General features: G+C 69.4%; 52 protein-coding genes and 1 pseudogene (1 of these 53 running past the window's edge). 37 read left to right on the top strand and 16 right to left on the bottom strand.

The features are described 5' to 3' along the window. From BLQ39_RS03055 to BLQ39_RS03045, 3 genes are all read left to right on the top strand, one after another. A protein-coding gene (locus BLQ39_RS03055; RefSeq protein ID WP_092321622.1) for a transglutaminase-like domain-containing protein crosses the window boundary here: on the top strand, positions 1–1,916 show its 3' portion. Its footprint begins 427 nt before the window's first position; the window shows 1,916 of its 2,343 coding nt (coding positions 428–2,343); the start codon falls outside the window, past its left edge; it ends in the stop codon at positions 1,914–1,916. A 161-nt stretch (positions 1,917–2,077) separates the two neighbouring features. Beyond that, on the top strand, positions 2,078–2,623 hold the full coding sequence (locus BLQ39_RS03050; protein WP_241986944.1) for an FHA domain-containing protein: 546 nt from the start codon (positions 2,078–2,080) through the stop codon (positions 2,621–2,623). A 149-nt stretch (positions 2,624–2,772) separates the two neighbouring features. After that, positions 2,773–5,652 (top strand): FtsK/SpoIIIE domain-containing protein, encoded by a 2,880-nt coding sequence (locus BLQ39_RS03045; protein WP_092321619.1) that lies wholly within the window; start codon positions 2,773–2,775, stop codon positions 5,650–5,652. Between the two features lie 8 nt (positions 5,653–5,660). Here the strand turns inward: BLQ39_RS03045 and ald are convergent, their stop codons facing one another. Further along, positions 5,661–6,776, bottom strand: coding sequence for an alanine dehydrogenase (ald, locus tag BLQ39_RS03040; protein WP_092321617.1), 1,116 nt, complete (start codon positions 6,774–6,776; stop codon positions 5,661–5,663). A gap of 237 nt (positions 6,777–7,013) precedes the next feature. Between ald and BLQ39_RS03035 the strand changes: the two genes are divergently transcribed. The 4 genes from BLQ39_RS03035 to BLQ39_RS03020 are packed head-to-tail and all read left to right on the top strand — an operon-like array spanning position 7,014 to position 11,151. Further along, the gene (locus tag BLQ39_RS03035; protein ID WP_092321616.1) at positions 7,014–8,225 is read left to right on the top strand and encodes an ABC transporter substrate-binding protein; all 1,212 of its coding nucleotides are present in this window, start codon (positions 7,014–7,016) and stop codon (positions 8,223–8,225) included. A 5-nt stretch (positions 8,226–8,230) separates the two neighbouring features. Then, the gene (locus BLQ39_RS03030; RefSeq protein ID WP_092321614.1) at positions 8,231–9,430 is read left to right on the top strand and encodes an ABC transporter ATP-binding protein; all 1,200 of its coding nucleotides are present in this window, start codon (positions 8,231–8,233) and stop codon (positions 9,428–9,430) included. Positions 9,431–9,433: 3 nt separating this feature from the next. Continuing rightward, a complete protein-coding gene (locus BLQ39_RS03025) occupies positions 9,434–10,348 on the top strand; it encodes an ABC transporter permease (protein WP_092321613.1) in 915 nt (304 codons plus the stop codon). Beyond that, positions 10,345–11,151 carry an ABC transporter permease gene (locus tag BLQ39_RS03020; RefSeq protein ID WP_174775355.1) on the top strand — a complete coding sequence of 269 codons (807 nt, stop codon included), beginning with the start codon at positions 10,345–10,347 and terminating at the stop codon, positions 11,149–11,151. Before BLQ39_RS03025 ends, BLQ39_RS03020 begins: the two co-directional genes overlap by 4 nt. Positions 11,152–11,232: 81 nt before the next feature. Here BLQ39_RS03020 and BLQ39_RS03015 read toward each other — a convergent pair whose 3' ends face one another. Then, positions 11,233–12,240, bottom strand: coding sequence for an asparaginase (locus BLQ39_RS03015; protein ID WP_092321611.1), 1,008 nt, complete (start codon positions 12,238–12,240; stop codon positions 11,233–11,235). 2 nt (positions 12,241–12,242) lie between these two features. Then, positions 12,243–13,616 (bottom strand): 4-aminobutyrate--2-oxoglutarate transaminase, encoded by a 1,374-nt coding sequence (gene gabT / locus BLQ39_RS03010; protein WP_092321609.1) that lies wholly within the window; start codon positions 13,614–13,616, stop codon positions 12,243–12,245. Between the two features lie 91 nt (positions 13,617–13,707). Between gabT and BLQ39_RS03005 the strand changes: the two genes are divergently transcribed. Next, positions 13,708–14,205, top strand: coding sequence for an OsmC family protein (locus BLQ39_RS03005; protein ID WP_092321608.1), 498 nt, complete (start codon positions 13,708–13,710; stop codon positions 14,203–14,205). On the opposite strand, the gene BLQ39_RS03000 is transcribed toward BLQ39_RS03005, so the two are convergent. Continuing rightward, on the bottom strand, positions 14,180–14,416 hold the full coding sequence (locus BLQ39_RS03000; protein ID WP_092321606.1) for a hypothetical protein: 237 nt from the start codon (positions 14,414–14,416) through the stop codon (positions 14,180–14,182). The genes BLQ39_RS03005 and BLQ39_RS03000 overlap by 26 nt on opposite strands. Positions 14,417–14,498: 82 nt before the next feature. Between BLQ39_RS03000 and BLQ39_RS02995 the strand changes: the two genes are divergently transcribed. Further along, positions 14,499–14,987 (top strand): CGNR zinc finger domain-containing protein, encoded by a 489-nt coding sequence (locus BLQ39_RS02995; protein WP_092321604.1) that lies wholly within the window; start codon positions 14,499–14,501, stop codon positions 14,985–14,987. Between the two features lie 9 nt (positions 14,988–14,996). Here the strand turns inward: BLQ39_RS02995 and BLQ39_RS02990 are convergent, their stop codons facing one another. Further along, positions 14,997–15,779 (bottom strand): lysophospholipid acyltransferase family protein, encoded by a 783-nt coding sequence (locus BLQ39_RS02990; RefSeq protein WP_422386366.1) that lies wholly within the window; start codon positions 15,777–15,779, stop codon positions 14,997–14,999. Between the two features lie 80 nt (positions 15,780–15,859). Between BLQ39_RS02990 and dxr the strand changes: the two genes are divergently transcribed. Both dxr and BLQ39_RS02980 read left to right on the top strand, forming a co-directional pair. Continuing rightward, positions 15,860–16,936, top strand: a complete 1,077-nt coding sequence (gene dxr / locus BLQ39_RS02985; protein ID WP_092321603.1) for a 1-deoxy-D-xylulose-5-phosphate reductoisomerase — start codon at positions 15,860–15,862, stop codon at positions 16,934–16,936. 143 nt (positions 16,937–17,079) lie between these two features. Beyond that, entirely contained in the window at positions 17,080–17,775 is a 696-nt protein-coding gene (locus tag BLQ39_RS02980) for a hypothetical protein (protein ID WP_135109331.1), read from the top strand. Positions 17,776–17,809: 34 nt separating this feature from the next. Here the strand turns inward: BLQ39_RS02980 and BLQ39_RS02975 are convergent, their stop codons facing one another. Genes BLQ39_RS02975 through BLQ39_RS02965 form a run of 3 tightly spaced genes read right to left on the bottom strand, consistent with a single transcriptional unit; the run spans position 17,810 to position 20,000 of the window. Beyond that, the gene (locus BLQ39_RS02975) at positions 17,810–18,235 is read right to left on the bottom strand and encodes a hypothetical protein (RefSeq protein WP_092321600.1); all 426 of its coding nucleotides are present in this window, start codon (positions 18,233–18,235) and stop codon (positions 17,810–17,812) included. Continuing rightward, entirely contained in the window at positions 18,235–18,768 is a 534-nt protein-coding gene (locus tag BLQ39_RS15745) for a hypothetical protein (protein ID WP_092321598.1), read from the bottom strand. Before BLQ39_RS15745 ends, BLQ39_RS02975 begins: the two co-directional genes overlap by 1 nt. Next, complete coding sequence (locus BLQ39_RS02965; RefSeq protein WP_422386367.1) at positions 18,765–20,000, bottom strand: serine/threonine-protein kinase; 1,236 nt, start codon at positions 19,998–20,000, stop codon at positions 18,765–18,767. The genes BLQ39_RS15745 and BLQ39_RS02965 overlap by 4 nt, the downstream gene beginning before the upstream one ends. Positions 20,001–20,122: 122 nt before the next feature. On the opposite strand from BLQ39_RS02965, the gene BLQ39_RS02960 reads away from it, so the two are divergent. Further along, on the top strand, positions 20,123–21,451 hold the full coding sequence (locus tag BLQ39_RS02960; protein ID WP_198417095.1) for a M50 family metallopeptidase: 1,329 nt from the start codon (positions 20,123–20,125) through the stop codon (positions 21,449–21,451). A 93-nt stretch (positions 21,452–21,544) separates the two neighbouring features. Here the strand turns inward: BLQ39_RS02960 and BLQ39_RS02955 are convergent, their stop codons facing one another. Further along, on the bottom strand, positions 21,545–22,729 hold the full coding sequence (locus BLQ39_RS02955) for an acetyl-CoA C-acetyltransferase (protein ID WP_092321717.1): 1,185 nt from the start codon (positions 22,727–22,729) through the stop codon (positions 21,545–21,547). Between the two features lie 209 nt (positions 22,730–22,938). On the opposite strand from BLQ39_RS02955, the gene BLQ39_RS02950 reads away from it, so the two are divergent. The 3 genes from BLQ39_RS02950 to BLQ39_RS02940 all read left to right on the top strand — a co-directional run bounded on the left by BLQ39_RS02950 (position 22,939) and on the right by BLQ39_RS02940 (position 26,747). After that, positions 22,939–23,664 carry a hypothetical protein gene (locus tag BLQ39_RS02950; protein ID WP_134575287.1) on the top strand — a complete coding sequence of 242 codons (726 nt, stop codon included), beginning with the start codon at positions 22,939–22,941 and terminating at the stop codon, positions 23,662–23,664. Between the two features lie 53 nt (positions 23,665–23,717). Next, complete coding sequence (ispG, locus tag BLQ39_RS02945) at positions 23,718–24,875, top strand: flavodoxin-dependent (E)-4-hydroxy-3-methylbut-2-enyl-diphosphate synthase (protein ID WP_174775354.1); 1,158 nt, start codon at positions 23,718–23,720, stop codon at positions 24,873–24,875. A 105-nt stretch (positions 24,876–24,980) separates the two neighbouring features. Further along, a complete protein-coding gene (locus BLQ39_RS02940; protein WP_174775353.1) occupies positions 24,981–26,747 on the top strand; it encodes a proline--tRNA ligase in 1,767 nt (588 codons plus the stop codon). A 29-nt stretch (positions 26,748–26,776) separates the two neighbouring features. On the opposite strand, the gene BLQ39_RS02935 is transcribed toward BLQ39_RS02940, so the two are convergent. After that, on the bottom strand, positions 26,777–27,598 hold the full coding sequence (locus BLQ39_RS02935; RefSeq protein ID WP_092321592.1) for a DUF1206 domain-containing protein: 822 nt from the start codon (positions 27,596–27,598) through the stop codon (positions 26,777–26,779). A 136-nt stretch (positions 27,599–27,734) separates the two neighbouring features. On the opposite strand from BLQ39_RS02935, the gene nusA reads away from it, so the two are divergent. The 4 genes from nusA (at position 27,735) to rbfA (ending at position 32,545) form a co-directional block, all read left to right on the top strand. Continuing rightward, positions 27,735–28,745, top strand: coding sequence for a transcription termination factor NusA (nusA, locus tag BLQ39_RS02930; RefSeq protein ID WP_092321590.1), 1,011 nt, complete (start codon positions 27,735–27,737; stop codon positions 28,743–28,745). 8 nt (positions 28,746–28,753) lie between these two features. Further along, complete coding sequence (locus tag BLQ39_RS02925) at positions 28,754–29,011, top strand: YlxR family protein (RefSeq protein WP_092321589.1); 258 nt, start codon at positions 28,754–28,756, stop codon at positions 29,009–29,011. Between the two features lie 76 nt (positions 29,012–29,087). After that, positions 29,088–31,922 (top strand): translation initiation factor IF-2, encoded by a 2,835-nt coding sequence (infB, locus tag BLQ39_RS02920; RefSeq protein ID WP_092321587.1) that lies wholly within the window; start codon positions 29,088–29,090, stop codon positions 31,920–31,922. 107 nt (positions 31,923–32,029) lie between these two features. Next, positions 32,030–32,545: a 30S ribosome-binding factor RbfA gene (rbfA, locus tag BLQ39_RS02915; RefSeq protein ID WP_092321586.1), complete on the top strand. Its 516-nt coding sequence runs from the start codon at positions 32,030–32,032 to the stop codon at positions 32,543–32,545. Positions 32,546–32,651: 106 nt separating this feature from the next. Here the strand turns inward: rbfA and BLQ39_RS02910 are convergent, their stop codons facing one another. Together BLQ39_RS02910 and BLQ39_RS02905 are read right to left on the bottom strand one after the other, a co-directional pair. Then, on the bottom strand, positions 32,652–33,539 hold the full coding sequence (locus BLQ39_RS02910; RefSeq protein ID WP_241977265.1) for an HhH-GPD family protein: 888 nt from the start codon (positions 33,537–33,539) through the stop codon (positions 32,652–32,654). Positions 33,540–33,713: 174 nt separating this feature from the next. Further along, positions 33,714–34,718, bottom strand: a complete 1,005-nt coding sequence (locus BLQ39_RS02905) for a ketopantoate reductase family protein (protein WP_092321584.1) — start codon at positions 34,716–34,718, stop codon at positions 33,714–33,716. A 40-nt stretch (positions 34,719–34,758) separates the two neighbouring features. Between BLQ39_RS02905 and truB the strand changes: the two genes are divergently transcribed. Genes truB through BLQ39_RS02885 form a run of 4 tightly spaced genes read left to right on the top strand, consistent with a single transcriptional unit; the run spans position 34,759 to position 37,468 of the window. Next, the gene (gene truB / locus BLQ39_RS02900; protein ID WP_092321583.1) at positions 34,759–35,709 is read left to right on the top strand and encodes a tRNA pseudouridine(55) synthase TruB; all 951 of its coding nucleotides are present in this window, start codon (positions 34,759–34,761) and stop codon (positions 35,707–35,709) included. Next, entirely contained in the window at positions 35,706–36,074 is a 369-nt protein-coding gene (locus BLQ39_RS02895) for a hypothetical protein (RefSeq protein WP_092321581.1), read from the top strand. Before truB ends, BLQ39_RS02895 begins: the two co-directional genes overlap by 4 nt. Positions 36,075–36,095: 21 nt before the next feature. Continuing rightward, entirely contained in the window at positions 36,096–36,542 is a 447-nt protein-coding gene (locus BLQ39_RS02890) for a hypothetical protein (protein WP_092321579.1), read from the top strand. Beyond that, positions 36,539–37,468, top strand: coding sequence for a bifunctional riboflavin kinase/FAD synthetase (locus BLQ39_RS02885; RefSeq protein ID WP_092321578.1), 930 nt, complete (start codon positions 36,539–36,541; stop codon positions 37,466–37,468). Before BLQ39_RS02890 ends, BLQ39_RS02885 begins: the two co-directional genes overlap by 4 nt. 73 nt (positions 37,469–37,541) lie before the next feature. Here the strand turns inward: BLQ39_RS02885 and BLQ39_RS02880 are convergent, their stop codons facing one another. Next, positions 37,542–38,237: a maleylpyruvate isomerase family mycothiol-dependent enzyme gene (locus BLQ39_RS02880; RefSeq protein ID WP_092321576.1), complete on the bottom strand. Its 696-nt coding sequence runs from the start codon at positions 38,235–38,237 to the stop codon at positions 37,542–37,544. Positions 38,238–38,299: 62 nt separating this feature from the next. Between BLQ39_RS02880 and BLQ39_RS02875 the strand changes: the two genes are divergently transcribed. Further along, the gene (locus BLQ39_RS02875) at positions 38,300–39,532 is read left to right on the top strand and encodes an MFS transporter (protein ID WP_092321575.1); all 1,233 of its coding nucleotides are present in this window, start codon (positions 38,300–38,302) and stop codon (positions 39,530–39,532) included. Here the strand turns inward: BLQ39_RS02875 and BLQ39_RS02870 are convergent. Next, positions 39,529–40,476: an ROK family protein gene (locus tag BLQ39_RS02870; RefSeq protein ID WP_092321573.1), complete on the bottom strand. Its 948-nt coding sequence runs from the start codon at positions 40,474–40,476 to the stop codon at positions 39,529–39,531. The genes BLQ39_RS02875 and BLQ39_RS02870 overlap by 4 nt on opposite strands. A gap of 124 nt (positions 40,477–40,600) precedes the next feature. On the opposite strand from BLQ39_RS02870, the gene BLQ39_RS02865 reads away from it, so the two are divergent. The 10 genes from BLQ39_RS02865 (at position 40,601) to BLQ39_RS02820 (ending at position 53,873) form a co-directional block, all read left to right on the top strand. Continuing rightward, entirely contained in the window at positions 40,601–41,551 is a 951-nt protein-coding gene (locus tag BLQ39_RS02865) for a sugar-binding transcriptional regulator (protein WP_092321712.1), read from the top strand. A gap of 25 nt (positions 41,552–41,576) precedes the next feature. Then, a complete protein-coding gene (deoC, locus tag BLQ39_RS02860) occupies positions 41,577–42,593 on the top strand; it encodes a deoxyribose-phosphate aldolase (protein WP_092321572.1) in 1,017 nt (338 codons plus the stop codon). Positions 42,594–42,601: 8 nt separating this feature from the next. After that, positions 42,602–44,161: an aldehyde dehydrogenase family protein gene (locus tag BLQ39_RS02855; protein WP_092321570.1), complete on the top strand. Its 1,560-nt coding sequence runs from the start codon at positions 42,602–42,604 to the stop codon at positions 44,159–44,161. Next, positions 44,158–45,021: an aldehyde dehydrogenase family protein gene (locus tag BLQ39_RS02850; RefSeq protein ID WP_092321569.1), complete on the top strand. Its 864-nt coding sequence runs from the start codon at positions 44,158–44,160 to the stop codon at positions 45,019–45,021. Before BLQ39_RS02855 ends, BLQ39_RS02850 begins: the two co-directional genes overlap by 4 nt. A gap of 306 nt (positions 45,022–45,327) precedes the next feature. Further along, positions 45,328–46,842 (top strand): SDR family oxidoreductase, encoded by a 1,515-nt coding sequence (locus tag BLQ39_RS02845; protein ID WP_092321567.1) that lies wholly within the window; start codon positions 45,328–45,330, stop codon positions 46,840–46,842. A gap of 83 nt (positions 46,843–46,925) precedes the next feature. Beyond that, on the top strand, positions 46,926–47,834 hold the full coding sequence (locus BLQ39_RS02840; protein WP_092321566.1) for a glycerophosphodiester phosphodiesterase: 909 nt from the start codon (positions 46,926–46,928) through the stop codon (positions 47,832–47,834). A gap of 69 nt (positions 47,835–47,903) precedes the next feature. After that, positions 47,904–48,464 carry a GDSL-type esterase/lipase family protein gene (locus tag BLQ39_RS02835; protein WP_092321565.1) on the top strand — a complete coding sequence of 187 codons (561 nt, stop codon included), beginning with the start codon at positions 47,904–47,906 and terminating at the stop codon, positions 48,462–48,464. A 19-nt stretch (positions 48,465–48,483) separates the two neighbouring features. Further along, on the top strand, positions 48,484–50,349 hold the full coding sequence (locus tag BLQ39_RS02830; RefSeq protein ID WP_092321564.1) for a DUF2207 domain-containing protein: 1,866 nt from the start codon (positions 48,484–48,486) through the stop codon (positions 50,347–50,349). 217 nt (positions 50,350–50,566) lie between these two features. Beyond that, positions 50,567–52,750, top strand: coding sequence for a DEAD/DEAH box helicase (locus BLQ39_RS02825; RefSeq protein WP_092321563.1), 2,184 nt, complete (start codon positions 50,567–50,569; stop codon positions 52,748–52,750). A 94-nt stretch (positions 52,751–52,844) separates the two neighbouring features. After that, a complete protein-coding gene (locus BLQ39_RS02820) occupies positions 52,845–53,873 on the top strand; it encodes a 6-phosphofructokinase (RefSeq protein ID WP_092321562.1) in 1,029 nt (342 codons plus the stop codon). 104 nt (positions 53,874–53,977) lie between these two features. Here the strand turns inward: BLQ39_RS02820 and BLQ39_RS02815 are convergent, their stop codons facing one another. Further along, positions 53,978–54,232, bottom strand: a complete 255-nt coding sequence (locus tag BLQ39_RS02815) for a mycoredoxin (protein WP_092321561.1) — start codon at positions 54,230–54,232, stop codon at positions 53,978–53,980. 55 nt (positions 54,233–54,287) lie between these two features. On the opposite strand from BLQ39_RS02815, the gene BLQ39_RS02810 reads away from it, so the two are divergent. Genes BLQ39_RS02810 through BLQ39_RS02800 form a run of 3 tightly spaced genes read left to right on the top strand, consistent with a single transcriptional unit; the run spans position 54,288 to position 56,282 of the window. Then, positions 54,288–54,761: an 8-oxo-dGTP diphosphatase gene (locus tag BLQ39_RS02810; protein WP_092321560.1), complete on the top strand. Its 474-nt coding sequence runs from the start codon at positions 54,288–54,290 to the stop codon at positions 54,759–54,761. Then, positions 54,754–55,950, top strand: a complete 1,197-nt coding sequence (locus tag BLQ39_RS02805) for an inorganic phosphate transporter (RefSeq protein WP_174775352.1) — start codon at positions 54,754–54,756, stop codon at positions 55,948–55,950. Before BLQ39_RS02810 ends, BLQ39_RS02805 begins: the two co-directional genes overlap by 8 nt. Continuing rightward, a complete protein-coding gene (locus BLQ39_RS02800; RefSeq protein WP_092321558.1) occupies positions 55,947–56,282 on the top strand; it encodes a peptidase in 336 nt (111 codons plus the stop codon). Before BLQ39_RS02805 ends, BLQ39_RS02800 begins: the two co-directional genes overlap by 4 nt. 178 nt (positions 56,283–56,460) lie before the next feature. Here BLQ39_RS02800 and BLQ39_RS02795 read toward each other — a convergent pair. After that, a pseudogene (locus BLQ39_RS02795) lies at positions 56,461–56,895 on the bottom strand (HNH endonuclease signature motif containing protein); the annotation flags it as partial.

Raw genomic sequence — 56,895 nt, 5'->3', positions numbered from 1 at the left:
CCACCGTGATCGGGCTCTCCGCCGCGCTGCGGTCGCGGATCGCCGAGCTCGCGTTGCTGGCGCCGATCGCCCTGTTCATCGCCGGTATCGGGCTCGGCCCCACAGCGGAGTCTTCGCCGATCGAGGGTGGCCTGGGCCTGTTCGTCGTGCTGCTCTTCTGGCTGCTGTGGGTGCACTGGCAGCGACGCCGAACCGCGGTGCGGCTCATCGCGCAACAGTCTCGCCGTACCCTCGAGTCCACCGGCGACCGGGCGCTCGCCGCCGCCCGCGGGCTGGTCAGCGCCGCGGTGATCATCGCGCTGGCCATCGCCGTCGGCACCGTCGCCGCGATCGCCGTGCCGGTCTCGGAGCCGCGGGACGTGCTGCGCGCCCGGGTGCAGCAGCCGTTCGATCCGCGCGACTATCCCAGCCCGCTCAGCGGATTCCGCGGCTACCTGCAACCGGAGCAGAGCGAGCGGGCCCTGCTCACCGTGGCCGGGCTGCCTGCGGGCGGCAGGCTCCGCGTCGCGACCCTCGACAGCTACGACGGGATCGTCTACTCGGTCGGAAGCGACACAGTCCGCAGCGCCTCGGGCTCGTTCACGCGCCTGCCCTACCGGATCGACCAGGGCCAGGTCGACGGCGAGCCGCTCACCCTGCGCGTGACCGTGGACGGCTACCGGGGTGTCTGGGTGCCCGGCGCCGGCGCACTCGAGCGGATTGAATTCCTCGGCTCCTCGGCGACGGCGCGTGCCGACTCGTTCTATTACAACGACAACAGCACAACGGCCGCGGTCCTCGGCGGACTGCAGGAGGGCGACAGCTACCGGAGCCGGTCGGTCCTTCCCCGCCCGGCGGCCGAACTCGCGGGTGCGCGGCCGGGCACCGAAGTCCTCTCGCCGATCAGCGTGATTCCCGACGGGATCACCCAGGCACTCGACGGGTACGTGCGAGCCGGCGACCCGCCCGGAGTGCAGCTCCAGTCGATGCTCGAGGGCCTCCGGACGACCGGTTACATCAGCCACGGCGTGAATGCGGATGAGCCCGCCAGCCGATCCGGACACGGCGCCGACCGCATCACCCAGCTGTTCGGGGACCAGCCGATGCTCGGCGATCAGGAGCAATACGCGGTCGCGGCCGCCCTGATGGCCCGGAAACTGGGATTCCCGAGCCGCGTGGTCGTCGGCTTCGTGCCGGCCAGTGCGGGCGGAGGGGAGTCGGTGACCGTCACCGGCGCCGACATATCGGCGTGGATAGAGGTGCAGACCGCCGCAGACGGATGGATCAGCATCGACCCCAATCCCGCCGTGCGGGAGGTTCCGCCCAAGCAGCCCGACGAGCCCACCGTCGTTTCCCGGCCGCAGACCGTCGTACCGCCGCCGGCCCCCGACGCTGCCGCGCCGGGAGACCTCAGCCCGCCCGAGAGCACGGTCGAGGACCCGCCGGCGCCGATGCACCCTCTGCTCGCCTTCCTGCTGGCCGCCCTGACGGCCCTCGGCTGGACCCTGCTGGGCCTGCTCATCCTGCTCGCCCCGTTCCTGGCGATCATCGCCGCCAAGCATCGACGGAGGCGGCTGCGGCGAGCCGCCGACTCGCCCGCCGACCGGATCAGCGGTGGCTGGCGGGACTTCGCCGACACCGCGACCGACTTCCGCGTTCCCGTGCCTCCTTCGGCCACCCGCACCGAGCTCGCTGAAGCGGTGGGCGGGCAGCGGTCGCTGGTACTGGCATCCGTCGTCGATCGTGCGCTCTTCTCGCCGGACGAACCGGCCCACACAGACGCCGATGCGGTGTGGGGTTCCGTGGGCGAACTGCGCGCCGCCTTCCGGGGAACCAGCAGCCGGCGGGAGCGAGTGAAGGCGCTCATCTCCGTGCGCTCCTTCGGCCGGTACTCTGGAGGAGCGTCCAAACGGACCGTGGAAGGAGCCGGATCGTGAATTGCCGGATCTGCGGGACAGAACTGCCCGGTGGCGCCATGTTCTGCGGGGAATGCGGCAGCTCAAGCACGGCCACACCGGCCACGCGCAAGAGGCCGGACCCTCGGCCCAGCGACACCACGATCATCCAGCGGCTCCCGCCGCAACCGACAGTCATCTCCGTGCCGATCGACACCGACGAGCCGATCGACACCGACGAGCCGATCGGTAACGATCTGCCGATCGACACCGACGCGCCGATCAACACTGATCTGCCGATCGACACTGACGAGCCGCCGACGGACCTGCTGTTCTCCTCGCCTCCCGCGGCGGAACCGCCGACCGAGCTGACACCCGCGACGCCGGCGGCCAGGCCCGTCGCCGAATCAATCTCGACGAGCGCGCCGCTGTTCGAACTGCAATTCAGCACGGGGGAGCGGGCCAGGGTCGGCGGCACCGGCCTGATCGGGCGCCGACCCCTGCCGCAGCCGTCGGAGGTCTTCGACCACTTGATCCAGATTTCGGACACCGGGATGTCGGTGTCGAAGAGCCACCTCGAATTCGGGCAGCAGGACGGCGAGTTCTGGGTGAGCGACCGGTTCTCCGGCAATGGAACCATCATCCGCCGGCCCGGCGAGGCTGCTCTGCGGTGCGAACCCGGCCGCCGGTACCGGGTTCCCCGCGGCACCCGGGTGGACATCGCCGACCAGTTCTTCGTCCTGAGCTGAGCCGGCCTCCCACAGCCCGCGCGTCCGAATTCGCCCCCGCTGTTGCCGGGCCCTGACTACCGTTCCTCACCACCGCCGCGCGGCGCAGCCCGGTGAACGCATCGCACGGTCCCCGCCCGCGGGCCCCGGGAGTCTGGTCTCCTTGGCAGGTGATTCACCCCGCCGAACAGCTCACACTGCCGAATCGGGCAGCGGCTCCGCCCCCGGCGCGTTTTCCCCTGGTCGCCGGCGTCGCCCCCCTCGCCGCGGCCGGCGTGATCTGGGCCATCACCGGCTCGGCCTTCAGCCTGGTCTTTGCGGCCCTCGGCCCGGTGATCGCGGTCGCGAGCATGGTCGACGCCCGGCGCACGCGCCGAACCGGACTGCGGGCCGAAGCCCGGGCCTACGCGGCAGCGGTCGAGGCCCTGCGGGCCGACGTGGCCGCACGTCACGAGACGCTGCGGCAGAGTGCCTGGGCCCGGTCGCCGGCCGTCGGCACCATCCTGGGCGGGGCCGACGACGCCGGTCTCTGGCACCGGGCACACGGCCCGACGGTCGTTCTCGGCTCGGGTGAGGTGGACAGCGGGTTGCGTGTGAACGGCCCCGGGGACACGGCCGAGGAGCGGGAACTGCGGCGGTGGGCGGCCACGCTGTCCGACGCCCCGCTCACGGTGGACCCGCGGGGCGGCATCGGCATCGTCGGCCCGCTGCCGCTGGTCCGGGCGTTCGCTCGCGGGCTGCTCGTCCAGGTCTGTTTTGCCCACCCGCCGGACCGGTGCGCCCTGCCGGCGGAGCCCGGAGCCGGGTGGGAATGGACCGCGGTGCTTCCGCACGCCGGCGCCGGGCCGCCCGCGCAGACGGTCGTCGTGACCGAAGGACGCGTCCCCACCTCGCCGGCATCGGGGGCGGACCCGCTGGTCATCGCGCTGGCCGAAACGGCCGGGGAACTGCCGCCCGGCTGCGCGACGATCGTGCGCGTGCACGGCCCGCTGAGGGCGGAGATCATCGCGTCGGCCGCGCACGCGCGGGCGACCCGGTTCCGCCCCGAGCTCGTCTCCACCGAGGATGCCGCGCGCTTCGCGGCCTCGCTCCGCGAGGCCGCCGTCGCCATCGGCCTGGTCCGGCACGCGCGCCCGCTTCCTCGCAGCGTCGCCCTCGGGGAGCTCCACGGGCAGGGGACGGCGTCCGGGGGGCGGGGCCTCGAGGCCGTCATCGGCGTGGGCGAGGATGGCGAGGTGTCGCTCGACCTCGTGGCCGCCGGTCCCCATGCGGTCGTCGGCGGCACGACCGGGAGCGGCAAGAGCGAGCTCCTCGTGACCTGGGTGGCCGCGATGGCCGCCCGTTATTCACCGGAGCAGGTCACCTTTCTCCTCGTCGACTTCAAAGGCGGGGCGGCGTTTGGCCCCCTGCGCGCACTGCCTCACTGCGTTGGCCTGATCACCGACCTTGACGCGGCGGAGGCCGAACGCGCCCTGCGGAGCCTGACCGCCGAACTCAGGTACCGCGAGGAGGCCATCCGCTCCGCCGGCGCGCGCGACATCGCGGAGATCGTCCCGGCAGCGGCGCTCCCGCGACTGGTGATCGTGGTGGACGAATTCGCCACGATGCTCGACGCCTTCCCGGGGCTGCACGCCCGGTTCGTTGACATCGCGGCCCGGGGTCGCTCCCTGGGAGTGCACCTCATTCTCTGCACCCAGCGCCCGGCCGGGGTGGTGCGCGACGCCCTCCTGGCCAATTGCAGCCTGCGCGTCTCGCTCCGGGTCAACAACAGGGCGGACAGCATCGCCGTGATCGGCACGGATGGCGCAGCCCGGCTCGCGCAGGACCAGCCGGGCCGCTGCCTGGTCGACGCCGGGGCGGGCATCCGGCCCTGCCAGGTCGCCACAACGCTCCCGGGCGACATCAGCGCGATCGCCGAGCTGACCCCGGCCGGCACGCCCTCCCGCCGGCCCTGGCTGGACCCGCTTCCCGCGCGGGTGACCCTGCGCGATCTGCGGGCGGCCGTCGCGGCCGAGCGTGATGCCGGCCGCGAGGCGGACCGGGAAGGCTACCTGCTCGGCCTGCTCGACGAGCCGGACCGGCAGCGCTACCGGGTCGCCCGCTACCTCCCCGAACGCGACGGGAACCTGCTCGTCATCGGCGGCGCCGGCTCGGGGAAGAGTTCCGTGCTCGACGCGCTGGCGGCGAATGGCTCGCCGGGCTTCGAGCGGGTCGAGTTCGTCGCCCCTGACGTCGAGGCCGCCTGGGACGCGCTGGCGAAGGCGCACGGGGAGCTCGCGGCCGGAGGGACCGGGGAGGCGCGGCTGCTGCTGCTGGACGACCTGGATTCCCTCTGGGCTCGGTGGGAACCCGAGTACCAAATGAAGACGGCGGAGCTGCTCGCCGGCCTGCTGCGTGACGGGCGGGCCTATGGGCTGCGCCTGGTGATCGCCGTGCAGCGCGTCGCCGTGCTGCAGGGTCTCTCCGGCCTGTGCCAGGCCACATTGCTGCTGCGAATGCCCTCCCGCCTGGACCATCTCGCCGCCGGGGGAGACGGCGCGCTGTTCGACCCGTCCCTGGCGCCCGGGGGTGGAAGCTGGCAGGGCCTGCGCATCCAGACGCCACACCCCGGGCCGGGCGCCCGCCCCCTCGCCGCCGGCACGCCCACCCCGTCGATCCTCGACTGTGCGGGGACCCTGCTCGTGGTCTCCGCGGCGCCGGGCCGCGCCGCCGGGATGCTGCGGGCCGCCCCGGGTGGGCGGCGTACCGTCGTCGAGATCTCGGCGCCGGCCCCCGGCCGGCTCGCGCGCATCGAACCGGGCGATGCGGCGCCGGGCACGGTGTTCGTGGGCGATGCGGAATCGTGGCAGGCGCAGTGGGCGCTGATGGCCGCGCTGCGCGCCCACGCCGTCATCGTTTTCGACGGATGCAGCGTCGGCGACTTCCGGATGATCAGCCGCCGAAGGGAGCTTCCGCCCGCGCTGGCGCCGGGTAGGGGCCACGCGTGGATGCTGTGCCCGGACGGGACTCTGGGCCGGGTGTCCCTCCCCGTGGCTCCTCGCCTGGAGTGAAGCGGTCCTCAGGCCAGGACGTCGGCCAGGGGCCGGTACTCGAGGCCGTGCGCGGTCGCGACCGGGCCGTTCGTGAGCACGCCGTCGAAGGTGTTCAGGCCGAGGGCCAGTGCCGGGTCGGCCCGGAGGGCATCCTTCCAACCTCGGTTGGCGACGGCGCGGACATACGGCAGGGTCGCGTTCGTCAGGGCGTAGGTCGAGGTGTTCGGGACTGCGCCGGGCATGTTCGCGACGCAGTAGAACAACGACCCGTGCACCGTGAAGGTGGGATCGGCGTGCGTTGTGGAGTGCGAGTCGGCGAAGCATCCGCCCTGGTCGACGGCGATGTCGACGAGGACGCTCCCCGGCCGCATCCGCGAGACGAGGTCGTTGCTGACGAGCTTCGGGGCCCTGGCTCCGGGGATGAGCACGGATCCGATGACCATGTCGGAGTCGAGCACGGCCTTGTCGATCTCGAAGCCGTTCGAGGCGATCGTCTTCACCCGCCCGTAATGCAGGGCGTCGAGCTCGCGAAGCCGGAACAGGTTCGTGTCGAGCACGGTGACCTCGGCGCCCAGACCGAGGGCGACCTGCATGGCGGCCGTGCCGGCGACGCCACCGCCGAGCACGGTGATCTTCGCCGGGTGCGTCCCGGGCACGCCGGGGACGAGCAGGCCGGGGCCGCCGTTGGGCTTGAGCATGGCGTTGGCGCCGACGATCGGGGCGAGCCGCCCGGCTACCTCGCTCATCGGGGCGAGGAGCGGAAGCGCCCGGGAGGGCAGCTGCACCGTTTCGTAGGCGATCGCCGTGACGCCGCCCTGAAGCAGTGCGCGAGTGAGTTCCGGCTCCGCGGCAAGGTGCAGGTAGGTGAACAGCACCAGCCCGGCGCGGAAGTGGACGTACTCGCTCTCGACGGGCTCCTTGACCTTGAGGAGCATCTCGGCGGCGGCCCAGGTGGATTCGGCCGTCGGCATGATCGTAGCGCCGGCCGCCGCGTAGCTCTCGTCGGTGATCGACGACCCGAGTCCGGCGCCGGTTTCAACGAGCACCTCATGCCCGTTGGACACGAGGTCGTACACGCCGGCCGGGGTGATCGCGACCCTGAATTCGTTGTTCTTGATCTCCTTCGGAATGGCGACCTTCATGGTGCTCCTTAGCTCAGCGGGGGACAGCTCTGTCCGTGACGCCAGCCTACCGCCGCTCGACTGCCGTTTTCAGATGCAAATGTCAGGCCTAAGTGCTGATTTCGTGATGAAAGGCCAAGAAAATTAACGATTTGGTCACTCTGGGGTGTGTGGGCGGCTCGATTGTGCGATTATCAATCCACTCGCAGTGTCGCGAGGCGTGAGAGTTTGCCCGCCGAATACGCAAGGAGACCGACCATGAAGCCCAGGACTATGCCAGCTGATCCGATGATCCAGGAGCTGATCCGTCAGGCGCAGCGGGCGCAGGTCGGTCGTCGCACCGTTCTTGCCGGTGCCGGTGCGGGCGCGGCGTCCCTCGCCCTCGCCGCTTGCTCGACCGGAGGCGGCAGCACCAAGCCGACCCCGGCCAAGGACACGTCGGCCAGCGACAAGAAAGTGAACTGGGCTAACTGGGCCGCGTACATCGACGAGGATGACGCCGGCAAATACCCCACCATTGAGGCGTTCACCAAGGAGACCGGAATCAAGGTCAACTACGACGTGGCCGTCGACGACAACAACACCTACTACGGCAAGGTCAAGGACCAGCTCGCCCTCGGCCAGGACATCGGCGCGGATACCGTCTGCCTGACCGACTGGATGGTCGCCCGGTGGATCCGCCTCGGCTACACGCAGAAGCTCGACCACGCGAACATCCCGAACCTGAAAAACCTCACGCCGAACCTGCTCAACGTGGACTTCGACAAGGGACGAAACCAGTCGCTCCCCTGGCAGGGTGGTTTCGCGGGTATCGCCTGGAACAAGGACAAGCTCCCGGGTGGACTCAAGTCGGTTGACGACCTCTGGGACCCGTCCCTGAAGGGACGCGTCGGTGTGCTCTCCGAGATGCGCGACACCCTCGGCCTGATCATGCTGCAGAACGGCGTCGACATCGCGGGGGACTGGGGCGACGACGAGTTCAACGCCGCGAACGACATCTTCGCGAAGCAGGTCGGTGACGGCCAGATCCGCAACATCAAGGGCAACGCCTACCTGGAGGACCTCAAGAGCGAGGACACCCTGGCGGCCATCGTCTGGTCCGGTGACATCACCGTCATCAACGCGGAGGCCGGCGACCACTGGGAGTTCGCCATCCCGACGGCGGGCGGAACCCTGTGGAACGACAACTTCCTCGTGCCGATCGGGTCGCCGCGCAAGGCCAACGCCGAGGCGCTGATCAACTACTACTACGAGCCCGAAGTGGCTGCGGAGGTTGCCGCCTGGGTGAACTACATCACCCCGGTCGTGGGTGCCCAGGAGGCCGCCATGGCGATCGACCCGGAGCTGGCCGAGAACCAGCTCATCTTCCCGAACGAGGAAACGCTGTCCCAGGCGCACGTCTTCCGGGGGCTGTCCCCGGCCGAAGAGGCCAAGTACAACGCTGAGTTCCAGAAGGTGCTGCTGGGTTGATGAGTATGGCAACAGGCGCATTCGCCGAACGGGGTGCCGACCTCGAGTTGGTCGGCATTTCCAAACGTTTTCCCGGCTTCACCGCGATTGAAAGCCTCGACCTGACCATCCCGGCGGGCTCGTTCTTCGCCTTGCTCGGTCCGTCCGGCTGCGGCAAGACGACCACCCTGCGGCTGGTCGCCGGACTTGAGGAGCCGACGACGGGTCGCATCCTGATCGGCGGCAAGGACGTCACGAATCTCAAGCCGTACCAGCGTCCGGTGAACACGGTGTTCCAAAGCTACGCGCTGTTCCCGCACATGACGGTGCTCGAAAATGTGGCGTTCGGGCTGCGTCGGCGCAAGCTTGCCGACCCGGTCGGCAAGGCGCACGAAGCTCTTCGACTGGTCGAGCTCGACCATCTCGCAGCTCGCAAGCCGCAGCAGCTCTCCGGCGGCCAGCAGCAGCGAGTCGCGCTGGCCAGGGCCCTGGTCAACCGTCCGGCGCTGCTGCTGCTCGACGAGCCGCTCGGCGCCCTCGACCTGAAGCTGCGCCGCCAGATGCAGCTGGAACTGAAGACCATCCAGGAGGAGGTCGGTCTCACCTTCCTGCACGTGACCCACGACCAGGAGGAGGCCATGACCATGGCCGACACGATCGCGGTGATGAACAAGGGCCGGATTGAGCAGATGGGCGCCCCCGAGCAGCTCTACGAGCTGCCGAAAACGGCGTTCGTCGCCAACTTCCTGGGCCAGTCGAACCTGTTCACGGGCACGGTCGTCGGCACGACGAGCACCGCCATCTCGGTCGACATCGCCGGCCAGAAGATCGTCGTGCCGGTCGGACGGTCGCACCGCCACTCCGGCGACGTCACCATCGGCGTCCGCCCGGAGAAGCTGAGCCTGCACAGGGAGGCGCCCGTCATCGATCCGGCGCGCAACGTGATCGGGCCGGCGCATGTGATCGACGTGTCCTTCAGCGGTGTGAGCACGCAGTACCTGATCGCGCACCCCTCCCTCGGCACCATCGTCGTCTTCGCCCAGAACATGGCCTTCGGGCCGGTGGCCCACGTGGGCGAACAGGTCTGGGTGAGCTGGGACATCGAACACGGCTTCGGGCTGGCAGACGACCCGGCGGAGAACCCGCGGTTCGCCGCGGACACCGACACGAAGAGCATCGCGGCTCAGCGGCACGCCGCCCTGATCGCGGAGCTCGGGGAGGCCTAGGGCATGGCCTTCGCGGCGTTTGCCACCACGACCGGGCCGGGCGAAGAGCTACAGAGGCGGCGGAGTCCGATCGCCCTGCTCCTGCTGCTGCCGGGCATCCTCTACCTCGCCCTGTTCTTCCTCACCCCGCTCGTCTCGCTCGTCCTGACCTCCCTGCAGGTGCCGTCCGCGACGGGCGAACCCGGCGTGTACGATCCAGCCTTCAAGTGGGAAAACTACGTCACGGTCATCAACGACTACTTGCCGCACATCCTGCGCTCGTTCGGCTACGCGCTGATCGCAACCGTGCTGGCGCTCGCGTTCAGCTACCCGCTCGCCTATTTCATCGGCGTCAAGGCCAGGCCGTGGCCCCTGCTGCAAAGCCTGATGCTCGTCCTGGTCATCGCGCCGTTCTTCATCAGCTTCCTCCTGCGCACGCTGGCCTGGAAGCAGCTCCTCTCGGACGAATCGTTCGTCATCACAACGCTCAAGGCGCTGTCGGTGATGCCCCCGGATGCGCACTTCACCGGGACACCCGTGGCGGTCATCTTCGGGTTGACCTACAACTTCATCCCGTTCATGACGCTGCCGCTCTATACGACCCTCGAACGGCTCGATGTGCGCTACCTCGAGGCCGGCAGCGACCTCTACGCCAGCCCGCTGCAGGTGTTCCGCAAGGTGACCATCCCGCTCTCGATGCCCGGAATCGTTGCCGGCACGCTGCTCACGTTCATCCCGGCCGCCGGCGACTACGTGAACGCGAGCAGATCGTTCCTTGGCGGTTCGGACACCCAGATGATCGGAAACGTGATCGAGGCGAATTTCCTCGTGCTCGAGAACTACCCGGCCGCGGCTGCGCTGTCGATCATCCTGATGTCCGTCATCCTGGTCATCGTCACGATCTACATCCGGCGCGCCGGAACGGAGGAGCTGCTGTGAAGTTCTCGCTCGGCAAGTGGCTGCTTCCCGTCTACGCGGTCCTGGCCCTCACCTTCCTGATGATTCCGATCATCTATACCTTCATCTTCTCCTTCAATGATTCCCTGAAGTCCAACATCACCTGGCGCGGCTTCACCCTCGACAAGTGGCTCAACGTCTGCAAGGTGCAGGGCGGCGCGGTCTGCGAGGCGTTCGGCAACAGCCTCATCATCGGTGCCGTCGCAACCGTCGCGGCGACGGTCATGGGCACCATGATCGCCATCGCCATCGTGCGGTACAAGTTCAAGTTCCGCTCGGCGACCAGCCTGCTGCTCTTCCTCCCGATGGCAACGCCCGAGGTCGTGCTCGGCGCGGGCCTGGCCGCCCAGTTCCTGTCGGTCGGCGTGCCCAAGGACATGACCACGATCATCCTCGCGCACACGATGTTCTGCATCAGTTTCGTGGTGGTGACCGTCAAGGCGAGGGTCGCCAGCCTCGACCCCGCCCTCGAGGAGGCCGGACGGGACCTCTACGGTTCGCCGAGCCAGGTGTTCATGCGGATCACCTTCCCCCTGCTCCTGCCGGGGATCCTGGCCGCCGCGCTGCTGTCCTTCGCGCTCAGCTTCGACGACTTCATCATCACGAACTTCAACTCCGGTTCGGTGACGACGTTCCCGAAGTACATCTACATCTCCGCTTCCCGCGGCATCCCGGCGGAAGCGAACGTGATCGCCTCGGCCGTGTTCCTGATCGCGCTCGTGGTGGTCGTCACGACGCAGGTCTCGGCCGCGGCCCGCGCCAAACGTCTCGCCAAACTCGGCTAGCCCTCCCCGCGAAACCGCAGTTGTGCGCGTTATGCGGGCGTTTTAACGCGCACAACTGCGGTTTCGCGGGGGGTTTGAGGGTTAGATGTAGCTGGCTCGGATTTCGCCGACCTGGCGTCCGCCGCCGGACACGGCGAGGTGCAGGTCGGGTGCCAGCGCGTCGACGTCGGAGCGTGCGATGGCCCCGGCATCGGCGAGCAGGCTGAGCGCGACGATGGTCGCCGCGCGCAGGCTGCCGTCGAGGACCTTCAAGGCAACCGTGGTGCCGTCGTCCGCCGAGGCGACCATGATTCCCTCGGCCCCGGTCTTGATGAAGAGGCCGAGGCGGTCGATCACGACGGTGTCCGGCATCCCGGGTCCGGCGATCACCCAGCCGTTCGAGCGAACGGCCTCGGCCAGGAAGCCCGCCTCCCGGTAGATGGCGAACGGCGAACTCGACTTGGAGGTGGCGATCCGGGCGATTCCGCGGGCGAGCGCGGTGAGGGAGAGCGCGTGCACGGGTGCCCCGCAGCCGTCGATGCCGGACGCCGCCGGGCGTTCTCCGGTGAACCGCTCGACCACGTCGAGGATCCGCTTCTGCAGCGGATGTTCCGGGTCGAGGTAGCCGGCCAGCGGCCAGTCGTTCTGGGCGCACGCCGCCAGCATGGCCGCATGCTTGCCGGAGCAGTTCATGTAGATCGGGGCCTTGCCGGCGCCGAGCCGCACCAGGGCGTCGCGGGACGCCGTGTCATCCGGCCAGGCCGCCGGGCAGCCGAGGGCGGACTCGGGCACGCCCGCACGGCTGAGGAGCCCGCGCGCGAGGGTGGCGTGCTTCTCCGTGCCGCTGTGGCTGGCGGTCGCGACTGCCGCATCCTCGCCACGGAGGGTAACGCCGCTGGCCATCACGGCGATCGCCTGGAACGGCTTCATCGAGGACCGGGGGAAAATCGGGGTCGTCACGTCGCCCAGGGCACGGATGAGCGTGCCGTCGGCCCGGAGCACGACGGCGGAGCCGGCATGCCTCGACTCGACGAAACCGCTCCGCTCGACGACGGCCAGTTCGACCGCGTTGCCGACGGCGAAGGTCTCCGTGACGCTTGCGGCTGCCACCCTTAGAGCGCCGCGATGGCGTCGTCGATGACCGAGAGGGCATCGGCGAGCAGCGCGTCGGTGACGGCCAGGCTCGGCAGGAAGCGCAGCACGTTTCCGTAGGTGCCGGCGGTCAGCAGCAGCACGCCGTGCTGGGCCGCGTAGGCGGAGATCTTCGACACGGCGGGCGCGTTGGGCTCCTTCGTCGTGTCGCCGGTGCCCGGCTGCACGAGCTCGATGGCGATCATGGCGCCGCGGCCGCGGATCTCGCCGATGATGTCGTACTTCGCCTTGAGCACCTCGAGGCCTGCGGTGAGGGTCGCTTCGATCCGCTTTCCTTCGGCGAGGAGGTTGTTCTTCTCGATTGCGTCGAAGACCGCGATCGCTGCGGCGCAGGCGACCGGGTTGCCGCCGAAGGTTCCGCCGAGGCCGCCGGGCTGGGAGGCATCCATGATTTCGGCGCGACCGGTGACGGCGGCCAGCGGCATTCCGCCGGCGATGCCCTTCGCGGTGAGGACCAGGTCGGGGACCCAGCCGAAGTGCTCGGCCGCGTAGTAGGCGCCGGTGCGGGCCATGCCGCTCTGGATCTCGTCGGCGATCATGACGACGCCGTTGGCCGTGCACCATTCCTGCAGGGCGGGGAGGAAGCCGTCGGCCGGAACCATGAAGCCGCCCTCGCCCTGGATGGGCTCGACGACGAGGCAGGCGAGGTCAGTGGCCCCGACGGCCTTCTCGAGGTACGTGATGGTGCGCTTGGCGGCATCCGCACCGCTCAGTCCGTCGTGATACGGGTACGAACTGGGTGCGTGGTAGACGTCGCCGGCCAGCGGGCCGAACCCGGTCGCGTACGGCATCGCCTTGTAGTTCATGGCCATCGTGAGCACGGTGCGACCGTGGTAGGCGTGGTCGAGCACGGCGACAGCGCGGCGGCCGGTGTGCTTGCGGGCGATCTTCACGCCGTTCTCCACTGCTTCGGCGCCGGAGTTGATCAGCACGCTCTTCTTGGCGAAGGTGCCGGGGGTGTGTTCGGCCAGCAGCTCGCAGACGCGGACGTATTCCTCGTAGGGCGTGATCGTGAACAGCGTGTGGATGAACTCGGCCGTTTGGCCGACAACGGCGTCGACGACACTGGACTCCGTGTGGCCGATCGTGGTGACGCCGATGCCGGCGCCGAGGTCGATGAACTGGTTGCCGTCGACGTCGACGACGATGGCGCCGTTGGCCCTGGCGACGTAGACCGGGAGCATGGAGCTGACTCCACCGGATACGCTCGCCAGGCGTCGCTTGTGCAACTCCTCTGACTTCGGACCGGGGATACTGGTCACGATTTTGCGTTCCTGTGTCACGGAATAGACGGGAACGACGGGGGCAGCGGGCGCGTTGAGGATCTCAGTCATAGTGTCCCCAGTTTACCGACCGGACGCTCGCTCACGGCAGCGTTTTCCTGCGAGAATCGTGTCCGGTCCCGCGATTACCCCAGGAGATGACATGAAAACTGCACATCACTACGCCGTGCGGCTTTCCTGGACCGGAAACCGGGGCGCCGGCACGAGCGGATACCGCGAGTACGGGCGCGAACACACCATCACGTCCGCCGGGAAACACCCCATCGACGGGTCCGCCGATCGCACCTTCCACGGCAACGCCGATCGCTGGAATCCCGAGGAGCTTCTGCTCACGGCCCTCAGCCAGTGCCACATGCTGTCCTACCTGCATGTCGCCGTTCGGCACGGCGTGACCGTCGTGGCCTACACGGATGACGCGGTCGGCACCATGGAACAGCTCCCGCCCGTCGGCGGCCGCTTCACCTCGGCGACGCTGCGCCCCCGGGTGACGATTGCGGACCCGAGCCAGCTGGACCTGGCCCAGTCGCTGCACGCCGAGGCCGCGCGGGAGTGCTTCATCGCGGCATCGGTCAACTTCCCGGTCGGCCATGAGGCGATGACCGTGCCCGAGGTCGTCACCGGGCTGGAATCGGCCGACTGAGCGACTTGGGTCGACGTTCCGGCGTGGTCGCCTCGGCTGAGCGCTCAGCGGAGCGTTCGGCGAAGCGGTGGATGGCCGCTGCCCAGAGGCGGTCGCGGGCTGCGGCAGGTTCGTCATCGCCGTAGCGCTGGCGGCGCAGTCGGCGCGCTCGTTCCGCTTCCTCCTGGTTCTGGCGGTTCAGTTCGATGGCGAAGTAGGCCAGGGGGTTCATTGTTCTCTCCGTTCAAAATAACCAGTGAAACTGCTTTACGGGTTACATGCTACGTAACTAGCAAACCGCGTACAATGGTTATATGACCGATGGCAGGAATGAGTCGAAAGTCGTCCGGAATGGCTCTCACGATGCGGAGCTCCTGGTCGACTTCCTCAACACGCTCGACGTGGAGGACGGTACGGACCAGCTGGCGACGTCAGCCGGGCTGGCGTCCTGGGCCAGCGCCCACGGGCTCGAACCGGGCACTCTCGACGACGCCCGCGGCGCCCGGGACGCGCTGCGGTCCCTGGTGACGGGCGGCCGGCCCGAGCTGCCGGCCGTCCCGCTGCATCCGTCCTGCGAGGGCGACGGGGTGTGCCTGCGGTCGAGCACGGTCGCCGAGGCCGCGATCGCGGCCACGGTGGTCCTGAGCATCCAGGGGAAGATCAGCCGGGTCAAGCTCTGCCAGGCCGAGACCTGCCGGTTCGCCTACTACGACCACTCGCGGAATGGCTCGCGGGCGTGGTGCAGCATGGAGATCTGCGGGAACCGCTCGAAGGCGCGGAACTTCCGCGCCAAACCGGCCTGACGCCTCGGCTCAGCGGCGCTCGGGGCGAAGGATCGCCTGGGCGACGCGCTGCACGACGCCCGACGGCGGCGTCTCGTTGTATTCGTTCGCGAGTTCCTGCCCGGTGAGGTCGTGGATGGCGGCCATGATCTCATCCGTTGCCCGGCGCCTGGCCCGGCCGGAGTCGGCGGTCCCGTGCCTGCTGACGTCGATCGGTTCGCCGAATTTCACCGTCACCCTGCGGATCCGCGGGAGCCTGGCGCCGACCGGCTGGATCTCCTGGGTGCCGATGAGCCCAACCGGCACGACGACCGAATTCGTGGTCAGGGCGAGCCAGGCGACGCCGGTGCGGCCGCGGTAGAGGCGCCCGTCGAGCGACCGGGTGCCCTCGGGGTAGATCGCGAACGCGCTGTCCGACTCCAGGATGCGCCGGCCCGCGTCGAGCGCGTCCTGGGCCGCCTGCCCGGCGCCGCGTTCGACGCCGACCGCGCCGATCGCGGTGAAGAAGGTCCGGGAGATCCAGCCCCTGAATCCGGTGCCGGTGAAGTAGGTGGACTTGGCCAGGAACTGCACCGGACGGGGCGCGGTGAGCGGGATCACCAGGCTGTCGATGAACGAGAGGTGATTGCTGGCCAGGATGACGCGTCCGGTTTCCGGGATGTTCTCCCGGCCGGTGATGTGGGGACGGAAGACCAGGCGGGCGATTGGGGCCATGATCCCGTAGCCGAGGAAATAGACGAATCCGGGCCGTTTCGCGGGCCCCGGCGCCGCTGCCTCGTCGACGAAATCCGGGTCTACGCTGGCAGCTGTCACCCTTCGACGATAGCGCTGTTCGTATGCGTTCCAGGGAATGCGTACCCCCGGCTCGAGTGCACGGGCCCTAGCATGGGAGCGTGCAGAGAGTAATCATCCTCGGATCGACCGGGTCGATCGGTACCCAGGCCCTCGACGTGATCAAGGCCAACCCGTTCCGCTTCGACGTGGTCGGGTTGTCCGCGGGCAGCAACCGGGAGCTGCTCGACGCGCAGGCCGAGGCGTTCGGCGTGGAGCACACGGCGCTGGGCGCCGCGGAGGCTGAGCAGCTGGTGCGGGATGTCGAGGCCGACGTCGTGCTCAACGGCATCACCGGTTCGGTGGGCCTGGGCCCGACCCTCGCCGCGTTGAAGGCCGGGCGCACACTCGCGCTGGCGAACAAGGAGTCCCTCATCGTCGGCGGGGACCTGGTGAAGTCCCTTGCGGCGCCCGGGCAGATCGTGCCGGTGGATTCGGAGCACTCCGCGATCGCGCAGGCGCTGCGGTCGGGCACTCCCCGCGAGGTCCGGCGCCTCGTGCTCACGGCATCCGGGGGCCCCTTCCGGGGTCGCAGCCGCCAGTCGCTGGCGACGGCCACGCCCGAGCAGGCGCTGGCGCATCCGACCTGGAACATGGGCCTCGTCGTCACCACCAATTCCGCCACGCTGGTGAACAAGGGCCTCGAGGTGATCGAGGCGCACCTGCTCTTCGACGTGGAGTACGACCGCATCGATGTGGTGGTTCATCCCCAGTCGGTCGTGCACTCGATGGTCGAGTTCATCGACGGCTCGACCATCGCCCAGGCGTCCCCGCCCGACATGCGGCTGCCGATCTCGCTGGGGCTGGACTGGCCGAACCGGGTCGCGGCCGTCGGTGTTCCGATCGACTGGACGACCCCGCACACCTGGACGTTCGAGCCGCTCGACGACGCGGCCTTCCCGGCGGTCGAGCTGGCCAAGCAGGTCGGCCGGGCCGGCGGAACCTATCCCGCCGTGTTCAACGCGGCCAACGAGCAGGCCGTGGCCGCGTTCCATGCGCGCCGGATCGGCTTCCTGGACATCGTCGCGACCGTGCAGCGCGTCGTGGAGGCGCACGAGCAGGACGGCATGCTCACACTGGAGTCGCTGGCCGCGGCAGAGGCCTGGGCGCGGGCCGCGGCCGACAAGCTGCTGGCCTGACCCCGGCGACCACCGTCGGCCGGTCCCTGCAGGCATCGAATCGGCCGCAATTTCGTCGCTGAGGGTCCCGGGTTCCCGCATGCCGCTAGGTTGGGCGAAGGGGGCGAGCCCCCTCGGACCACACGAGCGCAGGGGGAACGCGAATGACCAGAAAAACCATCGCCAGGACTGCAGTGATCCTGGGGGCCGTGGGCGTACTCGCGATGTCGCTCGTGGGCTGCGCATCGAGAGCGGCAAGCCCCGCACCCGCGATCGGCCCGTCGCCTTCCGCGAGCGACCCGGCACAGACGGATCCGCCGGCCGTTGCCGCCGCCATCCTGGTGCACTCGGACGGCCTGCGGGTTGTCGACGCAGCCGGGGATGTGCTTGAGACGGTGACCTACTTCGATCCCATCGCCGATGTGGTCGCCGTGCTCACGACGGCGATCGGAAGCGATCCGGTTGTCGAGGCGCATACCGGGGGGAGCGAGTCGTCACCGGGCACTTTTTACGTCTGGGACGGGCTGCTGCTGAATGACACCGACGAACCCGTGGCTGCCCCGCGCCTCGACCCGGAGTGGCACGTGCGGGTCGATGGGCCGACCGCGGGAACCCTGGCGGTGACCACGGCCGAGCACGTCGCGGTGGGTCAGTCCCAGGCGGAGGTTGAGACTCTCGTCCCGGGCACGCTGAGCACCGTGGAAGTTGCAGGTTCCACCGTGATGGACGGCCGGTACGAGCTGCTCGAGGTCGGCAAGAACGGCGAGACCGCGCTCCACCACGTGACGTTCGTACGTCTGGAGGGCTCTCCCCTGACTGTGACAACCATCCTGGCCCCAGCCCCGGACTGGGGAAACTAGGAACGTGCGCCGGGCGGGTGACGTCGAAGCCTGACTAGTCGTCCTTGCCGTTGCCCTTCTTGTCGTCGTCCTCGTCGTTGCCCTTGCCCGGCTTCGAATCCTTGGTCGGCGTCGGCGTGGGAGTCTGCGTGAGCACCGGCGCGGGTTTGGCGGCCTCGATCGCGGCGTTCAGGTCGGCGCCCACCAGATTGATGGCCGACTGGATGCGGGCTGAGCGTTCGCCCGTCACCTCGCCCGCGGCGGAGGCGGCCAGCAGGTCGGCCTGGAGCGCGTCCAGGGCGGATTGCGCGCTCGTGTAGTCGCCCGCGGCGGCGGAGGTGGCGACTGCGCGGACGCCGGTTTGCAGCCGCTCGGCCGTGGACTGCTCCAGGGCGGACGGATCGTTCGCGCATCCGGAGAGGGCGACCGCGAGGATGACCGCAGCGATCGCGGCGCGTGAGGCACGGGGAAGGCGCGTCATCACGGCACCGGCACCGTGGACGCCGGCGGCGCTTCGCCGGGGGCCGTTGGCGGCTCCGGTGCGGGCGCCGGCTCGGGGACCGGCTCGACGGTCGGATCCGGCGCGGGCTCGACCGTCGGTTCCGGAGCCGGGGTGGGAGTCGGGGTGGGCGTCGTCGTCGGCTCCGGGGAGGGTGCGGGTTCGTCCGTCGGCTCCGGGGCCTTCGTCGGCTCCGGGGTCGACACGGCGATCGCCGCCGCGAGGTCGGTGCCGACGAGCTTGATGGCCGCCTGGATCTCGGCGGATCGGTCGGCCGTCACATCGCCGGCCTTCGTCGCGGCGAGCACGTCCGCCTGCACCACAGCGAGCGCGGTCTGGGCCTCTGCGAAGTCGCCGGCCGCGGCGGCGGTCGACACGGCGAGCACCCCGTCCTGCAGCTGACTGGCCGCACCGGGCGTGAGGTCGGGGCTCGCGTCAGAACAGCCGGTCAGGGCGGCGGTGGCAATCAGGAGGGTGGCGGCCAGCGCGACGGACCGCGAACGGAACCCGCTCACGGCTCGACGCTCTTCTGGAGCTCCTGGAGATGCGTGCCCAGGGGGCCTTCGACGGCGGGGTAGCTCGGCGGGGTCGCTTCGGGCCCGCTTGGGCGCTGGAGGAGCACGAAGGCCAGAATTCCGATGACGACCGCGGCGACGACCAGGATGATCGGCACCCACTTCCGGCGTCCGCCCCGGGAAGGGCGCCCTGTTCCGGGAGTGGTCCGGGCCGCGGTGTCGTCGGAGTCCTGCGGCGATTGCACCCTGCCCAGGACCACCGTCTCCGCCGAGGCGTCACTGGAGGGAAGGGCACTGGCGGGCGAGGAGACGGGCAGCAGGGCCGTGGCCGCGTCGGTGGCCAGGAGAGCAGTGGCATCCGAGGCGCCGGTGGGCATGAGCTGCGTGGCGTCGTCCGCGGCGCCGGCGCCCGCGGAGGCCAGGGCCCGAAGGGCCACGGCGGCGTCGGAGGCGCTGGGCCGGTCTGCGGCTTCCCGGCTGGTCATCGCGCCGAGCAGGTTCACCCAGTCGCGGCCAAGGGTCGCCGGGATCTCGGGCTGGCGTTGCAGCCGGGCCGTCGCGGACTCGATGGCGGTGCCGGGGTAGGCGCGTTCGCCGGTCAGGCACTCGAGCAGCACCAGCCCGAACGAGTACACGTCGCTGGGCGGCCCGATCGCCGCGCCCAGGGCCTGCTCGGGGCTGAGATAGCTCGCGGTGCCGATGAGCGTGCCGGTCGCTGTGAGCCTGGCCTCGTCGAGGAGCCGGGCGATGCCGAAGTCGGCGAGCTTGGCGTGGGAAATACGGCCAGGGAAACTTGAGGGTGCCAGCAGGACGTTCGCCGGCTTGATGTCGCGGTGGATGATGCCCTGGGAATGCACGTAGTGCAGCGCCTCGGCCAGGTCGGCGCCCATCTCGGCCACCTCGGCGGCCGAAAGGGGCCCGCCCGCGATCTGGCTGCGAAGGTCGGGGCCGTCGATGAACTCCATCACGATGAACGTGCGCGCAGAGCCGTCGATGACGGCGGTTCCCACGTCGAAGAGGGTGACGAGGGCGAAGTGGTTGAGGCTCGCCAGCAGGGCGACTTCCCCGCTCTGGCGCTCCGCTCCGGACGAATCGTCGAGCGAGTCATTGCGGAACAACTTGAGGGCCACGGTGCGGCCGAGAATGACATCCGTCGCCTGGTAGACGGCCGCCATGCCGCCGTTGCCGATCAGGCGATCGACGCGAAACCGATCGGCGAGGACATCGCCGATGGGGCTGGCAGTTTGCTGTGCGGACAGGGGATTCTCCTCGGGGGGGATGCTGTGGCCGGAACGCGACCCGCGAGGGGCCTGTAACCAGCAGCTTTGCAGCTTGATGCGGCTAATCTGGGCCTGTGGAAACCGTGCTTCTGTTCATCTTAGGTGTCGTCGTCGTGATTGTCGGCCTTGCCCTGTCCATCGGCCTGCATGAAATCGGCCACCTGGTGCCGGCGAAGGCATTCGGGGTCAAGGTCACGCAGTACATGGTCGGATTCGGCCCGACCCTGTGGTCCAGGCGCAAGGGCGAGACCGAATACGGCGTCAAGGCCATCCCGCTCGGCGGCTACATTTCGATGATCGGCATGTTCCCCCCGGTCAAGGGCGGCGCCGCGCGCACCTCGGGGACCGGCTTCTTCAACACCCTGGTGCAGGATGCCCGCAGCAGCAGCGCCGACTCGATCGGCGAGGGGGAGGAGGCCCGGGCCTTCTACCGTCTGCCGGTTTTCAAGCGCGTCATCATCATGCTCGGCGGACCGACCATGAACCTCCTGATCGGGATCATCCTCTTCTCCATCGTGCTGATGGGCTTCGGCACGGCGCAGGCGAGCACGACCGTCGGGAGCGTCTCCGAGTGCGTGCTGCCGGCCACGAGCGTCCGCCAGACCTGCGACGCGTCCGACGAGCCGGCGCCCGGCGCCGCGGCCGGACTCCAGCCGGGCGATCGGATCGTCAGCGTCAACGGCACCCCCATTGCGACCTGGGAGCAGTCGACCGCGATCATCCGCGAGTCTCCGGGCACGCCCCTCGAATTCGTCGTCGAGCGCGACGGCGAGGACGTCGCCCTCACCATCACGCCGAAGCTCACCGAGCGGTACGTGATGGACGAGGCGGGCCAGATTGAAGAGGATGCCTCCGGGCAGCCTGTCACCACCGAGGTCGGATTCGTCGGGATCGGGCCGGCCAGCGAGCTCGTCCAGCAGCCGGCGACCGCGGTGCTTCCCGCGGTGGGCGACAACATCGTCAGGGTAGGCCAGATGATCCTCAACCTGCCGCAGCGGCTCGTCGAAGTGGCCAATGCCGCATTCGGCCCGGGGGAGCGCGACCCGAACGGCCCGATCAGCGTCGTGGGCGTCGGCCGCGTCGCCGGGGAGATCACGAGCATCGACTCCGTTCCCGTCGCCAGCAAGGTGGCGAGCCTGCTCGGCCTGCTCGGCTCCGTCAACATCGCCCTGTTCGTGTTCAACCTGATCCCGCTGCTGCCGCTCGACGGCGGCCACGTGGCCGGAGCGCTGTGGGAGGGCATCCGCCGCTTCTTCGCGAAGCTCTTCAAGCGCCCCGTGCCCGGGCCCGTCGACACGGCCAAGCTCATGCCGCTGACGTTCGCGGTGGTCATCGTGCTCGGCGCGATGAGCCTGCTGCTGATCTACGCGGACATCGTCAAGCCGATCAGCATCTTCGGCTAACGCTTCCTACCTCCCGCGAAACCGCAGTTGTGCGCGCTATAAACGCGTTTTGACGCGCACAACTGCGGTTTCGCGGGAGGGGCGGAGGGGCTTCTAGCGGGAGAGCAGCAGGGCGTCGCCCTGGCCGCCGCCGCCGCACAGCGACACGGCCGCCTTGCCGCCGCCGCGGCGAGCGAGTTCCAGCGCGGCGTGCAGCGCGAGCCGTCCGCCGGAGGCGCCGATCGGGTGGCCGATGGCGATCCCGCCGCCGTGGATGTTCACCTTGTCGCTGCTGAGGCCGAGCTCACGCGAGGACTGCAGGGCGACGGCGGCGAACGCCTCGTTGATCTCGACGACGTCGAGGTCTTCGGCTGACCAGCCCGCTCGGCCGAGGGCGTGCGCGATTGCGTTCGCGGGCTGCGAGTGCAGGGAGTTGTCGGGACCGGCGACGTGCCCGGATGCCTCGATGACGGCCAGCCAGGCGAGCCCGTGCGCCTCGGCCCACCGCCGGCTGGTCACGACGACCGCGCTCGCGCCGTCGCTGAGCGGCGAGGAGTTCCCGGCCGTGATCGTTCCGTCGGTCGAGAAGGCGGGGCGCAGGCGCCCGAGGGACTCCACTGTGCTGTCGCCGCGCACACCCTCGTCGGCGTCGATGAGCTTCGGTTCGCCCTTGCGCTGCGGCACGCTGATCGGCGTGATCTCGTTGTCGAAGGTGCCGTCGGCCATGGCGGCGGCGGCTCGCTGGTGCGAGGCGGCCGCGATTTCGTCCTGCTCGACCCGGTTCATCTCGAGTTTCTCGTTGACCCGCTCGGTCGAGATGCCCATCGACAGGCCGTCGAAGGCGTCCGTCAGCCCGTCGTGGGCGGCGTGGTCGAGGGCGGTGACGCTGCCGTAGGCCCAGCCCTGGCGGGAGCCGGGGAGCAGGTGCGGGGCCTTCGACATGGATTCCTGCCCGCCGGCGACGACGACATCCGCTTCGCCGAGCCGGATGAGACGGGCCGCGTCGATCACCGCGGCGAGCCCGGACAGGCACACCTTGTTCAGCGTCATCGCGGGCACGTTCCACGGGATGCCGGCGGCGATCGAGCTCTGGCGGGCGGGGTTCTGCCCGCAGCCGGCCTGCAGCACCTGCCCCATCAGCACGGCGTCGACCTGGTCGGGGCTGACGCCGGCGCGCTCGAGGGCGCCCGCGATGGCGGCGGTCCCCAGCTGCACGGCGGTGAGGGAGGACAGCTGGCCGTTCACGCGGCCCTGCGGCGTGCGCGATCCGGCCACGATGACTACTTCGATTGCGGGCATGAGGGGTGACTCCTTCGTCTTCACACTGATCTTTCGACTGTATCGCCGATCGACGCCCGGGACGCACCGGGCGGATGCCGCGGGCGAGGGCCGCGGGCGAAGGCCGTTCCGGATTCGAATCGTTATCGGGGATTCTTCCGTCGGCTGCCCGCCCGGTGCGAGACTGGCGGCAGGCGGCGCGGGGGACGCGCCGGGGGAAGTGGGACGCGATGAACCGGTCAGCCAGCAAATTCACCATGGTGGGCCTGATGGTGTCGGGGATACTGTTTGCCGGCACGGCGTGCGCCTCGAACCAATCCGGCGCGGACTCGGCGGCAGGCCCGGCCGGGGACGTGGCGCCCTCTTCCTCGCCGGGCCCGGAGGTCGACCCCCTCACGAGCGTCACCACCATCGTCGTACGCCCGGAGGCGCTCGAGCTCATGGACGAGTCGGGATCACTGGTGGCCTCTCTGACGTACGAAGATCCTCTGGCGGCGATGCTGGGCGCGTTGTCCGTGGTGGTCGGAGAAGAGCCCGCGACGGCATCGTACGAGGGCGGGCTGGAGCGCCCGGCGGGGCAGACGTATTCCTGGGCGGGTCTGACGCTCACCGACTACCTGCCGCCGGAAGGGAAATTCCTCGGCGAGAGCGATTACTCGCTCGACTTCACGGCGGGCCAGGTGGGCGACGGGGTCGCGATCACGACGGAGTCCGGTAGTACGGTCGGCGACGACATGGATGCCGTGGCGGACGAACTGGGGCTGAGCGTCAACAGGGATTTCGCGTCTGCCGGGCACCTGTTCTTTCTGATCGAAGTCGGTCCCGAGCTGACGACACCGGCGGGAGACAACATCGAATACCCCAACGCATGGGCTGTGCACGTCAGTTCCACTTCAGGCTCCGGGGTCATCAATAACATCGGGGCCCCGGTCAACCTGAGTCACTGGGTCAGCTGACGGGCGGTCCGCCGCACAGGCACCGCGCCGGGCACGACGCGTAAGCTAACGGCGTGGCTGCAATCAATTTAGGGATGCCCAAGGTGCCTGAGGTACTCGCTCCCAGACGTAAGACCCGTCAGATCAAGGTCGGCAAGGTGCTCGTCGGCGGCGACGCCCAGGTGAGCGTGCAGTCGATGACGACCACGCCGACACCGAACATCAACGCGACGCTCCAGCAGATCGCCGAGCTCACCGCGTCCGGCTGCGACATCGTGCGCGTCGCCGTGCCCAGCCGCGACGACGCCGAGGCGCTGCCGATCATCGCGAAGAAGAGCCAGATCCCGGTCATCGCCGACATCCACTTCCAGCCCAGTTACGTCTACGCCGCAATCGACGCCGGCTGCGCGGCCGTGCGTGTGAACCCGGGCAACATCCGCAAGTTCGACGACCAGGTCGGCGAGATCGCACGCCGGGCGAAGGCCGCGGGCGTCAGCATCCGGATCGGCGTGAACGCCGGCTCGCTCGACCCGCGCCTGCTGCAGAAATACGGCAAGGCCACCCCGGAGGCCCTCGTCGAGAGCGCCGTCTGGGAGGCGAGCCTGTTCGAGGAGCACGACTTCCACGACTTCAAGATCTCGGTCAAGCACAACGACCCGATCATCATGGTCAAGGCCTACCGGCTGCTGGCCGAGCGCGGCGACTGGCCCCTGCACCTCGGCGTGACCGAGGCCGGGCCGTCGTTCCAGGGCACGATCAAGAGCGCCACGGCGTTCGGCATCCTGCTCTCCGAGGGCATCGGCGACACGATCCGGGTGTCGCTGAGTGCCCCGCCGGTCGAGGAGATCAAGGTCGGCCTGCAGATCCTGCAGTCGCTGAACCTGCGCGAGCGCAAGCTTGAGATCGTCTCCTGCCCCAGCTGCGGGCGCGCCCAGGTGGATGTCTACAAGCTCGCCAACGACGTCACCGACGGCCTCGAGGGCATGACCGTGCCGCTCCGCGTCGCCGTGATGGGCTGCGTCGTCAACGGACCCGGCGAGGCCCGCGAGGCCGACCTCGGCGTCGCATCCGGCAACGGCAAGGGCCAGATCTTCGTCAAGGGCGAGGTCATCAAGACCGTCCCCGAGTCGGAGATCGTCGCGACCCTGATCGAGGAAGCCAACCGCCTGGCCGCCGAAATGCCGCCCAGCGAGGACAGCCTCGGCGCCCCCGTCGTCACCGTCGGCAAATAGCCCCACCCCTCCCCGCGAAACCGCAGTCGTGCGCGTTATGACGGCGTTTTAGCGCGCACAACTGCGGTTTCGCGGGACCGGGCGGGCGCGGCCTAAAGTAGACGGGTGCCTACACGCCTGTCGAACTACTTCCTCCGTACCCTCCGCGAAGACCCCTCCGACGCCGAGGTGACCAGCCACCGCCTGCTCGTGCGGGCCGGCTACATCCGTCGCCAGGCCCCAGGCATCTTCGCCTGGCTGCCGATCGGCCTGCGGGTGAAGGCGAAGATCGAGGCGATCGTGCGCGAGGAGATGACGGCGGCCGGCGCCCACGAGGTGCACTTCCCCGCTCTGCTTCCCAGGGAACCGTACGACATCACCGGGCGCTGGGACGAGTACGGCGACGGGCTGTTCCGCCTGAAGGACCGCAAGGGAAGCGACCTCCTGCTGGCACCCACCCACGAAGAGGTCTTCACCCTGCTGGTCAAGGACCTGTACAACAGCTACAAGGACCTGCCCCTGTCGATCTACCAGATCCAGGACAAGTATCGCGACGAGGCCCGCTCACGCGGAGGCCTGCTGCGCGGTCGCGAGTTCACGATGAAGGATGCCTATTCCTTCGACTACACCGACGCGGGCCTGGATGCCAGCTACCAGGCCCAGCGCGACGCCTACGAGCGCATCTTCACCCGGCTCGGCCTGGAATACGTGATCGTGCAGGCGGATGCCGGCGCCATGGGTGGCTCGAAAAGCGAGGAATTCCTGCACCCGACCCCGGTCGGCGAGGACACCTTCGTGCGGTCGGCCGGCGGCTACGCGGCCAACATCGAAGCGTTCACGACCGTCGCGCCTCCCGCGATCAGCTTCAAGGACCTGACGTCGGCCGAGGTGTTCGACACCCCGGACACCCCCACCATCCAGACCCTCGTCGACCGGGCCAACTCCGCCCACCCTCGCCCGGACGGCCGCGAGTGGACGGCGGCCGACACGCTCAAGAACGTTGTCCTCGCGCTGATGCTGCCGGACGGAACGCGGGAGCTCGTCGTGATCGGCCTGCCCGGCGACCGCGAGGTCGACCTCAAGCGGGTCGAGGTCGCATTCGCGCCGGCCGAGGTCGAGGCGGCCAATGAGGCCGACTTCGCCAGGCACCCCGGCCTGGTCAAGGGCTACATCGGCCCGTGGTCGATCGCCGGGGCCATCCTCGGTGAGAAGTCGGCCACCGGCATCAGGTTCCTGCTCGACCCGCGCGTCGTCGACGGTACCGAATGGATCACCGGGGCGAACGAGTCGGGCCGCCATGTCTTCGGGCTCGTTGCCGGACGCGACTTCCACGCCGACGGAACCGTCGAGGCCGCCGACGTGCGTGCCGGAGACCCCGCCCCCGACGGCTCCGGCCCGGTCGAACTCGCCCGCGGCATGGAAATCGGCCACGTCTTCCAGCTCGGCCGCAAGTACGCCGAAGCGCTCGGCCTCAAGGTGCTCGACGAGAACGGCAAGCTCGTCACCGTCACGATGGGGTCTTACGGGATCGGGGTGACCCGCATCCTGGCCACCATCGCCGAGCTCAACAACGACGCGAAGGGCCTGATCTGGCCGGAATCAGTGGCGCCGTTCGACGTGCACGTGATCGCCACCGGCCGTGACGAGCTCGTCTTCGAGACCTCCGAGACCGTCGTCGCGGCGATCGAGGCCACCGGCCGCGAGGTGCTCTACGACGACCGTCGCGGCAAGGTCTCGCCCGGCGTGAAGTTCGGGGACGCCGAACTGATCGGCGTCCCGAAGATCGTCATCGTGGGCCGTGGCGCGGCCGACGGCATCGTCGAGCTGTGGGACCGGCGCACCGGGGAACGAGAACAGGTCGCCGTCGCCGACGTCGTGACCCGCCTGGGCTGAGTCCCGGCCCGCGGCGGGTCGCCGCGTGATCAGAGCCGGGCGTAGCGCGCCCTCGCGAAGCTGTAGACGCCGAAGGCGATCAGTCCCACCCCGACCACGATCAGGAGGCCGGGACCGAACGGCAGGGCGACCAGGGCCTTGAGCGCCCCGTCGAGCCCGGTCGCCTTGGCGGCATTGGCCGTGAACGCCGCGACCAGGAACAGGATGCCGACCACCCCCAGCGCGATTCCCTTCGCGATGTAACCGAAGACGCCGAGTCCCACGATTACCGTGCCGACCGGCCCGCTCGGCACGGTAATCGCCTCGGTGAACGTCCTCGCCGCTCCCCGGTAGACGAAGAAACCGCCGATCACGAGCACGAGGAGCCCGATCAGGACGAGCAGGAGGATTCCGCCCGGTGCCCCGAGCAACGTCGCGGTGAAGTCCTGCGTGCTCCGGGCTGCGTCCGACGTGGCGCCCACGGCGAACGTGAGCGCCGTTGCCGCGACCGCGAGGTAGGCGACCCCCTTGCCGAGCTCGATCACCCGGTGCGCCCACTTGCGCTTCGGGTCATAGGCCGGCACGAGGAAGGCCTGGACAACCTGCCACAAGCCGAGGGCGGCCAGGCCGATCACCACGGTCCACAGCAGGAACACCCCGCCGGGAGTGGCGGCGAGTTGCCCGAGGGCGCCGGACTGGTCTGCTTTCGCGCCGCTCGTGCCGGTCGCGACTCCGATGGCGATGATGCCGATCAGCAGGTGCAGCAGGCCGTTGACCGCGTAGCCCACGCGGGCCAGGGTACGGAAAGGGGTGCTGTCTTCGGCCTTGCGTGCGGCCTTGCGCGCAGTCTTGCCTGCGGAATCAGTCGTCATTGGCCCAGACTAGCCGCGGGAACGCCACCGGCGACAGGGGCATCGACGGTGACGGACCCGCTCGGATTCGGGTACCGTAGAGGAGAGCCCGCTGCGCAGTTTCGCGGCGGCACAATTTGAATAGAGGAGGCCGGCCATGGACATCGACCTCAGTATGTTGCGGCAGATGGAGCGCGAGAAAGAGATCCCCTTCGAGGAACTCGCGCGGATCATTGAACAGGCAATTCTGACCGCCTACCTCAAGCACATCCACCCGGGTGAGCACATGAAGCAGGCCGTCGAGGAAGAGCCGGGGGCGCGGGTCGTTCTCGACCGCAAGACCGGCCACATCACCATCTTCGTGCCCGAACACGACGACGAGGGCAACATCATCGGCGAGGGCGTCGACGAGCCAACGGACTTCGGCCGGATCGCCGCGTTCGCGGCCAAGCAGGTCATCAACCAGCGCCTGCGGGACCTGGCCGATGACGCGGTGCTCGGGGAGTTCCGCAGCCGCGAGGGCGAGATCGTCGCCGGGATCATCCAGCAGGGCCCGAACCCGCGCATGATCCACGTCGACCTCGGCAGCATCGAGGCGATCCTGCCTCCTGAGGAGCAGGTGCCCGGTGAGAGCTACACGCACGGCACGCGCATCCGCGTCTACGTGACGGCCGTCGGCAAGGGGCTCAAGGGCCCGCAGATCACGGTGTCGCGCACCCACCCGTCGCTGGTTCGCCGCCTGTTCGCGCTCGAGGTCCCCGAGATCGCCAGCGGCGTCGTCGAGATCGTGTCGCTCGCCCGCGAGGCCGGCCACCGCACCAAGATCGCCGTGCGGGCCACCGAACCCGGCGTGAACGCCAAGGGCGCCTGCATCGGCGAACTCGGGCAGCGGGTGCGCGCGGTCACCGCCGAGCTCAACAACGAGAAGATCGACATCGTCGACTACTCGCCCGACCTGGCCACGTTCGTCGCCAGCGCGCTGTCGCCCGCCAAGGTCACCAGCGCCTATGTCATCGACGAGTCGATCAAGGCCGTCAGGGCTCTCGTGCCCGATTACCAGCTGTCCCTCGCCATCGGCAAGGAGGGCCAGAATGCCCGCCTCGCGGCCAAGCTGACCGGGGCCAAAATCGACATCCAGCCTGACAGTATTCTGGAGGACGCCGAATAGGGGGTACGATGGAACCCGTAAGAACGTGCATTGGATGCCGTTTGCGCGCACCTCGGTCCTCACTTCTGAGGGTTGTGGCCCGGGAATCGGAACTCGTGGCGGATGAAACCGCCACACTCCCTGGCAGAGGCGCGTGGTTGCATCCCACCGTCGCGTGCTTCCAGGACGCACAGCGGCGACGCGCTTTCGGGCGTGCCCTTCGCGTGACCAGTTCCGTGGACGCGAAACAACTAGAGAACAGGCTGACTTGGCTAATGGATAACTAATGAGCGGCTCGAAATGAGAACCGTCCGTTACTAACGGTCTGCCCCTTTCCGGGTGCAGGCCCGGAACAGGAGAATTGTGGCTGCAAAACCACGCGTACACGAGATCGCAACCGAGCTCGGCGTCGACAGCAAGGTAGCCCTTGCCAAATTGAAAGAAATGGGCGAGTTCGTCAAGGGACCGTCCAGCAGTGTTGAGCCCCCCGTCGCCCGGCGCCTCCGCGCCGCGCTCGAGGCCGACGGCGTGAAGACCGCCCCCGCGGGTGCCAAAACCGAAGCGCCGGTCGCCGCCAAGCCGGCTTCCGCATCGACGGCGAAGCCGGGAGCCCGTCCGGCACCCGCCAAGCCGGCCGCACAGCCCGTCGCCGTGGTGGAAGCCCCGGCCGCAGCCGCAGTCGACGCCCCGCCGCTCCCCGCGGCGCCGCTCACCGTTGCCGAGCGTCAGGCCCAGGCCGCCGAAAAGGCAGCCGCGGCAGGCAAGGCAGCCGAGAAGGATGTCGCGGCGGAAGCCACGACCGGCACCGAGACCCCCGAAGCCAGGACAGAGGGCGGCGCTGCCGCCCCGGTCAAGCCGGGCAGCGCACCGCGTCCGGGAGCCGCACGACCGGGTAACAACCCGTTCGCCAGCAACCAGGGCATGGGCAAGACCCCCACGCCGCGTCCGGGCAACAACCCGTTCGCGAGCGCCCAGGGCATGGGCCAACGCCCGCCCTCCGCCTCACCGAGCAACATCCCGCGTCCCGCCGCACCGCGCCCCGGTGCACCGCGTCCGGGTGGCCCCGGCCAGGCCCCGCGCCCGACCGGTTTCGGCCAGCGTCCGGGCGCTTTCCAGCGTCCCGGCGGAGCACCGGGAGGCGCCGGCGGCGCCCGCCCCGGCTTCGCGCGCCCCGGTGGCGCCCCGGCCGGAGCTCCCGGCTTCGGCCCGCCCCGCCCCGCCGGCGGTGGCGGCGCGGGTGGCCGCGGTCGCGGACCTGGTGGAGGAACCGCCGGTGCATTCGGCCGCGGTGGCGGCAAGAGCCGTGCCCGCAAGTCGAAGCGCACGAAGAGGCAGGAATTCGAACTGCGCGAGGCCCCGTCGCTGGGTGGCGTGAGCGTACCCCGCGGCGATGGCGGAACCGTTGTTCGCCTGCGTCGCGGTGCCTCGATCACCGACTTCGCCGACAAGATCGACGCGAGCCCTGGAAACCTCGTCACCGTGCTCTTCCACCTCGGTGAGATGGCCACGGCGACCGAGTCCCTCGACGAGGCCACGTTCGACGTGCTCGGCGAAGAGCTGGGCTACAAGATCCAGATGGTCTCGCCCGACGACGAGGACCGCGAACTGCTTCTCGGCTTCGACATCGACATCGATGAGGAACTGGCGGAGGAGACCGATGAGGAACTCGTCGCACGTCCCCCCGTTGTCACCGTCATGGGTCACGTCGACCACGGTAAGACCGCGCTCCTGGACGCCATCCGTAACGCCAAGGTTGCCGCGGGCGAAGCCGGCGGTATCACCCAGCACATCGGTGCCTACCAGGTCGTCACCGAGCACGAGGGCATCGAACGCGCCATCACCTTCATTGACACCCCGGGCCACGAGGCGTTCACCGCCATGCGTGCTCGTGGTGCGCAGGTCACCGACATCGCCATCCTCGTGGTGGCAGCCGATGACGGCATCATGCCGCAGACGATTGAGGCACTCAACCACGCGCAGGCAGCCAACGTGCCGATCGTGGTCGCGGTGAACAAGATCGACAAGCCCGGCGCCAACCCGCAGAAGGTGCGTCAGCAGCTGACCGAGTTCGGCCTCGTCGCCGAAGAATACGGTGGAGACGTCATGTTCGTCGACGTGTCGGCGAAGAACAAGGTCGGCATCCAGGAAGTCCTCGACGCCGTCCTGCTCACCGCGGACGCCGGGCTCGACATGCGCGCCAAGCCCGACAAGGATGCTCGCGGCGTGGCCATCGAGGCCAAGCTCGACAAGGGTCGCGGTGCGGTTGCAACCGTGCTCATCCAGTCGGGAACGCTGCACGTCGGAGACTCGATCGTCGCCGGAACGGCTTATGGCCGCGTCCGCGCAATGGCCGACGAGAACGGTGTGCCGGTCCTGGCCGCAACCCCGTCCCGTGCCGTCCAGGTGCAGGGTCTGTCGAGCGTCCCGCGCGCCGGCGACACCTTCCTGGTCATCGATGACGACCGCACCGCGCGCCAGATCGCCGAGAAGCGTGAAGCCGCCGAGCGCAACGCCCTGCTGGCCAAGGCCCGCAAGCGGATCAGCCTCGAAGACTTCACCCGTGCACTCGAAGAGGGCAAGGTCGAGTCGCTCAACCTCATCATCAAGGGTGACGTGTCCGGTGCCGTTGAAGCACTGGAAGAGTCGCTCCTCAAGATCGAGGTCGACGAGTCGGTGCAGCTTCGGATCATCCACCGCGGTGTCGGTGCCGTCACGGAGAGCGACGTCAACCTCGCCACCGTCGACAACGCCATCATCATCGGGTTCAACGTTCGCCCCGACACGAAGGCGCGCGAGCGCGCCGCCCGTGAAGGCGTGGACGTGCGCTTCTACTCCGTCATCTACAACGCGCTCGAGGACATTGAGAGCTCCCTCAAGGGAATGCTCAAGCCCGAGTTCGAAGAGGTGCAGAGTGGTGTCGCCGAGATCCGCGAGGTGTTCCGTTCCTCCAAGTTCGGAAACGTCGCCGGTGTCATCGTTCGCTCCGGAACCATCACCCGAAACGCCAAGGCTCGCGTCATCCGCGAGGGCGTCGTGGTGGGGGACAACCTGGGCATCGAGTCGCTGCGTCGCTTCAAGGACGACGTCACCGAGGTCCGGACGGACTTCGAGTGCGGTATCGGCCTCGGCAAGTTCAACGACATCCAGGTCGGCGACGAGATCGAGACGATCGAAATGAAGGAAAAGCCGCGGGTCTAATACCCGTTGCTTCAGGGGTCTCCGCGATCCTCCCCCTAAAAAGGGAAGCGAGCGGGGACCCCTGGAAAGCTTAAGAGCGTCAGAGTTTTGGGAAAAGGGAGTTAGTCATGGCAGATCCGGCACGCGCCAGGAAGATGGCGGACCGCATCAAGGTCATCGTGGCCAAGCGTCTCGAACGCGGCCTCCGCGATCCGAGACTTGGTTTTGTGACCATCACGGACGTCAAGGTGACCGGCGACCTGCAGCACGCCTCGGTCTTCTACACGGTCTACGGCAACGAAGAGGAGCGCACGGACAGCGCCGCGGCGCTCAAGGCCGCCACGGGCATGCTGCGCAGCGAGGTGGGCAAGAACATCACCGCCAGGCTCACGCCGTCCCTCGAATTCATCGCCGACGCCATCCCGGAGAATGCCGCGCTGATCGACGACCTCCTGCGTGAGGCGCGCGACCGCGACACCGAGGTGGAGCAGCTTGCCCGCACGGCCCAGTATGCCGGCGACGCAGACCCGTACAAGTCTCGCGATCTGGAAGAAGCCGACGACGACGACGCCGACGATGACGACGCCGATGACGACGACGACGCAGACGAGCCCGTGTCCCGCGGGGCGCACGCCGCCGACTAATCCGTCGGCCGCCACTCACTGATCGACACACCGAGGGGTCGCAGATCGACCTTCGTTGGCCGGTTGAAGGTCGATTTGCGACCCCTCAGGCGCGACCGATCCGCCGTCAGTGCGGCAGGGTGTAGCCGCCCGGCGCCCGGACGGCGAGTCCGTCGGCCAGGAGGCCGACCAGGGCGCGCCCGCGCTGGGCCCGGTCGGGCCAGAGTCCGTCGATCTCGGCATCCGTCACCGGATGCCGCGTCGCCCGCAGCTCGGCCATGATCAGCCCGCGCACCTGCCGGTCGCTTCCCGCGAATTTCTTCTGCACGGGCTTGCGAGGCCCGGTGCTTTCCGGGTAGCCCGCCGCCCGCCAGGCGCACGCATTCCGAATCGGGCATACGTCGCAGCCGGGCTTCCGGGCGGTGCAGACCAGGGCGCCGAGTTCCATGATCGCCGCGTTGAAGGCGGCCGCCTCGCCTCGGCTCTCCGGAAGCAGCACCGACATGGCTTCGAGGTCGCGCCGCCCGGACGGCGGAGCGGGTTCGCCCTGGCCGCCGACGGCCCGCGCGATGACCCGCCTCGTGTTCGTGTCGACGACCGGATGCCGGTGTCCGTACGCGAAGGCGGCGACCGCCCTGGCCGTGTAATCGCCGATGCCGGTGAGGGCCAGCAGCGCGTCGACGTCGTCCGGAACCTCACCGCCGTGGCGCTCGGTGATCTCGACCGCGGCAGAATGCAGCCAGAGTGCGCGCCGCGGGTAGCCGAGGGTCGCCCAGGCGCGCACCGCCTCGCCCGGAGGCACGGCTGCCAGATCGGCTGGCGTGGGCCAGCGATCGAGCCACTCCTCGAGCCGGGGGATGACGCGACTGACCGGGGTCTGCTGCAGCATGAATTCGCTGACCAGGGTGCCCCAGGCGGAGAAGCCCTCGCGGCGCCACGGCAGATCCCTGCCGTGGGCGTCGAACCAGGCCGTGATCGACGGGGCGATGGAGGGCGTGTGGGCGGCGGCGTTCACCCTTCCCAATCTAGGGTCGATTCGCGACGTCAGTCTCCGAACCCGTCCACGCCTCCCCGCCGAACTGTGAGTTTGGCACCCTAAACGCCCAGGGAAGGTGCCAAACTCACAGTTCGGCGGAGGGATACGACGGAGGTCAGGGGGCGGAGGCGGCGAGGGACGGGGAGGGGGCGGCTAGAGGGGGAGGGCGTCGACGCGGGCGATGACGTCGGCGGGGGTCAGGGAGGCGCCGCGAGTCTCGACCTCGTGCACGAGGGCGGTGAGCAGCGCGTTCACCGGCGCGGCGACGCCGGCGATGCCCGCCTCCCGCACGATCGCTCCGTTGAGGAAGTCGATTTCGGTGCGCTGGCCGCGGCGGATGCTCTGCTGGGTCGAGCCGAGGTTCGGCACGTTGCCCATCCGCGCCCGCATCATCCGCGGCAGCAGTTGGCCCAGCCACAGCGGCAGCAGCGAGAATACCCGCAGCCGCCGATGGCCGAGCCCCTGCAGCGCGCCGAAGTGCACGCCTCGCTTCAGACCGACGCGAACGGCCTCCCGCATGCTCGCCGTCATCACCCGGCGCAGGCCGGCATGGTCGACGACCGCCTGCACGCTCAGCCCGGTGATGGCCGGCAGTGCGTTGAGCATGTTCACGATCAGCTTGGTCCACTGGGCGCCCACGAAATTGTCGATGGCAGTGACCGGCACCGCCTCGGCAAGCACGGCCTGCCATGCGCGCGCAAGCGCGTCGGCCGGGCCGCTCCCGCGGCCGAGGTAGCTCGGAGCCGCGGTCGTCACCGTCACCCGACCCGGTTCGGTGTAGTTGGCCGCGATGATCACCAGGGCGCCGAAACAGTCGGAGTGGGGGAGCAGCCGTTCCGCCGTGCTCACCCCGTCCAGGCCGTTCTGTACGACAATCACCGGCGACCCGTCGATGAACGCGGCGTTTGCCGAGATGGCGGCCGCGGCATCCTGAGCCTTGGTGCAGACCAGGGTCAGCTCGGGCGTCTCCACAAGCCGCTCGAGGGCGCGCGGCCTCGCCTCCGCGTCGCCGAACGCGCCGGACAACCGGATGCCGTCGGCGCGGATCGCAGCCAGCCCGGGGCCGCGCGCGGTGACGGTGACGTCGTGGCCGGCTCGGGCGAGCAGGGTCGCGAACGTGCCGCCGAGGGCGCCCGCTCCGATCACCGCGATTCTCACGGCTCACATCCTACGGGGGCGGCGCTGGTAGCCTCGACGTGTGACCAGCGGCCTCCTCCTCATCGACAAGCCGCAGGGCTGGACCAGCCACGACGCGGTCGCCCGCACCCGGCGCCTCGCCGGAACCCGCAAGGTCGGCCACGCCGGGACGCTCGACCCGATGGCGACCGGCCTGCTCATCCTCGGCGTCGACAGCTCCACCCGCCTGCTCACCTACATCGTCGGGCTCGACAAGGAATACCTGGCCACGATCCGGCTGGGCGCGTCGACGACGACGGATGACGCCGAGGGCGAGCAGCTCGTCCGCGCCCCCGCGGAGACCGTTGCGGCCATCCGTCCGGGGGCCGTCGAGGCCGGCATCGCCACTCTCACCGGTTTCATCAGCCAGCAGCCGAGCGCGGTGAGCGCGATCAAGGTCGACGGCAAACGGGCCTACGCGCGCGTGCGGGACGGCGAAGACGTCGAACTCCCGGCCAGGCCGGTCACCGTCAGCGTGTTCGAGCTCCTCTCGAGCACCGCGGTGGACGGATTCCTCGACCTGGAGGTGCGGGTCGTCTGCTCCTCCGGCACCTACATCCGTGCCCTCGCCCGCGACCTCGGCGCCGCGCTCGGCGTCGGCGGACACCTCACCAGCCTGCGCCGCACGCGGATCGGGCCTTTCCGGCTCGAGGCGGCCCAGCCCCTCGACGAACTGGACGTCGCGTCCGCGCTGATCGGTCCCGCCGACGCGGCAACGCGGCTGCTCGGCCGCCTCGACCTCAGCGAACAGCAGGCGATCGACCTCGGCCACGGCAAGCGCATCACCGTCGACCCGGCGGGCAGCCAGGCGGGCCCGATCGCGGCGATCGCGCCCGACGGACGTCTGATCGGACTGGTCGAGTACCGCGGCGACCAGGCGAAATCGCTGATCAACTTCCCGCCCGACGAGGCCGCGCCCGACGAGGCCGCGCCCGACGAGGCCGCGCTCTCGGATCAGGCGGATGTCACATGATCGAGTGGTTCGCCTGGCTACAGCTGGCGGTCGCGGTGCTCGGCGGCGCTCTCTGCGTCGGACTCGGGCTGGCCGGCCGTAAACCGACCGACCTCACCATGGGGGCGACCGCCCTGGTCGAGGTGCTGCTCCTCGCGCAGCTGGTCGTGGCCGTCGTCGCCCCGCTCACCGGCAACACCGCGAGCGGAAGCCTGCTCGAGTTCTACGTCTACCTGATCAGCGCCATCCTGCTGCCCCTTGCTGCCGGGCTGTGGGCGCTGATCGAGCGCAGCCGCTGGAGCACGGTCATCCTGGGCGTGGCGTGCCTGTCCGTCGCGGTCATGCTCTATCGGATGCTGCAGATCTGGACAGTGCAGTCCGCCTGATACTGCGATAATTGACTAGCGATGACTGAACTACGGCCCCAGACAGCTGCCCGACCGAATCGAGTGACCGGCGTCGGCCGACTCCTGATAGCCGTGTACGGGGTGCTGGCGCTGGCCGCCACGGGGCGCTCCTTCGTGCAGATCGTCGGAAAGTACGAGCAGGCCCCACTGGCCTACTCGCTGTCCGCGCTTGCCGCGGTCGTGTACATCGTGGCCACGGTCGCGCTCGTCAACCGGGGTCGCGGCTGGTACCGCACGGCCTGGATCACGATCACGTTCGAGCTGCTCGGCGTGCTCGTCATCGGCACCCTCAGCCTCGTCGACCCCGCCCTCTTCCCGCACGACACCGTGTGGTCGGTCTTCGGCCGCGGGTACCTGTTCATCCCGCTCGCGCTGCCTGTCCTCGGGATGTGGTGGCTGGCCCGCCACCCCGTGACCGGGGTCGAGCCCGTGACGAGCGACGCATGAAGACGTTCCATGGGATAGCAAGGATCCCGGCCGACTGGCCGGCATCGGCGGTCAGCATCGGCAAGTTCGACGGCGTCCACGTCGGCCACCGAGCCGTGCTGACCGAGTTGAAGACCGTCGCCCGGGCGCACGGACTTGTTGCCGTCGTCGTGACCTTCGACCGGCATCCGCTGGCCCTCTTGTCGCCGGCCACCTGCCCGGAGGCGCTCCTCAGCCCACGGCAGAAGCTCGAGCTGCTGGCCGAGACCGGCGTCGACGCCACGGTCGTGCTGGAGTTCAACGAGGCCCTCGCCTCGCTGCCGCCCGAGGCGTTCATCGAGAAGGTCCTCGTCAAGGCGCTGCGCGTGAGGCAGGTCCTGGTCGGCCGGGACTTCCGATTCGGTGCCAAAGGCGCGGGCGACGTCACCCTGCTGCAGCGACTCGGCCGCCGCTTCGGTTTCGACGTGCGGCTGGTCGACGACGTCAAACCCGACGAGGTCACCAGGGTCTCCTCCTCCGTGGTTCGCGGGCTGCTCCTGGCGGGCGAAACGCAGGCCGCCGCCGAGCTGCTCGGGCACGTTCACTCCGTACGCGGAGTCGTCGTTCACGGTGCCGCCCGCGGCCGCGAGCTGGGCTTCCCCACCGCGAACCTGTCGCCCGACTCCGAGGGACTCGTGCCGGCCGACGGCGTCTACGCGGGCTGGCTGACGGATGACGGCACCCGGTACCCGGCGGCGATTTCGGTGGGCAACAACCCGACCTTCGACGGCGTGGCCCAGAAGCAGGTCGAGGCCTACGTGCTCGACCGCGACATCGACCTGTACGGCCATGTGGTGGAGGTGGCATTCGAAGAACGCATCCGCGGCATGGTCGCCTTCACCGGCATCGAGCCGCTGATCGCACAAATGCGCGACGACGTGGACCGCGTCCGAGCCCTCCTCGTCTGACCCCCGCCTCTTCCCCCTTCCCACTCCCCGCGAAACCGCAGTCGTGCGCGTTATTCGCGACGTTTAGCGCGCACTACTGCGGTTTCGCGGGAGGGGGAGAGGCGGCGGGAAGGGGAGAGGCGGGGAGGGGGCCTCGATTGAAGAGGAACAGCACGATCTCCTCGGCCGTGCCGGGGAGGGCCGGGCCGCGGCCGACGCTCCAGTCGGCATCCGTGGCCACAAGGGTGCGGCCGTGCAGGACGGCCTTGATCCCGGTGGGTGCGATCAGGCTCCGCCGGAGGGCGACGGCGCCGGAGGCGGTCGGTGCGAGCATCAGGCTGAGCCCGAGCGGGCGGGCGATGTCGTAGCCGTGCACGACGGCCTCGGTGAGTTCGATGATGCCGCAGCGCCCGCGGCCGGCGGCCTTGTCCGCCGCAATCTGCCGGATCCGGGCGACCAGGTCCGCCGGCGCCGCCTCGGCCGCCGCCCGACTCACCACGTCGATTGCCCGGTTCGGATTGACGAAGTGGCCGAGGTAGGCGCGGGCCGCGGTGTGCACGAGGTCGCGGCTGGAACTGCCCAGGCGCCAGACGATGTGGCCGGCGACATCCCTCACCCGCCATTCCGCGCAGAGGCTCGGCGCCTCCCACTGCTCGGCCGCGAGCCCGTCGAGCAGGTCCGCGGTCGCTGTGAGCGTGGCAGTGAGGTGACCGCTCCAGTTGGAGTTCGCGCCGGACTCGTCGCCGGCCGGGCGTCGGCTGAGCGGGAGGTACTTCGCGAGGTCTGCCATGGGTCCAGCCTAGGCGCGGGATACCGGGCGGGGGAGGGCGTCCGGGTCCCTAGACTTGCCCGGTGACCGAAACCCGAGCCCGAAGCCTGTGGGCCGGTCGCACGCTGGCCCTGCTGGGCATCCTGCTCGTGGCCGCGAACCTGCGCACGGCCGTCGCCGCGCTCTCGCCGATCATCACCCGGATCGACGTCGACATCCCCCTCGAAGCCCTGGCCATCGGTGTCGTCGGCATGCTGCCGCCGGTGTGTTTCGCCCTGTTCGGCATCTTCACCCCGATGTTCACGAAGCGCCACGGACTCGAGACCGTGCTCGCGCTCTCGCTCGTCGCCCTGCTGATCGGCCACCTGGCGCGGGGCCTGTCCGGCTCGCTGGCCGTGCTGCTGCTGGGCAGCGTGGTCACCTTCGCCGGCCTGGGCGTCGGCAACGTGCTGTTGCCGCCCCTGGTGAAGAAGTACTTCCCGGATCGGGTCGGCCTGGTGACGTCGTTGTACGTCACGGTGATCTCGTTCAGCACGCTGGTGCCCCCGCTCGTTGCGGTCCCGGTGGCGGATGCCGCCGGCTGGCGCGTCTCGCTGGCCATGTGGAGCGTCCTCGCCCTGATCGCCCTCGTCCCGTGGATCACGATGCTCGTGCGCCACCGCACCCGGAGCGTGCCGACCCCTGTTGTCGAGGAAGCAGAACCGGCCCTCCTCGGCCGGATTCGGCACTCGAGCGTGGCCTGGGCGATCGCCGCCGTCTTCGCCGTCTCGTCCCTCAACGCCTACTCAATGTTCGCCTGGCTGCCCCAGCTGCTGGTCGACCGGTCGCTTGTGACGGAGGGGGAGGCGGGCACCCTGCTGTCCCTGTTCGCGGCCATGGGCATCCCGTGCGCGGTGATCATCCCCGTGCTCACCGCGCGGATGAAGAACGTCGGCCTGATCGTGTACGCCGGCGCGTTCTGTTTTGTGATCGGATACCTCGGCCTGATCTTCGCGCCCGCGCCGCTGACCTGGCTCTGGGTGTCGGCGACGGGCCTCGGCCAGCTGCTCTTCCCTCTCGCGCTCGTGCTGATCAATCTCCGTACCCGCACGCACGAGGGCGCCGTCGCGATGAGCGGCTTCGTGCAGGGAGTCGGTTACACGCTCGGCGCGTTCGGCCCGCTGGTGGTCGGGGTGCTGCACGAGCTGACCGGCGACTGGCTGGCGCCGCTGATCTTCCTCACGGCCACTGCGCTCGCGGTGACCGTCGCCGGCGCGGTCATCGCGCGGCCGCACATGCTCGAGGACGACCTGAACCGGGCCCGCACTCCGGACTAGGGGACCAGTTCGGCGCGGTGGATGAGCGCAGCGGCGCCGATCAGCGGCCCGTCGGCGGTCAGGGCGGAATGCACGACCCTCACCTTCGTCGCGAAGGCGAACTCGGTGCGTTCGGCGATCGCCTCGCGGATGGCGTCGAACAGCTCGGGTGCCACATGCGAGAACCCCCCGCCGATCGCGACGAGGTCCAGGTCGACCAGGTTGGTGGCCGAGGCGATCGCCTGGCCGATGGCACCGCCGCTCCGCCGTACGGCGCGCTCCGCGATCTCGTCGCCGGCCGCGTAGGCGGCAGCGAGGTGCTCTCCGGTTCGGCCGGACCAGCCCTGGGCCCTGGCCCAGGCGACGGTCCGCGGTCCGGATGCGATCGCCTCGAGGCAACCGCGTCCGCCGCAGGCGCACGGGTCGTCGAACCCGCCGACCTCGACGTGGCCGATGTGGCCGGCATTGCCGGTCGGGCCCGACACCGTCCGGCCGTCCAGGATGAGGCCGCCGCCCACCCCGGTGGAGACGACCATGCCCATCAGGTTGCCGACGCCCTGGCCGGCGCCGAGCCAGTGCTCGGCGAGCGTGATGCAGAGGCCGTCCAGCCGCAGCCGCACCGGGACATCCGGGACGAGCCCCAGCACCAGGTCGCGCAGCGGGAACTCGCGCCAGGCCGGGAGGTTGAGCGGGGAGACCGATCCCGAGGCGACCGTGATCGGGCCGGCGGAGCCGATTCCCACGCCGACGAGGGTCGCCCCGGCCGGCAGGCCGGCCAGCGCCAGGGTGACGGCCGACGTGACGCTGCGCGCGAGCTCCTCGCTGGTGGCGGTCGGTCCGGTGGGGGAGCGGTTCCGGCTCCCCGGGAGCAGGTTCCCCCGGTGATCGACGAGGACGGCTTCGACCTTGGTTCCGCCGAGATCCACGGCGAGAACGGCTCTGATCGGCCCGGTACTTGAGGTCATGTTCCGAGCCTAGGGCGTGACCGGGCAGCCCCTCCTGCTCATATGAGCAATATGCCCCACAGCTGTTGTTCGGATGCTCCGTGACTCTTAGGCTGGGGGACGACGCGAATGGAGAGTGCCCCGGGTGATCAATACCGACGAGTTGATGTCCATTCGTGCCGCCGAGCTCTACTACGAAGAGAACAAGACGCAGGATGAGATCGGATCGATCCTGCGCCTCACCCGCTGGAAGGTCGGCCGGCTCCTCGCCCAGGCGAAGGCGAGCGGATTCATCCGGATCGAGATCGTGCATCCGCGCGCCCGGCGGCTTCCCGTCGAACGCCGCCTCCGCGAGTCGACCGGCCTGACGGACGCCATCGTCGTGTCGTCGGTCGGCGTGGCCAACGACGAGGAACTCCAGTCCCGCACCGCGCAGGCGGCTGCCGACTACCTCACCGGACTCCGCCCGATCCCGCGCACCCTGGGCATCAGCTGGGGCCGCACCCTCCACGACGTGTCGCTGCACCTCAAGCACGGCTGGGCCCCCGGGGTCGACGTCGTGCAGATCAACGGCGGCGTCAGCCTGAACAAACGTGCGGGCACCGCCGCGACGACCGCGGTCACCATCGCCCACAAGGCGTTCGGCGCGGCGACCCTGCTGCCGAGTCCGGCCATCCTGGAACGGCTGGAAACGAAGCAGGCGATCGAATCGGACCGCGCCGTGGCCGCCGTCCTCGAACAGGCGGCCGGGGCATCCGCATACCTCTACAGCGCGGGCCAGGCCGACGCCCATTCCGCGCTCGTCGACAGCGGCTACCTGAGCCCGGACGAGGTGGCGGAGCTCGTGCGCAGGGGGGCTGTGGGCGACATCGTCGGCCGCTACATCGACAAGAACGGCGACATCGTCGACTCCGAGCTCGACGAACGCACGCTCGGCATCCAGCTTGAACAACTGCGGCGGGCGACCCTCGCCATAGCCGTGATCTCCGGCGGCGCCAAGCACGCCGTCGCCCGCGCGATCGTCGGCAGCGGGCTCTGCACCGTGCTGGTCACCGACGAAGACACCGCCCGGGCCCTGCTCGGCGACGACGTATGACACACACCAACCGCAAGGACAACTCATGACTAGCAGTCAACTGGCCGCACGCCTGGCCCCCCGCGACCGCACCCTGGCTCTGCTGGGCGGTGAGGCCACCGACGCGAACCTGCGCCGCTACCTGCACGGCATCCCCGGGATCGACGCCGTCGGCCTCGAACAGCGCGCGGCCGACCTCGGCAGCCGTTCGATCAAGACCACCTCGAAGAAGTTGGCGCTCGACACGACCATCGGGCTGATCGACCTCACCACCCTCGAGGGTGCCGACACCCGAGGCAAGGTGCGTTCCCTCGTGGGCAAGGCCCTCACCCCGGATGCCGGCGACCCGGACTGCCCGCGAGTGGCCGCGGTCTGCGTGTACGGCGACATGGTCCCGCACGCCGTCGAGGCCCTCGGCTCCGCCCACGCGGCAGGCACCGGTAACGGCATCGCCGTCGCCGCCGTCGCCACGGCCTTCCCGAGCGGGCGTGCGTCGCTCGCCGTCAAGCTGGCCGATACCGCCGACGCGGTCGCGGCCGGTGCCGACGAAATCGACATGGTGATCGACCGGGGGGCGTTCCTCTCCGGCCACTATGGGCGCGTCTTCGACGAGATCGTCGCCGTCAAGGAGGCCTGCCGGCGGCAAGACGGAAGCCACGCGCACCTCAAGGTGATCCTGGAGACCGGCGAACTCAACACCTACGACAACGTGCGCAGGGCGTCCTGGCTCGCCATCCTCGCCGGCGGCGACTTCATCAAGACCTCGACCGGCAAGGTGGCGCCCGCGGCAACCCTCCCGGTGACCCTGTCGATGCTCGAGGTGGTGCGCGACTGGCACCGCCTGACCGGCGAGAAGATCGGCGTCAAGCCGGCCGGCGGCATCCGCACCTCCAAGGACGCGATCAAGTACCTCGTGACCGTCGCCGAGACCGTGGGCGAGGAGTGGCTCCAGCCGCACCTGTTCCGCTTCGGCGCGTCCAGCCTGCTCAACGACGTGCTGCTGCAGCGCCAGAAGATGACGACCGGGCACTACTCCGGCCCCGACTACGTGACGATCGATTAGGACATCCCATGAACTTCCTTGATTACGCCCCGGCCCCGGAGTCGCAGGCGATCCTGAACCTCCGTTCGGACTACGGCCTGTTCATCGACGGCGAATTCGTCGCCGGACGAGGCACACCCTTCCAGACCATCAACCCGGCCACCGAGAAGCAGATCGCGATGATCGCCAACGCCAATGCGGCGGATGTCGACGCCGCCGTGGCCGCAGCACGCCGCGCCTACACCGGTGCCTGGTCCCGCCTCTCCGGCAGCGACCGCGGAAAGTACCTGTTCCGCATCGCCCGACTCGTGCAGGAACGGGCCCGTGAACTGGCCGTGGCCGAGAGCCTCGACAACGGCAAGCCGATCAAGGAGAGCCGCGACGTCGACGTTCCCCTCGTCGCAGCCTGGTTCTTCTACTACGCCGGCTGGGCCGACAAGCTCGATCACGCCGGGCTCGGCCCGAACCCGGCCTCGCTCGGCGTCGCCGCCCAGGTCATCCCGTGGAACTTCCCCCTGCTCATGCTGGCGTGGAAGATCGCGCCGGCGCTCGCCGCGGGCAACACGGTCGTGCTGAAGCCCGCCGAGACGACCTCGCTGACCGCCCTGCTCTTCGCCGAGATCCTGCAGCAGGCCGACCTGCCGCCCGGGGTGGTCAACATCATCACCGGCGCCGGCGACACCGGGCAGGCGCTCGTCAACCACCCGGATGTCAACAAGGTCGCCTTCACCGGCTCGACCGCGGTCGGCCGGGCGATCGCCCGCTCCGTCGCGGGCACCGACAAGAAGCTCACCCTCGAGCTCGGCGGCAAGGCCGCGAACATCGTCTTCGACGACGCGCCGATCGACCAGGCCATCGAGGGCGTCGTCAACGGCATCTTCTTCAACCAGGGCCACGTCTGCTGCGCCGGCAGCCGGCTCCTGGTGCAGGAGAGCATCCACGACGAGGTCATCGACCGGCTCAAGGACCGCATCTCCACCCTCCGCCTCGGCGACCCGCTCGACAAGAACACCGACATCGGTGCGATCAACAGCGCCGACCAGCTTCGGCGCATCACCGAGCTCACCGCCATGGGGGAGCAGGAAGGCGCCGAGCGCTGGAGCGCCGACTGCGCCATCCCGGAGAACGGCTTCTGGTTCGCGCCGACGATCTTCACCAACGTGTCGACCAGCCACCGCATCGCCCGCGACGAGATCTTCGGACCCGTGCTCTCGGTGCTGACCTTCCGCACACCCGCCGAGGCCATCGCGAAGGCGAACAACACCCCCTACGGCCTCTCCGCCGGCATCTGGAGCGACAAGGGCAGCCGCATCCTGGCCGTCGCCGACAAGCTGCGCGCCGGCGTCATCTGGGCGAACACCTTCAACCGGTTCGACCCGGCCAGTCCCTTCGGCGGCTACAAGGAATCCGGGTACGGACGCGAGGGAGGCCGCCCGGGCCTGGCCGCGTACCTCAAGCCGGCGCCGTACCTCAAGCCGGCGCCGAGCCGTCCGCGTTCGGGCACCGCTCCTGCCGCCTCCGCCACTCCCGCAGCCCCCGCAGCCCCCGCAGCCCCCGCCGTTTCCGCTCGAAAGAAGGCCGCCAAGTGACCCGCCTCGCCATCCCCAAGACCTACAAGCTCTACATCGGCGGCAAGTTCCCGCGCAGTGAGTCCGGCCGCGTGTACGAGATCCTCGCGAAGAAGGGCGACTTCCTCGCCAACGCGGCGAAGGCCTCCCGTAAGGATGCCCGCGAGGCGGTCGTGGCGGCCCGGGCGGCAGTGGGTGGCTGGGCCGGCGCCACCGCCTACAACCGCGGCCAGGTGCTGTACCGGATCGCGGAGCTGCTCGAGGGGCGTCGCGCGCAGTTCGTCGACGAGATCGTGCAGACGGAGGGCGTGAGCGTCGCGGCGGCATCCGCCCAGGTCGACGAGGCCATCGACCGCTGGGTCTGGTACGCCGGCTGGGCCGACAAGTACGTGCAGGTTGCCGGCAACGCGAACCCGGTTTCCGGACCCTTCTTCAATATTTCGGTTCCCGAGCCCACGGGTATCGTGGCGATCGTCGCCCCGCAGGCCGGTGGCTCGCTGCTCGGCCTCGTCAGCGTCGTCGCCCCGGCACTGGTGGCCGGAAACACCGTCGTGGTCATCGCCAACGAAACCATGCCGCTGTCGGCGATCAGCCTGAGCGAGGTGCTCGCGACCAGCGACGTGCCCGGCGGGGTGGTGAACATCCTGACCGGTTCGCCCGCCGAGATCGCGCCCTGGCTGGCCAGCCACGCGGATGTCAACGCGCTCGACCTCGTCGGGGCCGGAGCCATCGACTGGGTCGACCTGCAGATCGCGGCCGCCGAGACGCTCAAACGCGTGCTCCCACCGGAGAACGGCCCGGATGCGGCGACCCCGTCGATCGACCGGATCGTCGCGTTCACCGAGACGAAGACCGTGTGGCACACGAAGGGCCTGATCTAACCCGATCCGATCCACCCGGTGCCGCACCGGGCGGGGTGCACCTAGTCGGTGACCCGCCCGGCCTGGGCGCCGCCGAGGGCCCTGCCTGCTCGCTGTGACCGCGAACAGGACATACAGGTAGCTGACGAGCACCATCGTTCAGAAGAAGAACCCAACGAAATCCCATAAACTCGCCCAAAAATCCATGGACTTTGCCTTTCGGGGACAGTGGCCCGGCGCCCGGTCACGGGACCGTGACGGTCAATCGGGCCCTGATGCCGCACCAAATACCACCGGAGGATCAGGCGCGACACCTAGACTGCCGCCATGACTTCACGACGCGTCCTGGTCACCGGAGCAACGGGTTACATCGGCGGCCGGTTGGTACCCCTGCTGCTCGAGGCGGGTTTCACGGTGCGCGTACTCGTGCGTTCGCCGCAGAAGCTGACGGATGTCCCCTGGGCCGGCCAGGTCGAGATCGTCCGGGGCGACCTGGCGGACCCCGGATCGTTGCGGGAAGCCTGCGCCGACGTTGACGTGCTGTACTACCTCGTGCATTCCATGGGCGCCCGCGGGGACTTCGAGGCAACGGAGCGCACGGCCGCCGAGAACGTCGCGGCAGCCGCGGCAGCCGCCGGCGTCTCCCGGATCGTCTACCTGGGCGGGCTCCACCCCGATACCGACACGCTCTCCCCGCACCTCCGGTCGCGCGCGGAAGTGGGCAGGATCCTGCTGGCCTCGGGCGTGCCGACGGCAGCGTTGCAAGCCGGCGTGGTGATCGGATCCGGCTCGACGTCATTCGAAATGATCCGCCACCTCACCGACGTGCTGCCCTACATGCCGGCGCCCAAATGGGTGCGCAACCGCATCCAGCCGATCGCCGTGCGTGACGTGCTCTACTACCTCGTGGCCGCCGCCGGTCTCCCGGCCGACGTCAACCGCACCTTCGACATCGGCGGCCCCGATGTGCTCCGGTACGGCCAGATGATGAACGGCTACGCGCTGGAGGCCGGTCTCCGGCAGCGCCCGATCGCGGCCCTCCCCGTGCTCACGCCCTGGCTGGCATCCCAGTGGGTCAACCTGGTCACGCCCATCCCGCGCAACCTCGCCATCCCGATCATCGCGTCGCTCCAATACGATTGCGTGGTGGGCGAGCGGGACATCGACACGTACATCCCCCGGCCCGAGGGGGGCCTGACCGGGTATCGGCGCGCCGTGCGGCTCGCCCTGGGCCGGATGCAGGGCGGCGAGGTCGAAACGAGCTGGCGGAACGCGTCGATCGAGGGCGCCTCGAGCAACCCGCTGCCCAGCGACCCGGACTGGGCCGGACACCTCGTGTACACCGACCTGCGCCAGAAGCGCACGCCGGCGAAGCCGGAGGCCCTGTGGCGGGTGATCGAGGGCATCGGCGGGGAGAACGGCTGGTATTCGTTCCCGCTCGCTTGGGCCGTCCGCGGCTGGATGGACAAGGTTGTCGGCGGAGTGGGCCTCCGCCGCGGTCGCCGCGATCCCGACCGCCTGCACACCGGCGACGCGCTCGACTTCTGGCGGGTGGAACGCATCGACCGCGGCCGCTTCCTGCGCCTGCGAGCGGAGATGCGGGTGCCCGGCCGCGCGTGGCTCGAGCTGAGCGTCGAACCCACGGATGACGGCGGGGCGCTCTACCGGCAGCGCGCCATCTTCTTCCCCCGAGGGCTCGGCGGCCGGCTGTACTGGTGGTCGATCCTCCCGTTCCACGGCATCATCTTCAGCGGCATGGCCAACCGGATCACCGAAGAGGCCGCCGCAGAGGAGTCAGGCCCGGCAGAAGTCACCCCCGAGCTGGGGCAGCGTCGCAGGTAACGGAACGATAACGGGTCGCGGTAGAGTGACCGGACTGTCCGCCGCAGCGTGGCGCCGGGCAGCCAGAGAGGCTCTACCCTGCAATGAGCGCATTGAGGTCCGTCCGCGGCATGTCCCTCCTGTTCGCGATCCCGGCGACGGCCCTCGTGGTCCTCGTGCTCGTGCTCGGTCCGCTCACCGAGCGGGTCGAGGCCGTCGACGTTTTCGGAACGCTCCGAGCGCCGGGTGAAGGCGCCTTCGTGGCCGGCCACCGCGGCGACGGGTCCGCGGCGCCGGAGAACACCATGCCCGCCTTCGACCTAGCGCTCAGCGGACCCATCGAGTTCGTCGAGACCGACGTGCAACTGAGCAGCGACGGCGTGCCCGTCCTCTTCCACGACGTCACGCTGGACCGAACGACCGACGGTCACGGAAGCGTCTCCGACCACACCGCGGCCGAGCTCGCGAGGCTCGACGCCGGCGCCTGGTACGGCAAGTCCTATGCCGGCACCCGGATCCCCACCCTCGACGCGTTCCTCGCCCGCGTGGCGGAATCGGACAAGAAGGCGCTGGTCGAGCTGAAGTTCGGCTGGACGGTGGAGCAGGTGCGCACGGTCACCACCCTGATCGACCGCCATGACGTTCGGTCGAGGGTCGTGCTGCAGAGCTTCAGCCTCGACACCCTGGCCAATCTCCAAGTCGCGGCGGCGCGCTACCCGCGGATCATGCTGGTGCGGGAGCTCCCGGGCGACCCTGTGCCGATGGCCCGCCAGTTCGGTGTCATCGCGCTCGCGACCACGGCGGCCGCGGTCCAGAATGCGCCGGATGCCGTGCGGCTGCTGCACGAGGCGGGGCTCGGCGTGATCTGCTACACGCTCAATTCCCGGGACATGTGGAGCGAAGTGCGGGACCACGGGGTCGACGGGATCATCACGGACACGCCCGGCGACCTCGAGTCGTGGCTGGCCGGCACGGGGCCCGGGACCGGGCGCGCGGCCGGTTCCGCAACCTAGCATCGGCTGGGAGTGCTAGCCACCCCGCCCCGTTGGGGGCATGATGGAGATGGTTTGAGGGAGGCCTGCATGTCGGGATCGATAGTTTTTCTCGGGGACGGACTCACAGCGGCTGGCCGCTGGGAGGAATCGCTTCCGACGTTCGAGGTGCAGAATCTCGGTGTCGGCGGGGACACCACCGACGAGGCCATTGCCCGGCTGGATTCCGTCGTCGGCATGGCACCGGACGCCGTCGTGCTGCTGATCGGCACTAACGACCTGGGCTGGCGCCGGTCGGACGAGTATGTCGTCCGCAACATCGAGACCATCCTCGTGACCCTCCGCAAGCGCCTCCCGCATACCCGGCTCCTCGTGCAGTCCGTGCTGCCGCGCGAGCGTGAATTCGCGACCACCATCCGGTCGATCAACCGCCACCTCCGCCAATTCGCGCCCACCCAGCACGCGCAGTACCTGGACCTCTGGCCGGCGATGGCCGAGCCCGACGGCGAACTGTCTGCCGCGTTCACCAACGACCGGCTCCACGTCAATGACGAAGGCTACGCGGCGTGGGTCGCCGAACTCGGCCCGGCGCTCGAGACGCTCTTCCTGCACGCACCGACCACAACGGCCATACCGATCCAGCACGCCTGATCGTCGGTAAGGTGGGCGCATGCGTCGAGTAGCCCTGCTCCTGGTGGCGCTGTTCGGCGCCCTCGCGCTCGTTGTCGGGTCGATGGGCGGCGCGGCCGCGGCATCCACAGCGCGGGTTTCCGTCATCGGCGCGGTGCACCAGGGCACCGAGCACTTCACGTTCGACTCCTGGCACTCGGACTTCCGGCTCGGCCTCTCCGCCGACGGGCGCTCGACGCTGACCACAACCGAGGCGATCGTGGCCAGGTTTCCCGACGCCGACCAGAACCGGGGCATCCGTCGCGCCATCCCGACCCACTACGACGGGCATCCGACCGACCTGACGGTCGAGAGCGTCACCGACGGCACCGGTGCGCCGCGCGACTACGAGACCGAAACGAGCGACGACGGCGGGTTCCTGATGGTCACGATCGCGGCCGACGACTTCGTTCACGGCGCCCAGACGTACACGATCAGGTATCGCCAAACCAACGTGACGCTGTTCCCAAGCAACGCCGACGACGAGGAGTTCTACTGGGAGGTGAACGGCTCCGGGTGGGCCCAACCGTTCGGAGAGGTGAGCGCGACGCTGCACGTGGCCCCCGAACTCGTCCCGAAGCTCACCGGGGCCACCAGCTGCTACCAGGGCGCCAGTGCTTCCGGCGAGTCCTGCGCCACGCTCACCAGCGAGGCGGACGGCGACCGTTGGCGGATCGACGTAAGTGCCGGCAGCCTCGGGCCGCAGGAGGGCCTGACCCTGGCGGTCGGCTTCCAGGCCGGGACCTTCCTGCCCAGGGACGGCTCGTTCACCGCTAGCCCGTTCCCCGGCATCGGGCTCGGGGCGGCCCTGCTCGGCCTGGCCGCGATGGTCGTGGCCGGGATCGCCCGCCTGGGCCGGTGGCGCAGCCAGCCGGGGAGGCCGACGATTATCGCCGAGTACCTGCCACCGAAGGGCGTCAACCTGCTCGAGGCGGCGGACGTGGCGCGGGCCACCACCAAGGCCATGGCCGCCCAATTCCTCAGCTTCGCTGTCCGCGGTAACGTGCGCGTGCTCGAGGTGGAGGGCAAGAAGCATTACCAGCTCGAATTAGAGCACGCCGACCAGGTCGACGAGGCCGAGCGCAGCATCCTCGCCAGGCTCTTCCCCGGGCTGCAACAGGGCACCCGCCGTGACCTCAAGGCGAGGGACGCGAAGCTCTCGCTCGCCCTGCAGCGCGAGCTGCGGGCATCCCGCAAACGGATGCTCACCGCGGGTCTGCGGCAGAAGAAAGGCGGCGCCCTGCGCGTCTGGCTCATCGCCCTCGCCGTGGTCTCCGGCATCGTGAGCATCGGCGCGAGCGCCGTCGCGATCGGCAGCGAGATCGGGGGAGCCTGGCCGATCCTGGTCCTCATCCTGGGCGCGGCGTTCTCCGGCGGCATCCTCGCCCTGACGGCCAGCGTCCGCCCGCTCACCGCCGCGGGGGCGGAGCTCCGCGACTACCTCAAGGGCGTGAAGGTGTACATCGCGCTCGCCGAAGCCGACCGGCTTCGGGTGCTGCAGAGCCCGGAGGGCGCCCTGCGCTCGCCGTACCGGCCCGACCAGGCGGCGCTGCCGACCGACGCCGGCGCCGAGGGAACGCCGCAGGTCCTGAAACTCTACGAACGACTCCTGCCCTTCGCCGTGCTGTTCGGCCAGGAGAAGCAGTGGTCGCGGGTCCTGGGAGAGTACTACGAGGCCGGCGGAACCCAGCCCGGCTGGTACAGCGGACCAGGCGGATTCAACGCCGGCTATTTCGCGGCCGGTATCAGCTCGTTCGCCAGCACCACCTCGGCCAGCTGGTCGGGCAGCTCGTCGAGTTCCGGCTCCGGCGGCGGGGGTTCGGTCGGCGGCGGCGGCGGCGGCGGCGGAGGCGGCGGAGGAGTCTGACCCGCGCGCGTGCCGGTGCTCGGGCACCGCCGCGTGGGCGTACACTGAAGGCGCGCCTGAAGGACCCGGTCACCGTCTCGACCGTGCACCTGCATCACAACCGCAGTTGCACGATGCTCGCCTCAGGGTTCGGCGCATCGATCGCACCGGCATCCGCGGATGCCGCGACACGACGAGCGAGTGCTTCCGCACTCGCTCTGAAGTGAAGTGGAGAAGCATGGCTAACACCCGCCACCAGGCCTCAGGCTCGGCCAGCCGAGGCAGCGCCCCCAGCAGGGGCAGCCGCCAGCGGCCCAGGTCCCGCGACGACGATGCCCCGATCATCCCGATTCTCGCGCGCAAGGTGCGCGAAGTGGAGGCGAAGGCGCAGGCCGGCGGCAAGCTGGGCCCCACCAACCGCACCAAGTACCAGGTCATCGCGCTGCTGATGCGCGAGGAACGCGCCAGGGTCAAGGGCGACTCTGAACTCGGCGACGTGAACCGGGCCGAACTGCTCAAGCGGCTGGACGGCATCGCCCAGATTCTGGCCAGGACGGCCGCCAGGGACACCAGCCTGATCACTCTGCTGGAACCGGACGCCGGGGTCTCCACCGTCGCCCAGCGTTTCCGCCGCGACTGGCTGCTGGAATCCGGCGCCGAGCTGAGCCCCGACGAACTCATCATCACCCGCGAGGCGGAGGCCAAACCGGAACTGCCGCAGAACCAGGTCGTTCCGAAGTCGGTCAAGGCCAGGCAGCTTGCGAATCCCTTTCTCGCCCCCGATTTCAGCGCGGCGCAGGCGCGCCCCGTCGTTACCGTTCGCCGGCTGGCCAACTGGGAACTGCTCGGCCCGCTGTTCAAATCGTTCGAGTACGGCTCCGGCGGACAGGCTGCCACCATGGCGCTGCCCGAGGCGCCCCGGCTCGACCGGCTGTCCCCGCGGGGCATGGAACTCATGCACCACCAGGCCAGGTTCATCGAAAGCGCGCGCCTCGGCCACCGCAGCTACCTGCTCGCCGACGAGCCGGGCCTCGGCAAGACCGCGCAGAGCCTGCTGGCCGCATCCGTCGCCGGCGCCTACCCGCTGCTGGCCGTCGTGCCGAACGTCGTCAAGATGAACTGGGCTCGCGAGGTCGAGCTGTGGACCCCGCACCGCCGGGCCACCGTCATCCACGGTGACGGCGACACCCTGGACGCCTTCGCCGACGTCGTCATCGTCAACTACGACGTGCTCGACCGGCACCGCACCTGGCTCGGCACCCTCGGTTTCAAGGGCATGGTCGTTGACGAGGCGCACTTCATCAAGAACCTGCAGTCGCAGCGGTCCAAGCACGTGCTGGCACTGGCCGAGCAGATCCGGCGGCGCACGCCCGGCGGCAACCCGCTGCTGATGGCCCTCACCGGCACGCCGCTGATCAACGACGTCGACGACTTCCGGGCGATCTGGCAGTTCCTCGGCTGGATCGACGGAGACAAGCCGGCGCCGGCCCTGATGGCGAAGCTCGAAGAAATCGGCCTGACACCGGCCGATTTCGGCTTCTACGCCGAGGCCCGCAAGGCCGTCATCGACATGGGCATCGTGCGACGGCGCAAGGTGGATGTCGCAGCCGACCTGCCGGCCAAGCGCATCGCCGACCTCCCGGTCGAGCTCGATGACGACCTGGGACGCTCCATCCGCCAGGCCGAGCGGGAACTGGCCGCACGCCTCGTCACCCGGTACAACGCACTCGTGGCGGCCAGGCACCCGGGGACGGCGCCGGCGGACCTCGACGACGAACAACGCACCGCCTACATCCGGGCCGTCGCCAACGCCGAACTCGAAGAGTCCAAGGGCCAGACGACCGGCGAGAACGTCTTCACCATGGTACGCAAGATCGGCCAGGCGAAGGCCGGCCTGGCGGCGGACTACGCCGCCCAGCTGGCGCACTCCGTCGGCAAGGTCGTCTTCTTCGCCAAGCACATCGACGTGATGGATGCCGCGGAGAAGATCTTCGCCAAGCGCGACCTCCGCACGGTGTCCCTGCGCGGAGACCAGACCGCGGTGGCACGCCAGGCCGCCATCGACGCGTTCAACAATGACCCGGATGTCGCGGTCGCGGTCTGTTCGCTCACCGCGGCCGGCGTCGGCGTCAACCTGCAGGCCGCGTCGAACGTGGTCCTGGCCGAACTCAGTTGGACCGCCGCCGAGCAGACCCAGGCGATCGACCGGGTGCACCGCATCGGCCAGGACGAGCCCGTCACCGCGTGGCGGATCATCGCCGCGCACACCATCGACGCCCGCATCGCCGAGCTCATCGGGAGCAAGCAGGGCCTCGCCGCCCGGGCGCTCGACGGCTCGGAGGAGGAGATCTCCTCGGCCGACTCCGTGCAGGCCAGCGCGCTCATCTATCTGCTCGGTCAGGCGCTCGACGGCGAAATATAGGGTTCCTGATTTGAATCCGGTCGCCCGGAGGCAGCATGATATGTAGGCGGTGACTGGCGCCGACATGAATTCGTGTGCATGAAGGAGCGGCCCAATGAAGATCGGTATCCTCACCAGCGGTGGTGACTGCCCGGGCTTGAATGCGGTGATCCGCGGTGCGGTGCTCAAGGGCGTGCGCGTGCACGATGCCGAGTTCGTCGGCATCCGCAACGGCTGGCGCGGCCTCGTCGAGGGCGAGTTCATGAAACTCGACCGGCACAGCGTGCGGGGCCTCTCCCGCCAGGGCGGGACGATCCTCGGCAGCTCACGAACGAACCCGTTCGAGGGCGAGAACGGCGGGCCGGAGAACATCCAGAGGATGCTCGACGCCGAAGGCATCGATGCGGTCATCGCGATCGGCGGCGAGGGAACCCTCACCGCGGCGCGCCGCCTGACGGATGCCGGGCTGAAGATTGTGGGCGTGCCCAAGACCATCGACAACGACCTGGCCGCCACGGACTACTCGTTCGGCTTCGACACGGCCGTGGAGATCGCCACCGAGGCCATCGACCGTCTCCGCACCACCGCGGAGTCGCATGGCCGCTGCATGGTCGTCGAGGTCATGGGACGCCACGTCGGGTGGATCGCCCTGCACTCGGGCATGGCCGGGGGCGCGCACGCGATCCTCATCCCCGAACAGCCCAAGACCATCGAGCAGATCTGCGGGTGGGTGGAGCACGTCCGCGACCGCGGCCGAGCGCCCCTGATCGTCGTCTCCGAGGGCTTCCTGCTCGCCGGGATGGAGGAGGCGCACTCGACCAAGGGCCTGGACGCCTTCAACCGCCCGCGTCTCGGCGGCATCGGGGAAATCATCGCCCCGATGATCGAGGAACGCACCGGAGTGGAGTCGAGGGCCACCGTGCTCGGCCACACCCAGCGCGGCGGCGCCCCGTCGGCCTACGACCGGGTGCTCGCCACCCGCCTCGGCCTCGCGGCCGTCGACGCGATCTACGCCGGCCAGTGGGGCTCGATGGTCTCGCTCAAGGGCACGGACATCGAGATCGTCAGCATCGCGGACGCGACCATCGGCCTGAAGACCGTTCCCGACGCGCGCTACGACGAGGCCGCAGTCCTCTTCGGCTGACCCCTGCCCGACCAACCCTCATGCCGCGAAACCGCACTTGTGCGCGTTATGACCGCCGTTTAGCGCGCACAACTGCGGTTTCGCGGGAAGGGGAGAGGGGGGTGTCAGGCGAGTTTGGTTTGGATGTGGGCTAGCGAGGGGTTCGTCGCGGCGGAACCGTCGGGGAAGAGCACCGTCGGCACCGTGCGGTTGCCCCCATTGAGGCTCATCACCAGCTCGGACGTGCCGTCGACTTGCTCGACGTTGACCTCGGTGTAGCCGATCCCGGCCCGGTCGAGTTGCGACTTCAGGCGCGAGCAGTAGCCGCACCAGGTCGTCGTAAACATGGTGATCATTCCGGAGGCGGGCACAAAGTCCATCCCCGAAGCCTAACCGGGCGCCGCTGGGAGCTTGCCCGCCACTACGATTGGCTCCATGAACTTGCCCCAGGTGTGCGTGTGCTATCTGACACGACGCTCTCCGGACGGTACGCAGCAGGTGCTGCTCGGGCGCAAGAAGAAGGGCCTCGGCATCGGCAACATCGTCGGTCTGGGCGGCAAACTCGAGCCGGGCGAATCGGCTCTGGATGCCGCCGTCCGCGAGGTCGAGGAGGAATCCGGCCTGGTCGTGACGACCGCGGCCCTCGTTCCGCTCGGCGTGCTGACCTACCTGTTCCCGCACCGGGAATCGTGGAGCCAGGAATCGAACGTGTTCGTCTGCACGGAATGGACCGGCACCCCGCGGGAGTCCGACGAGCTCAACCCCGAATGGTTCGACGTGGCGACCCTGCCCGTCGACGAGATGTGGGATGACGCCCGGCACTGGCTGCCGGGAGTGCTCGCCGGGACTCCGGTGCGCGCAACATTCACGTTTGGCGAAGACCTGGAGACGGTTGTGGCTCGTGCCTGAATTGACCCTCATCGTTGTGCTGGTGATCGCCCTGGCGCTCATCTTCGACTTCACCAACGGCTTCCACGACACGGCGAACGCGATGGCGACCCCGATCGCCACCGGCGCGATGAAGCCCAAAGTCGCCGTCATGGTCGCGGCCGTACTCAACCTGATCGGCGCGTTCCTGTCCACAGAGGTCGCCAGGACGATTTCCGGCGGCATGATCAAGGAGGGTGAGGACGGCATCCTGATCACCCCGGAGCTCATCTTCGCCGGCCTGATCGGGGCCATCGTCTGGAACCTGATCACCTGGCTGCGCGGCCTGCCGTCCAGCTCGAGCCATGCGCTCTTCGGCGGACTGATCGGAGCCACCGTCATCGGCGTCGGATTCCAGGCGGTCGACTACGACGTCGTGATGGCCAAGGTCATCCTGCCGGCGATCATCGCCCCGATCATCGTGGGGGTTGTGGCCTTCATCGCGACCCGGCTCGCCTACGCCGTCACCCGCCGGGAGGTGGGCCGGCCCGACGGCCGCGGCGGCTTCCGTTACGCGCAGGTCTTCTCGTCGTCGCTCGTCGCCCTCGCGCACGGCACCAACGACGCGCAGAAGACCATGGGTGTGATCACCCTGACCCTGATCGCCAGCGGATACCAGACCGTCGGGACCGGACCGGAGTTCTGGGTCATCGCGTCGTGTGCGCTCGCGATCGCGATCGGAACCTACACGGGCGGCTGGCGCATCATCCAGACCATGGGACGCGGCCTCACCGACGTCAAGCCGGCCCAGGGCTTCGCCGCGGAGACCAGCACCGCCGCCACCATCCTCGCCTCCAGCCACCTCGGGTTCGCCCTGTCGACCACCCAGGTTGCCTCCGGCTCCGTGATCGGGTCCGGCCTCGGACGCCGTGGCTCGACCGTGCGCTGGGGGATGGCGGGCCACATAGCGCTCGGCTGGGTGCTCACCCTGCCTGCCGCCGGCATCATGGGCGCGTTCGCCGCCGGTCTGGCCCTCCTCGGCCCGGTCGGGATCGTGCTCGACGTGATCATCGGTTCGATCGTCGTCGCCGGCATCTACTGGTGGTCGCGCAGCAGCCGGGTGACACACCACCATCTGCTCCACGACATCGACGACGCCGGTCACGTGGTGAGGATCACCAAGACCCCGCGGAAGCCGGCTCGCCGGGACCGAAAGAAGGTGGCCCTGTGATCGACTGGCTCGCGTTTGTCGTTGTCGCCGGCGCCTCGCTCATCTCATCCGCCCTGATCGTGACCCTGTACTCGCTCGGCCTGCGCCTGATGACCAGCGCGGGCCGCAGCCCGGTGGTGGGCCCCGCCGAGTTCACCGGGGCGATCACCGTGCTGACCCCGAAGCGGGCGGCCAAGGAGGCCAAGCGCACGCGCAAGGCCCTCGCCGCGAACCCGCTCACCGACGATCAGAAGAAGCTCGCCCTGGTCGGCGCATACGCCTGTTTCGCGCTCTGTGTCGGTGCGGTGCTGTTCGGCGTCTACCTGATCGTCCCGGCGCTCCACGGCGGCTAGCTACCGCAGGCCCTCCAGCTGAGTTGTCCGCCTGCTCCTTCAGCCCTCAGCCCTCAGTGCTCCTCGCGGGTCGGGCCGTCGGGCGCGTCGGCTTTGCGTCGGAGTTCGGCGCTGATGGCGGTGCCGATTATGGTCTCCGGCTCGGTCACGTAGGTGTGGCCGGTCGGGGTGGTCCAGGTCAGGGTGCCGGTTCCGTCGGAGGCCTGGCTGACTTTCCAGCCGGCCTCGTGTTTGAGGGCGTGGCTGGCGGGGCAGAGGTGGGCGAGTTGTTGTGGTCGGTTCGTCTGCCGAATGCCCAGTCGAGGCCGTGGTCGATGTCCGAGCGGCTGGCCGCCCGGCTGCACCCGGGGTGCCGGCAGGTGCCGTCCCGCACCTGAAGCATCGTGCGGAGCGAGGCGGGGATCGTGTACCGGTCCCGGCCCACCGAGAGCACCGCGCCGGTCTCGGGGTGGGTCAGGATCCGCACCGCGCTCGGACACTTCGCCGCCAGCGCCCTGGCCGTGTCGGGATCGATCGGCCCGTACCCGTCGAGGCTGCCGGGCTCCTCGGTGACACCGAGGAGGGTGAGCATCGGGACCGTCACGATCAGGTTCGGCCGCAGCCCGCCCAGGCT

This window comes from Cryobacterium psychrotolerans, from assembly GCF_900101115.1.
Classification (GTDB): domain Bacteria; phylum Actinomycetota; class Actinomycetes; order Actinomycetales; family Microbacteriaceae; genus Cryobacterium; species Cryobacterium psychrotolerans.
This window is presented reverse-complemented; position numbering and strand designations above follow the sequence as displayed.

What these genes read in the sequence shown, in the direction of transcription:
- BLQ39_RS02870 (WP_092321573.1), bottom strand. Translation starts at nt 40,476, where the DNA reads ATGACCTCAAGTACCGGGCCGATCAGAGCCGTTCTCGCCGTGGATCTC.
- BLQ39_RS02845 (WP_092321567.1), top strand. Translation starts at nt 45,328, where the DNA reads ATGACTTCACGACGCGTCCTGGTCACCGGAGCAACGGGTTACATCGGC.
- BLQ39_RS02955 (WP_092321717.1), bottom strand. Translation starts at nt 22,729, where the DNA reads ATGCCCGCAATCGAAGTAGTCATCGTGGCCGGATCGCGCACGCCGCAG.
- ald (WP_092321617.1), bottom strand. Translation starts at nt 6,776, where the DNA reads ATGAAGGTCGCCATTCCGAAGGAGATCAAGAACAACGAATTCAGGGTC.
- BLQ39_RS02890 (WP_092321579.1), top strand. Translation starts at nt 36,096, where the DNA reads ATGACTGAACTACGGCCCCAGACAGCTGCCCGACCGAATCGAGTGACC.
- BLQ39_RS02835 (WP_092321565.1), top strand. Translation starts at nt 47,904, where the DNA reads ATGTCGGGATCGATAGTTTTTCTCGGGGACGGACTCACAGCGGCTGGC.
- BLQ39_RS03000 (WP_092321606.1), bottom strand. Translation starts at nt 14,416, where the DNA reads ATGAACCCCCTGGCCTACTTCGCCATCGAACTGAACCGCCAGAACCAG.
- BLQ39_RS02980 (WP_135109331.1), top strand. Translation starts at nt 17,080, where the DNA reads ATGACCAGAAAAACCATCGCCAGGACTGCAGTGATCCTGGGGGCCGTG.
- BLQ39_RS02975 (WP_092321600.1), bottom strand. Translation starts at nt 18,235, where the DNA reads ATGACGCGCCTTCCCCGTGCCTCACGCGCCGCGATCGCTGCGGTCATC.
- BLQ39_RS02925 (WP_092321589.1), top strand. Translation starts at nt 28,754, where the DNA reads ATGGAACCCGTAAGAACGTGCATTGGATGCCGTTTGCGCGCACCTCGG.
- BLQ39_RS02995 (WP_092321604.1), top strand. Translation starts at nt 14,499, where the DNA reads ATGACCGATGGCAGGAATGAGTCGAAAGTCGTCCGGAATGGCTCTCAC.
- BLQ39_RS03030 (WP_092321614.1), top strand. Translation starts at nt 8,231, where the DNA reads ATGGCAACAGGCGCATTCGCCGAACGGGGTGCCGACCTCGAGTTGGTC.
- BLQ39_RS02885 (WP_092321578.1), top strand. Translation starts at nt 36,539, where the DNA reads ATGAAGACGTTCCATGGGATAGCAAGGATCCCGGCCGACTGGCCGGCA.
- BLQ39_RS02815 (WP_092321561.1), bottom strand. Translation starts at nt 54,232, where the DNA reads ATGGACTTTGTGCCCGCCTCCGGAATGATCACCATGTTTACGACGACC.
- BLQ39_RS02810 (WP_092321560.1), top strand. Translation starts at nt 54,288, where the DNA reads ATGAACTTGCCCCAGGTGTGCGTGTGCTATCTGACACGACGCTCTCCG.
- BLQ39_RS03025 (WP_092321613.1), top strand. Translation starts at nt 9,434, where the DNA reads ATGGCCTTCGCGGCGTTTGCCACCACGACCGGGCCGGGCGAAGAGCTA.
- BLQ39_RS02880 (WP_092321576.1), bottom strand. Translation starts at nt 38,237, where the DNA reads ATGGCAGACCTCGCGAAGTACCTCCCGCTCAGCCGACGCCCGGCCGGC.
- rbfA (WP_092321586.1), top strand. Translation starts at nt 32,030, where the DNA reads ATGGCAGATCCGGCACGCGCCAGGAAGATGGCGGACCGCATCAAGGTC.
- BLQ39_RS03035 (WP_092321616.1), top strand. Translation starts at nt 7,014, where the DNA reads ATGAAGCCCAGGACTATGCCAGCTGATCCGATGATCCAGGAGCTGATC.
- BLQ39_RS02840 (WP_092321566.1), top strand. Translation starts at nt 46,926, where the DNA reads ATGAGCGCATTGAGGTCCGTCCGCGGCATGTCCCTCCTGTTCGCGATC.
- BLQ39_RS02950 (WP_134575287.1), top strand. Translation starts at nt 22,939, where the DNA reads ATGAACCGGTCAGCCAGCAAATTCACCATGGTGGGCCTGATGGTGTCG.
- BLQ39_RS02895 (WP_092321581.1), top strand. Translation starts at nt 35,706, where the DNA reads ATGATCGAGTGGTTCGCCTGGCTACAGCTGGCGGTCGCGGTGCTCGGC.
- BLQ39_RS03005 (WP_092321608.1), top strand. Translation starts at nt 13,708, where the DNA reads ATGAAAACTGCACATCACTACGCCGTGCGGCTTTCCTGGACCGGAAAC.
- BLQ39_RS02825 (WP_092321563.1), top strand. Translation starts at nt 50,567, where the DNA reads ATGGCTAACACCCGCCACCAGGCCTCAGGCTCGGCCAGCCGAGGCAGC.
- gabT (WP_092321609.1), bottom strand. Translation starts at nt 13,616, where the DNA reads ATGACTGAGATCCTCAACGCGCCCGCTGCCCCCGTCGTTCCCGTCTAT.
- BLQ39_RS02820 (WP_092321562.1), top strand. Translation starts at nt 52,845, where the DNA reads ATGAAGATCGGTATCCTCACCAGCGGTGGTGACTGCCCGGGCTTGAAT.
- nusA (WP_092321590.1), top strand. Translation starts at nt 27,735, where the DNA reads ATGGACATCGACCTCAGTATGTTGCGGCAGATGGAGCGCGAGAAAGAG.
- BLQ39_RS02830 (WP_092321564.1), top strand. Translation starts at nt 48,484, where the DNA reads ATGCGTCGAGTAGCCCTGCTCCTGGTGGCGCTGTTCGGCGCCCTCGCG.
- BLQ39_RS02855 (WP_092321570.1), top strand. Translation starts at nt 42,602, where the DNA reads ATGAACTTCCTTGATTACGCCCCGGCCCCGGAGTCGCAGGCGATCCTG.
- BLQ39_RS02935 (WP_092321592.1), bottom strand. Translation starts at nt 27,598, where the DNA reads ATGACGACTGATTCCGCAGGCAAGACTGCGCGCAAGGCCGCACGCAAG.
- deoC (WP_092321572.1), top strand. Translation starts at nt 41,577, where the DNA reads ATGACTAGCAGTCAACTGGCCGCACGCCTGGCCCCCCGCGACCGCACC.